Source organism: Kosakonia sp. (assembly GCF_032052965.1).
In the GTDB taxonomy this organism is placed as follows: Bacteria; Pseudomonadota; Gammaproteobacteria; order Enterobacterales; family Enterobacteriaceae; genus Kosakonia.
Map to the genome: position 1 here is coordinate 55,424 of NZ_DAMBVN010000003.1, position 56,942 is coordinate 112,365.

The window sequence follows — 56,942 nt, forward strand, 5'->3', positions numbered from 1 at the left end:
ATCATCTAAAGTGAAGCCCCCCTGGCAACATCATCCGTCGGCCGCAATAATATATATAAAATGCAAATTAGCTATAGAAATAATGTAAACTTATTTCAGACTATTAAAAAATAATTAATTATCACTCCGTTAATGCTGTAATGACATTTTTCCCGTTACGCTTTTACTCGCTAATTTCTTACTTAGGATATTCAAGTGGCTGTAAGAAAGGGAATATATCATCTGTGAAAAAAGATATATTATATTCTCTCACTTTAAGAGCGCGAACCTTAAGAATAATTAAGAAATACCTTCCCGGGTGGGTTAGCGCCTGGTTTAATTTTTTGGACCACTGGTTGGCATAAAAGCCCGAAAGAAATATCTTTCCGCGAAGCGGAGGTATGCCAGTGACGTGCATAACCCCATTCGTCAGTCGGCTGTAAATGGGGTATTATCCGCTGCCCCTTTCTCCGCAGGTAGCCTGATGTCGACGATTGACGATACGTTTATTGCCCCACCGTGCCATGAGCAGATAAAGACGCTCTGGCAGGATGAACACCTGGTGATTATCAATAAACCCAGCGGGTTACTTAGCCTCTCCGGGAAAAATCCACAAAATCTCGATTCTGTGCATTACAGACTGGTGCAGCGCTTCCCCGGCTGTACGCTGGTTCACCGCCTGGATTTTGGCACATCCGGGCTGATGGTGGTGGCCCGCAACAAAGCGATCAATGCCGCGCTCTGTCAGCAATTCAGCCAACGCAGCGTAAGCAAGACATACAGCGCACTGCTGTGTGGCCATCTGGATCATGATAACGGGGTCATCGACGCGGCAATCGCCAGAGATCCGGCATTATTCCCGCGTATGTCGATTTGCGCCCTCCACGGTAAACCCGCCCGCTCACGCTATCGTGTTATCGAACGTTTTTACCGTCAGTCAGAAACCGGTACCCGGTTGCCGGTATCGCGTGTTGAACTCACACCCGAAACCGGCCGCACCCACCAGTTGCGCATTCACTGCCAGCTACTCGGCCACCCGATTCTGGGTTGCGATTTGTATGGTGGCCGCCTGCTGCCTGGTAGCGAACAGACGCCACGGCTGATGTTACATGCCAGTACGTTGCAATTTGTCCATCCGGTGAGTAAAGCACCGCTCAGCATGCATTACGCCAGCCCGTTTTAACACCATGAAGAAGAGAGCCTGGCGAGAACGCCAGGCGAAGCAGGACATGCGAGAGCAGAAATAGGGGAAGATAAGTCGCAGGCAGTGCATCACCACATCAGATCATCAGGCACTTTAAAATCAGCATAAGGATCGTCTTCATCCTGCGCTTCCTGGCTGAGCGCACTGTTTAATACAATGCTGCTGGCATCGCGCTGGGCAATTTTATCTGCCACGCTCGCCGGGATAATCGCATATTCACTTTCGCCGTTGTTATCTCCCGACAGGCGGGCAATGGCAAGACGGCCATTGATCAGCTGCGCCTGAGTCTGCTTATCGACCTCGATTTTTTTAATGAGGTTATTGTCGGTAAAATTAAACCCAATATGGCCTTTCGCTACAGTGATCCGGTTCATTTCAATCAGCTGTTTCACCTGTGCTTTGTACTCTTTCGACAGCGTGGCCTGTTTTTGTTGCTCACTTAATTGCTTATCACGCTCAAGCTGCGCTTTTTTATTCTCTTCCACCGCCTCTCTGGCCTCACGTGCCTGAACACGGGATTTTTTAGCCGTTCTCTGAACTTTGGCCATTTTCTTGCTGGTCACTAAGCCTGCTTTCAGCATTTGCTCTTGCAAGGTAAGTTTTGTCATCGTTATCAAACCCGTTCAATAAAATGGAGTGTCAGACTTTCAACATTTTTACTGTGGCATCAATGTCTATTTCATCTTCGGTGAAGATCAGCGTCGTGCCCTGGAAGGTGGTGATCGCCAGCTTTTTCAGCGCGCGCATTTCCCCCGGCTGTGCGGTGGATTTAGGGCGAATATTCCCCATCAATAGCCCTACGGACAGCACCGCGTTCTCTTTATCAATGCGGGTATCAACAGGCACTTCTTCGCTGTACACCAGATAAGACTTGATTGAGGTAAGCTTCAGACGCTCGCCCGCTATATAGATGTATTTACTCTCAGGCACGACTTTCACCGCATAGGCGGACAACCCTTTATTATTGGTGGTGGGTTCGAAAGTCACGGCCGCATCTTTCTTGATCAAATCAGGGTTGGCGACCTTAATCACGTGAAAATAGCGGTTATCCCCATTCTCATCTTTGATAAATCCGAAACCTTTATCTTTAAACCACGTTGTGATCGTACCGTTCATCGCCATTACCGCCTGAATAATCGTTAATCTACTCAAATTTTGCAGCGCGCAGTGTAAAGCACAATGCCTGCGCAAACCATGTCTTTGGTGTAAGTGTGGACGAGAAATTTCAGTGATGCGAGGCAATGGCTTCCTGCTGTCGCTCAGGAAGCCTGCATCGCGCTAGGGTGTTGTAGTCTGTACTTTGGGGAAGATTTCAACGTATTGATACGAGCTGTAAACCGGCAATATCAGAAATGCCAGACCTGCGCCGCCTGAAGCATATTGCACCATCAGATCGCCGTGACGGGTAATAAACAGTTCATAATTGTGCCACTGACACCCAACGCCCATATCCGGGGTGCAATGTCGCTTTTGCCGCAGTAACCTGCCGTCTTTGGTCAGATAAAGGTAATTCGCTTCCGGGTCGGCGGGTTTCGATGCTGACTCATCAAGCAGGTGCCAGGTTCTCTCGCGCAGCAGGGTGTTTTGTGCGTCCCGTGAGACGGTATCCAGTGACTTTGCCGGGTAGTTAAAATGTAACTCCACCACGGCGGTGTTATCCGCATTCACATAAAAAAGCTCGGCTAAATTTCCGGCGCCCCAATATTTTTTACCACTGGACTTCAGGGGTTGTGCTTTAAAGCGGTACACATTTTGTGTGTGAATATCCTGTCTGTTTTCATATTCCGCATTGTATTGCGCTTTTTGCGGTGAACTGACTTCGCATCCGGCCAGTAAACCGGCAAGCAGCAGGATGAGGACACTTCGCATTTGTCTCTCCTCTGACTTTTATTTCCGATGAAAGAAATGATTATGCACCCTAACCGGGTAGAGCAAAAATCGGATCCACTACCAGAAATAAGGATACGCGAGGCAAAACAGACCATAAACAGGGCAGGAAAAGCCTGCAGGACACAGGCTTTATATTACGAATTTACTTCCACCATACTTCGGCCTGGACGCCGACAGTAAACTGATCGCTTTTTGCATCGGCAAACTCAAACTGGCTGATGCCATTTTCCTGCGCTTTGAGGTAAGTGCCGTAGAAGCGAATTTCCGGGCGCGAGGTTAGCATGCTGGTGTCCACTTTCAACGCGTGGTACAGCGTGGTTTTATACCCAGACTCGTGATACGTCTCGCCTGCGGTTTTATTTTTCTGATCAAACCACGCCAGCTCCACGCCGGTCTGGTTATTCGTATCCCAGATATAGGCCGGGCGAATAACTGCGCGGACGGAATTAAAGTCGGTGTGCGCGCCAGTATTGTAATCGTAAACATCGTTACCGTGTGCATAGACCAGCGCATGCGCCATGATCACATCCGGGCGTAAATAGTTTTCGCCCTGAGATACCACGCGGAAAGCTTTGCCGTAAGAATGTTCGCCATAGTATTGATCGTTATAGCCGAAGGTCGGGTTGGAGTCCGAAATAAGGGCAAAGCCGCTGGCGATGGAGTTATCCGCCCCCTGCACCGTTAATTCGTTAAATCCACCGCCGGTAAAAGTGTGGCGCAGAATCAGTCCGGCGTGCCAGGCATCTTTCACGCTGTAGTAGCTGCCATCATTCTCATTGCTGCGGTTATCATCGGTTTCATTTGGCATGGCGTAGCGACCAAACACTTCCAGCGTTGCTTTATCCCACAGCGGGATCGCTTTATAACGCACCTCGGCGCTATTGGTGTTCACCTGCTGAGTGTTGCCGGAAGTCGCATAGTCTACGGCATGCGCATTAACATCTTCGCGGGTGAGCGAGACATTCAGTTTACCCGGGCCAAGCTGCCAGTTCTCCAGCCCGATGCCAGAACCCGCATTGGTGCGGTGGCTTTTCCAGTCCAGCATCTGAATTTCATAGACCGGCATATTGTGCTTACCGACCCAGAAGTCTGCCTCAGGCGCAAACGGCAGGAACCCTTTGGTCGTCACGTAGATATCGGAGAATTGCAGCAAATTCTCCGAGGTGCTGTCGAACCAGCCCGCGCTGTACTGCTGGCCAACGTTACCGTCGAGCATCACTACCGCTTTCGCCACCTTGCCGCCGTTGTCGTAGACCTTCTGCGAGAGTTGCAAATCAAACCAGGCACTGTTTTCCTGGCCAAAACGCCCCAGCGATCCAATAGCATAGGACTTCGGTGCACCGCGTGTGCCGGTAGACCAGCCGGAGCGGAAGTAACCGGAATACTCAAAACCAATATCGTTTTTCACGTATTGACTAATGTCGGCCAGCGTCACGTCCTGTGCCGGTGTTGCGCCACTGACGTTCGTTGTGCTGGCCGCGGGCACAGTAGCCGGTGCAGCAGGTTTTTTCTCGCCAGTTTTCACATTACTGGCAACCACGGTTGCCTCACTGTTATTACTCTGCGGCTGCCGCTCGAAATAACGTTGATATTGCCGTAATGTTTGTTTTGTGGCCTGTAATTCCTGTTTGTTTTGCGCCAGCTCTTTTTCCAGCAATTCCAGACGCTGCTCTACAGTCAGCTTCGCTGCAATAGCACTATTAGATACAAGCGCTGAAGAGATTAATACTACTATCCATTTCAACTGATGCTTTTTATTTATAGTCTTCTTATTCATAACAATAACCCTGTAGAGTAGCGTGACTGAGAAGTATTATTTTGGTAATAGCTGGCCGCCTGATGCATTCATATTGCATCCGGTGTACCGGTAATTCCCTGTCCAGCGCGACGCCCGCACTGGCTATTTTTAGTAATATTGTCGGTTAGCTGATGTGCATAACACTCCGCCGTTGGGCTTATGATTTAGCCTGATAATGACAGGACCAGCGCCTGGCCTGTTTTGCGCGCAAAAAAAAACCCGAATCGTTTTCCGGCGCTATGCGCTCAGAAATTGATTCAGGTTTTGCCCGCATCGGGTAACAACGAATACGGTTACAATCCAGTTTCTTCTGCGACAGAATACTGTCTTTTATTACACAGACAAGTCCTGCATTGCACTGTCACGTTATTTTGTGAACTCGCTCAGAGTTTAGCGTTAATTCCGCCAGCCCATTGCAGGTGCAACATGCTTAAGAATTGCCTCAATCACATGCACATTATAATCCACACCCAACTGATTCGGTATAGTAAGTAACAGCGTATCCGCTTCGGCAATCGCTTCATCCTGCTTCAGTTGTTCGATTAATTTCTCGGGTTCTGCTGCATAACTGCGCCCGAAGATGGCGCGGGTTTTCTCATCAAGGAAACCGACTTTATCGCTGTCGTTACTGCTGGCACCAAAATAAGCCCGATCGCGGTTGTCCATCAGCGCAAAAATACTGCGGCTGACAGAAACGCGCGGCGTGCGGCTATGCCCGGCCTGTGCCCAGGCTTCGCGATAAGCACGGATCTGTTTCGCTTGCTGAATATGGAACGGCTCACCGGTTTCATCATCTTTTAGCGTCGAACTTTGCAGGTTCATCCCTCGTTGTGCTGCCCATACCGCGGTGGCATTGGACCCCGCGCCCCACCAAATGCGTTCGCGCAGCCCTTCTGAAAAGGGTTCTGGACGCAATAGCCCCGGCGGGTTTGGGAACATTGGTTGGGGATTGGGTTTGGCGAACCCTTCACCACGCAGCACATCCAGCAGCACCTCGGTGTGGCGGCGCGCCATATCCGATTCGTTTTCACTTTCTGCAGGCTGGTAACCAAAATAACGCCAGCCATCAATGACCTGCTCCGGCGAACCCCGGCTGATCCCCAGTTGCAAGCGACCGCCGGCGATCAAATCCGCTGCACCGGCATCCTCCGCCATATACAAGGGGTTTTCATAACGCATGTCGATAACGCCAGTGCCAATTTCAATAGACCGGGTTTTCGCGCCGATAGCCGCCAGTAACGGGAACGGTGAACTCAACTGGCGGGCAAAATGATGCACCCTGAAATAGGCGCCGTCGGCACCCAACTCTTCGGCGGCAACAGCCAGATCGATGGATTGCAGCAGCGCATCCGCTGCTGAACGGGTTCCGGACTGCGGCGACGGCGTCCAGTGACCAAATGACAAAAATCCGATCTTCTTCATGACGTAGTTGTCCTTTTTTCAGGGAAATCTTCAGCAGAACTGCGCCTGTTGCCGCAGCCCTGCTTTGCGTCTTCCCTACTCTACGCATTACCCGCCGCAAATAAATATCGTTTGATTAACATAATGCTTCAAATTAATTGACCAACCTGCCTATCGGGTCACCACTCCGCCACCCAGTTGTTCAATCAACAGGATGTTTTGATCCATGATGTCAGCGTTCATTTGTACCAGGTTGCGATCGGAAGCGAGCAACTGATCCTGTAGCGACAGCACATCCAGCCACGGGCGGATACCGGCTTTAAACTGTGCAGAAACATCATCCCAGGCACTGTGCGCCAGCTTATCGGCCTCTTCGCTTTGCACCCGTTGCTGCTCCAGCGACTTCATTCTCACAATCGTGGTGCTGATATCGCCAATGGCTGAAACCAGCAGGCTGTTATAATGCGCGACCGCGATATCCCAGTCGGCGTTACTGCTGGCCAGATCCGCCCGGCGTTTGCCGCCATCGAAAATGGGTAATGATAGCGTCGGGCCAACGTTGAAGAACTGGCTGGGCGCGCCAACGAAAGCATCGCCCAGCAGGTTACGTGTCCCGGCTTCTGCCACCAGGTTAATGTTCGGGTAGAACGCGGTTTTCGTCGCCGTGATTTGCTTTTCTGCCGCCTCTACGCGCCAGCGTGCTGCCACCACATCCGGTCTACGCCCGACTAATTCCGCCGGAATGACCGACGGCAACGTATCTTGCGCTGTAATATTTTGTTCGGCAGGTTTTAAATACCGCCAGTAATCCGGGCCTTTCCCCACCAGGGTCGATAATTTAATTCCGGCAGTAGTCACATTTTCTTGCGTCTGCAACCAGGTGGCCTGTGCATCATTATTATTTGCCAGCGCCTGTTTGTATTGATACTCCGGTGAAAGACCGCCCTGATAAAACTGGCGCTGTATTTCACTGATCTTCTTCAGCCGCCCGGCATTAGCTGCGGCTATTTTTTCTAATTTCCACGCAGTATTCAGATTATTCCACGCACGGGCAATATTTGCCGATAAGCTCAGACTGGCAGCTTGTTTATCCAGTTCGCTGGCTTTAGCATTACCTAATGCCGCTTCCCAGGCGGCTTTTTTCCCACCCCATAAATCGAGCATATAACTGGCACCTAGCGACGTGGTACGCAGCGTGCTGTAATTTTTACCTTCCAATAAGGGGTCATCAACTTTTGCCACCCGGGAGCGGGTAAGGCTGGCATCCATATTGATGTCCGGCATCTGCGCCGCCCGTGCGGCGGTGACAGAGGCATTGGCCTTGTCGGCACGTGCGTTGGCTTCCTGCAGTGTCGGGCTCGAGGCCAGTCCGTCGCGGATAAGTGCATTAAGTTGCGGATCGTTAAAGCTTTGCCACACGTTGCGCTGCGGCCATCTGGCCGGGCTGAATTGCACGCCAGATAACGTCTCATTTGCCTGCAACGTTTTTGCATTTAACATTTTATTGCGGGTGTTTAAACCTTCAGATGTGGCACAGCCGCTTAAAATTAACACCGTCAGAATCGACAGGCTGAATATCTTCCCCTGCGGATAAATGTTCATTATGGATTGCCCTGCGAATGTCATAGATTTTAGATTTAACTATTATTGACATCCTACCGTTTAAATACAGGCTGAGAGGTTATCCTTTAGTGCTTAAAAGTAGAATTTTCTATTTACCGAAAGACAGCACCCAAAATAAAACACAAAGAAAACGTATTTACTCCATTTTGTGAAGTTTATTTTTCAGGATATGTCTAAAAAATTAAACCTCCCTCCCGGGGAGACGATTTAGGGATGACAATAAAAACCGAATGAATATTTTTTCATTCGGGTAAATGTATTCCTGTATCACCAAATTATAAGTGACCGCTCTTGGTTACCTGCAGCGTGCTGATATTCACCGGCATGCCGGAACGACATTCGAGCGCTTCAGTTGCCCGGTTCGCATCCACCCCTTCACCCTGCATCGCGGCGCGTAGCACCGGCGACATGGGCAGCGGCACTTTATTGGTCGATTCAAACTCCGCGCGGTTGCGCGACAACGGTTCATGGACTTCAATCCAGCGGCTCCCATCCGGTTCGAGGGTGGTTTTTACCGGCTGATCGATAATCTGCACCCTGGTCCCCACAGGCACGTTATCAAACAAATATTGAATGTCTGCGTTTCGCAGGCGGATACAGCCCTGGCTGACGCGCAGCCCGATACCAAAATTCGAATTGGTGCCGTGAATGGCGTAGAGCTTACCAATATAGATGGCGTACAGCCCCATCGGGTTATCCGGCCCGGCGGGTACAAACGCCGGCAGGGTTTTCCCCTCTTTGGCATATTCACGCCGGGTATTCGGCGTTGGGCTCCAGGTCGGCCCTTCCTGCTTACGCTCGACCGCCGTCACCCAGTTGCGCGGCGTTTCTCGCCCGGCCTGGCCAATACCGATGGGTAAAATCTCCACCGTGTTGCTCTCTTTCGGGTAATAGTAGAGGCGCATTTCGGCCACATTCACCACGATGCCTTCTCGCACGGTAGCGGGCAGGATGATTTGCTGCGGTATGGTCAGTTGCGACCCCGATTTGGGCAGGAACGGATCGACGTCCGGGTTCGCTTCCAGCATATTGCTCAGCCCCTGACCGTATTGCGCCGCGAAAGCTTCCAGCGGCAGCGTATTACCCGGCGGAACCGTGATAATTTGCGGGTTGCCCACCAGTCGGCTACCTTCCGGCGGCAACGGGTAACTAACTGCCAGCACACGGGACGCGCAGAGCAGGGCCAACAGGCAAAACAAAAATTGAATTCGACGCATCAGTTCCTTTCCTCGGGCACCGCAAAGATGTGTATATCATAGCCCGCTTTATCCTTTTTCTCCCTTTTTACAGGGCGTTACCCGCCTGGTGCGTCAAAAAAACATGCACGACACAGGATGTTCGGTCAGGAAGAGAAAGCGATCACAATAAAAACCCCGCCGAAGCGGGGTTTGGGTTTTGTCGCTTATGCGTCAGGCTTTGGTGCGGCTCGCGATAATATCGTCTGCCACGTTGCGCGGCGCCTCCGCGTAGTGGTGGAACTCCATGCTGTAGGTTGCACGCCCCTGCGACATGGAACGCAGCGTGGTGGAGTAGCCAAACATTTCTGCCAGCGGCACATCTGCCCGAATAATCTGGCTACCAAAGCGCTCTTCCATGCCCTGCACCATTCCGCGCCGTGAGGAGAGATCGCCCATAATGTTACCGGCGTACTCTTCCGGCGTTTCCACTTCTACGTGCATCACCGGTTCAAGGATCGCCGGGTCCGCTTTACGCGCCCCCTCTTTAAAGCCAAAAATCGCCGCCATACGGAAGGCCATTTCCGAGGAGTCAACATCGTGATAGGAACCAAATGTCAGGATCGCTTTCACATCGACAACCGGATAGCCCGCCAGCACGCCGTTATTCATGGCTTCGCGCAGGCCTTTTTCCACCGAGGGAATATACTCGCGCGGCACCACGCCGCCCTTGGTGGCATCTTCAAATACAAAGCCCGTTCCCGGTGCCTGCGGCTCAAGTGTTAATACCACATGCCCATATTGCCCTTTACCACCGGACTGGCGGACAAATTTGCCTTCAATATCTTTTACCGTTTTGCGTAACGTTTCACGGTAAGTCACCTGCGGGCGACCAATGTTCGCCTCCACGCCGAATTCACGTTTCATCCGATCAACGATAATTTCCAGGTGCAACTCACCCATGCCGGAAATGATCGTCTGGCCAGACTCTTCGTCAGTATGCAGACGGAACGACGGATCTTCAGCGGCCAGTCGTTGCAGCGCAATGCCCATCTTTTCCTGGTCCGCTTTTGTTTTCGGTTCAATGGCCAGCGAAATCACTGGCTCCGGAAACTCCATCCGTTCCAGGGTGATCACCGTATCCGGGTCACTTAACGTGTCGCCCGTTGTGACGTCCTTCAGTCCGACACAGGCGGCTATATCGCCTGCGCGCAGTTCGTCCACTTCGTGGCGATCGTTGGCATGCATCTGCACAATACGCCCAATGCGCTCTTTCTTACCTTTGACCGGGTTGTAGACAGCATCCCCTTTTTTCAGCACGCCGGAATAGACGCGGATAAAGGTCAACTGGCCTACATACGGGTCGGTCATCAGTTTGAATGCCAGCGCCGAGAACGGCTCGTCATCGCTGGCATGACGTTCAGCCACCCGGCCTTTTTCATCCACGCCCTGAATGGCAGGAATATCCAGCGGCGAAGGCATTAGCTCGACGACCGCATCCAGCATGCGTTGAACGCCTTTGTTTTTAAACGCACTGCCACACAACATCGGCTGGATCTCACCCGCAATGGTGCGTTTACGCAGACCTTCGATAATCTCAGCCTCATCCAGCGAACCCGTTTCCAGATATTTATCCATCAATGTCTCGCTGGCTTCAGCGGCGGCAGCGATCATTTTTTCACGCCACACCTGTGCCGTTACCAGCAACTCGTCCGGCACCGGGCCGTAGCTGAATGTCATCCCCTGCGTGGCATCATCCCAGATGATTTCGCGCATTTTGATCAGATCCACCACGCCAGTGAAGTGCTCTTCTGCGCCAATCGGAATAACAATCGGCACCGGGTTGGCTTTCAGCCGGTCGACCATCATCTGCACCACGCGGAAGAAGTCCGCGCCGGGGCGATCCATTTTGTTGACAAAGGCGAGACGCGGCACATGATATTTATTGGCCTGACGCCATACGGTTTCCGACTGCGGCTGCACACCGCCAACGGAGTCATACACCATCACTGCGCCATCGAGTACCCGCATAGAACGTTCCACTTCAATCGTGAAATCCACGTGCCCTGGGGTATCAATAATATTGATGCGATGGGGCTCATAACCGCGGTCCATACCGGGCCAGAAGCAGCTTACCGCAGCCGAAGTAATGGTAATGCCGCGTTCCTGCTCCTGCGCCATCCAGTCGGTTGTTGCCGCGCCATCGTGTACTTCCCCCAGTTTGTGGCTTATCCCGGTGTAAAACAGGATGCGTTCCGTGGTGGTTGTTTTACCGGCATCGATATGCGCGGAGATACCGATGTTGCGATAACGTTCGAGAGGAATGGGTCGGGGCATGATGCGTCCTTAGTCATTTGACTGTTTGTTCACGGCCGGAATTGGCCGCATTTCATTCACGGCATCTATGATAGTACAAAAGTACGAGTATATTCGAACTATTTTTGCTATTATTACGATTGATGGCGTAACGATTGACGTCGTGGCTTTCGCCATACAGTTTGCGTATAGTACCGGCCCAGCCGCCGATGCGGTCCGCAATTGATGTCTGCCGCGTACCCGCCAATACAGGAAAATGATGATCGCTAACCACCCAGAACGTGAACAATTTCGCCTTGAAAATGTGCTATTGGCCCTTGGCAACCCCCTGCGGCTGGCGATCATAAAGCGGCTGGCCGACGGCAGTGAACTGAGCTGTAATGCGCTGCGCCCGGACGATGTGGCGAAATCGACCATGACCCATCACTGGCGCGTATTGCGCGATAGCGGTGTGGTGTGGCAGCGCCCGCAGGGGCGGGAAAATATGATTTCACTGCGCCGGGAAGACCTGGATATCTGTTTCCCCGGCTTGCTGGATACCCTGTTACAGGCGATGGCGCGCGGCAGTATGCCGGATGATCAGGCCTGATAAATACATAATTATCAGAAAGTGAAGGCTGGTTATTTACCCTCTGGCAACACAATATTACTGTCTGCAAGCGTGCCCATGTTGTGGTAAATGGCGCAGGCGGCATCCACCAGTTGCATCGCCAGCGCTGCGCCGCTGCCTTCCCCTAAACGCATCCCCATATTGAGATACGGCTCGAGGCCAAGATGTTCGAGCGCAACACGCGCGCCTTTCTCGGCGGAGAGGTGTGAGGGGATCAGATACGGTTTTACCTGTGGGGCAATCCTGCACGCGGCCAGCGCCGACGCGTAGGAGAGGAAACCGTCCAGCACCACGGGCAACCCGCAGGAGGCCGCTCCCAGCATTACCCCGGTCATGCCCAGCAGATCATAACCGCCGACTTTCGCCAGCACATCAAGCCCGTTCGCCGCATCGGGCTGGTTAACTGCTATTGCGTTACGCACTACCGCCGCTTTGTGCCCCAGCAAGGATTCCGGCAGATTCGCGCCAATACCCACCACGGATCCCGGCGCCTCCCCAGTCAACACGCTGACGATGGCTGCCGCTGGCGTGGTGTTCGCCATACCCAGTTCACCCACGCCAAACAGGGTCACCCCTTGCTGCGCCAGTTCACGGGTATAGTGAACCGTTTCCAGCAGCAGCGCTTCCGCTTGTTGCGCACTCATTGCCGGGCCAGTGGCGATATTGCCGCTGCCGCGCGCCACTTTCATATTGACCAGGCCGGGAATGGGATCGGCATCAATACCGACATCCAGCACATGCACTTTCGCCCCGGCCTGCGCGGCCAGAACGCAGACGCCAGTCGTCGCCTGGGTCATATTGGCCGCCTGAATGGCTGTCACCACGCGAGGAGAAACGGTCACCCCTTCATGCCAGACACCATGGTCGGCGCACATCACCACGATCGCTTTTTCGCGCATTCGCGGTAACCCGTTCAGCCCGGGCATCCCCGCCAGCTGGACGGCTAATGCCTCCAGCCTCCCCAGGCTGCCCACGGGCTTCAGTAAGCCATCAAGATGCTGCTGTGCCTGTGCCATTGCCACATCATCGGGCGCGGGGATCCCAGCCAGTAAAGTCATCAAAGTCTGCATGGTGTTTCTCATTATGTTGCGTGCTGTTTATAACAGCACCAGAAGAAAAATCAGTTCGCCCAGCTCAATCGCCGCCCCTAACGTGTCGCCGGTCTGACCACCGAGCGTGCGTTTGAGCAGCAGCCCAAGCAAAAACAGCGCCGCCAGCGTCACCAGCAGTGCCACAACGCCTTTACCGCCGAGTAGCCCGGCCACAATCAACGCGGTGAGGATCAAGGTGATCAGGGTGTCTTTGCCCGAAACCTTCCCAATAAACAGGTTTCCCAGCCCCTCTTCACGGGCATAACGATGGCCGAACATCAGTAACACCGAGCCGCCGCGCCCCACGGCACAGGCTGCGGCGAGCGAGGCGATCATGGCGCTATCACGCAATTGCAGTTCACTGAGCACAAGGATTTTCGCCACCAGCACAAAGACCAGCGCCAGACCGCCATGTGTGCCGAGACGACTGTCACGCATGATTTCCAGCATCTTTTCCCGCCGCCTGGCGGAAAAAACGCCATCGCAGGTATCGGCCAGACCATCCAGGTGGAAACCGCCCGTTAATAACGCCAGCGTCAGCACCGCAAACAAAGCTGCCAGCGGCGCGCCACACCAGGGTTGCAACACCACCAGTACCCCGCCACTTAACGCACCGAGTAGCACGCCCACCAGCGGAAAGGTCACAATGCCGCGCACATAATCCGCCACATCCAGCCCCTGAACACAACGGCCGGGTACCGGTAAACGGCTGATAAACGACAGCGTGGCGAAGAACAATTTGATCATTTGATTTTGACTCCAATACCCGACACCACCAGCCACACGTCATCTGCCGCCTGTGCCAGCCGTTGATTGACGCGCCCGGCAATGTCCCGGAAGTGCCGCGCCAGGCGGTTTTCCGGCACAATGCCCATTCCGACTTCATTGGTTACCAGCACCACGGGCGACGGGCAGGCCGCACAGGCGGCAAGCAATGCGTCGATCTCTTGCTGCACGCGGGCTTCCAGCGCAACGTAATCCCAGTTCCCGACCTCTTCACCTTCGCCAAAGGCAAACAGCAGATTGGTCACCAGAGTGGTGATGCACTCCAGCAGCACGGCTTCATCGGGGTTATTTCGCGGGGTAATAATCTCTGCCAGCTGTTGCCAGCGCTCCTCGGTGCGCCAGTGGGTCGGGCGGTCTTCCCGGTGATGCTGGATACGCGCCGCCATTTCCGCATCGAAAATTTGCGAAGTAGCGATGTACAACACGCTGGTGGCATGGGCAACCAGCGACTCCGCATGGCGACTTTTGCCGCTGCGCGCACCGCCGGTAACAAGGGTTAACATGCTGGCTCCTGATGCTGCTGCATAATCTGGTAAAGGCGTTCAATATCGACATGCTTGCGCATGGCGCTGGCGAGAATATCAAACTGCTGCGCTTTGTAGTGCGCATAATTCAGCGCTACGTCCAGCGGTGGCAGTCCTTTACGCTGGCGCAGGCCGTTCAGCAATGCGCGGGTAAACGCATCGTTGTCGAACAAACCGTGCACGTAAGTCCCCCACACCTGCCCGTCGGCACTCACCGCGCCATCCGCCACACGGTGGTCATTTTTGTGCAGCCACAATGCGGGCTGGCAGTCGCTGTGCAGGGTAGTTTCGCCCATGTGAATTTCGTAGCCGCGCAGCGCCAGTCCGTTGCAACAAGCCAGCCAGCCGGGCAACGACGCATGCATGCAAGCCTCTACGCGGGTCGTGGTTTTGTCACGGGCAAACCGGGTGACCGTCTCCAGTAATCCCAGCCCTGGTTGGGTACCCAGCGTGGACTCCACCTCATCGATGATGGTTTCGCCGAGCATTTGGTAACCACCACACACGCCGATCACCGGCACACCGGCGCGGTGGGCATCAAGCACCGCTTTTGCCAGCCCGCTTTCCCGTAACCAGTTGAGATCGCCCAGCGTATTTTTACTGCCTGGCAGAATAATCAGGTCGGCGGTGCACAGCGCCTCGGCGGTGCGGGCATAATGCACGCGAACATCCGGCTGGGCCGCGAGCGCATTAAAATCGGTAAAATTAGCGATATGCGGCAGTTGAACAACCGCGATATCCAGTGCCCGCTCGTGGCTAAGCAGGTATTTGCCGCGTTGTAATGCCACGCCGTCCTCATCTTCGAGGTCGACATCCAGCCACGGCATCACGCCAATGACCGGGACGCCCGTCAACGCTTCGATCTGCTGAATGCCGGGGGTTAACAGCGCCTCATCGCCGCGAAATTTATTGATGATGACCCCTTTCACGCGCCAGCGCTCATGCTCCTGCAACAACGCCAGCGTACCGTAAATCGCGGCAAAAACGCCGCCCCGGTCGATATCTGCCACCAGGATCACCGGGCACCCTGCCATTTCTGCCATGCCCATATTAACGATATCGCGATCGCGCAGGTTAATCTCCGCCGGGCTGCCAGCCCCTTCCAGTACCAGCACGTCATACTCGCTTGCAAGGCTTTGGTACACCCCAATAATTTGCTCGCGCAAGCGGGGTTTATAGGCGTGATAGCTTACGGCGTCCATATTGGTGGCGACTTTACCCATTAGCACCACCTGCGCTTTCCTGTCGCTGGTCGGTTTCAGTAACACCGGGTTCATGCGCACATCCGGTTCAATACCTGCCGCTTCAGCCTGGAAAATTTGTGCACGCCCCATCTCCTGGCCCTCCGGTGTTATGCCGGAATTCAGCGCCATGTTCTGCGATTTAAACGGCGCGGTCTTTCGCCCATCCTGATAAAAAATACGGCACAACCCCGCGACCAGCACGCTCTTGCCCACATCCGACGCGGTGCCTTGCAGCATAATTGCCTGCGTCATGACGCCTCCTTAACCGGCATTGCCCGCATCCGGGCAAAAAATTCATCTTCGCTTTTGCACAGCGGCATTCCCAGCTCGCTGTGCAGTTTCACCAGCCAGGGCTGTGTCAGACCGGCCGCTTCAATCAACGCCCGGCGGGCAAATACGTCGCCCGGCGTCCCCTGCGCCAGCGATTCTCCGCGACGCAGCACATACACTGCATCGCAGATTTCATAAATCAAATCAATGTCATGGCTGGAAATCACCACATGATTGCCCTGCGCCACAATACGCCGAATGATGTTTATCATCTGGGTTCGCCCGGCAGGATCCAGCCCGGCGGTCGGCTCATCCAGCAGCAAATAGTGCGCCTGTAATACCAGCGCACCAGCGATAGCGACACGTTTTTTCTGCCCATGGCTCAGGCACTGAATCGGCTGTTGGCGGAAAGAGTGCGCATCGACCAGCGTCAGCGCATCGTCAACGCGGTGGGCAATATCCTCTTCCGGTACGCCAATGTTACGCAGGCTAAAGGCTATGTCACTGTCGATATCGGTATAAAAAATTTGCTGATCGGGATCCTGAAATACCGTTGCCACTTGCTGGCGCAACGCCAGCAAGCCACGCTTGCTGTAGTCCAGCGGTTTACCCTGCCACAACACTGCCCCTTGTTGCGGGCGCAAAATGCCGCTCAGGTTCATAAACAGCGTCGATTTGCCGCAGCCATTGGCTCCCACCAGGCCGGTGACCGGCTGGCGGGAAAAGTCGAGGGTCAACCCTTTCAGCGTCGGTTCATCCTGGTAACTGAACCACAGGTTATCGGTGACCAGCATGCCATATCCTTACAGGTGAAAATCACCCTGATAAAGTTTGATATCCAGCGTGATCGCCATCGCTTTATAACGCAACAGCACGCGGGTAAATAACAGACCAACCAGCATCGCCAGCGAATGGTAACCCTGCGGCAGGGTTCGGTAGCCAAAACGCAGCGTCTGCGCCCGGTGGATCGCCGCCGCTTCGTCCAGCAGAATAAAGATAAAACGCCAGGTCAGCAGGATTTGCTCGGTCAACAGACGCGGCACACGCCCACGTTTCAGTAGCAGGATCAATTGCGGGAAAGGTAAATTCAGCACCAGCCAGAACGTGGCTGCCAGCGCAGCCAGACTGCGCCACAGCGTGCCGTTCGCCGCCGCCAGCCCTTCCGGCGTCACACCCAGCCACACACTGCCCATCTGCACGCCGAATATCACCTGTTGCGGTTCGGGGGTAATGCTGAACAGGATGGTCACCACACCCACCAGCAAAAAACCAATCGGGATCGCCATCCAGCGTAGCCAGCGCCGTAGGGAGATGCGCAGCAACCAGCAGGTGAAAGCCGCCAGTAGCGCCAGCAACATAGCCTGCCCAAACGGCGTCAGGGTCAATGCCAGCGCCATTATTACCAGCCAGAACATGAACTTACGCTCGGGTGCCACCGCATACCAGCGGCTCTGGTAACTAAGCCGATCAAGCGCGGTCGCGATCACGCTGCCTGCCTTTCATATAGCCAAGGATGTAGAAAATCACCGCTGCACCAATCGAACCCTGCAGGGTGAACAACAGGCTTTCGATCTCACCGCTGGCGGGTTCGTACAGGGGCTGGAACCACGGTTGATAATGCGGAGCAAGGGCCAGGATCTGGCTTTCTGCCTCACCGTCAGCGCCGCCATATTCACCGCCGTGATTAATAAAAAAGGGCAATACCATCAGCGCCACCACCATTGCCAGTAACATCACTGTTTTTTTCACCTTAATGCCCCCGCACGCTCAGCAGCTGACGTTTCGTAAGCTGCTCGTAAATCATCACCGTCAGTAATCCTTCAGCGAGAGCAATCGGGATTTGCGTCAGGCAGAAGATACCCATAAATTTGACGATCGATCCGCTGGCGCCCTGTTGCGGGTCCGGAAAGGCCACCCCAAGCTGTACTGACGTAACAAAGTAAGTCACCAGATCCGCCAGCATGGCGCAAAGGAACACCGCCACATCGCGGCGAACCCTCGCGCGGCAGGCCAGTTTCCACACCAGGTAACCCACCACCGGGCCAATTACCGCCATCGACATACCGTTTGCGCCAAGCGTTGTCAGGCCACCGTGCGCCAGCAACAGCGCCTGGAACAGCAGCACAATCGCGCCCAACACCGCCACGACGCCGGGGCCAAACATAATCACCGCCAGGCCAACGCCAGTAGGGTGCGAACAACTGCCCGTTACCGAGGGGATTTTTAACGCCGACAGGACAAAAATAAACGCACCACACAGCGCCAGCAGCACTTTCTGGTTGTTATCTTCCGCCACAATGCGGCGCAGACACACCAGCCCGTACCACAGGCACGGCAGAAACAGCATCCACCATGCCAGCGCCCACAAGGGCGGCAAAAACCCCTCCATGATGTGCATGGCAAACGCTTCTTGCGGCACCACCATCAGCAGCAACGCTGCCGCCAGGCCGCTGAATGACAGCCGTTTCAGACCTTGCGCGATCATCCCTTCACTCCTTTATTCACCAGGATAGTGGAAAAATAGGGTAGCGGCTGGTCGTCGCTGACCTCACCGAGCTGCCGCCAGCATTGTTCCCCCGGCAGTGTCGCTTCGGCCATCATCAGCGCGCAGTCGAGCAAACCGGCTTCCATCAGCAATGCTTTGATGCGTCCAAAGCGGCCATACACTTTCATCAACACCAGGCTGTCGTGATGGTGCAACGCCTGGCGAATGTCCGTCTCGGGAGCGGTACAGGAGATAACGCCCAGCGACTGTTGCTCCATCGCCAGCGGCATCTGTGTGCGGGCCGCAATGGCGGCAAACGACGTCACCCCCGGAACAATTTCCAGTAATTCAGGGTGCGGCAGACGTTGCAGCAAAAACACCCAGGTGCTGAACAACATGGCATCGCCAAGGGTGATAAAACCGACCTGCTTTCCGGCCTGCACGTCTGCGTTCATCGCAGTGGCAACGTCATTCCACACGGCTTCTTTTTCCGCGCTGTCGGCGCTCATGGGGAAGTGGCAACAGCGTACTTCCGTCTGTTCACCCAGGTATTCACGCACAATTGACAACGCCAGGCTGTCGCCGCCTTTGCGCCCGGCGGGGGCGTAGAGCACGTCGAGCTGCCCAAGAAGGCGTGCGCCGCGCACGGTGATCAGATCGGCTGCGCCTGGCCCGGTGCTCAAGGCGTAAAGCTTACCGCTCATGCTGCGGCCTCCATTTTCTGTGCCAGCGCTTGTTGCAGATGATCAACAAACATCGCCCGTACGTCGGCATTTTCCCCCAGTCCTTGCAGCCATGGCGTGGCGGCGATGCCAACCCGTTCAAATTGCGTTTTCCAAGAATCGTCATCCTCCGATGCCATGTCGTTAATCGCGTGATCGCCCGCAACCAGCATCAACGGCATTAAATGCACGGCCTTAACGTCCTGATGGCGCAGCTCGTCGATCAGTTGATCGATTTCCGGGTAGCTTTCCACCGCGCCAACCCGCGCGGGGAAGCGGTGCGCTGCCATCATATGGTCAAGGCAGGCGTAGGCAGAAAAGGCGTGATGGCTGGCGCCATGCCCCATAAATACCACGCGCTCATCGTGGCCAATCATCGGCATCTGGCGTGAAAGCGCCTGCATCAGATGCAGGTAATCGTCATGGCTGCTGAGCAGCGGTGCGCCAATCACCAGCCGCTGAAACAGCGGGCGCAGCGCCTGAACTTCACGGACGATTTTTTCATATTCATCACCGTTGATAATGTGCAGCGACTGGATCGCCACATCCTGATAACCGGCATCCGCCAGCTTTTGCAGCGCCTCCAGTGGCGTGTCGATATGCACATTGTCGCGCTGCTTCAGTTTGCGAATGATCATGCCGGAGGTAAACGCGCGAAAAAGCGTGCGATCCGGGCAACTGGCCGCCAGTTCACGTTCGCAGGCGACGATGTTTTTCTCACAGGTATCGTGATAACTGGTGCCGAAACTCACTACCAGAAGTGCTTTTTTCATGTTTTCTCCTTCACTGTGCCGCCAGCCAGCGCCGCAAACGCTGCGAAAATGCGTCCTGACTCTCGAGTAACTCCTCCCCCATCACCGCAGGCTGCGGGCGGGCAATTACAATGCACGGGATGCCAGCATCCAGCGCGGGCAAAACCTTTTCCAGATACCCCCCTTCTGCCCCCGAGGCTTTGGTGATCATCACGTCAACCCGGTACTGGCGGTAAAAGGCCGCGTTAAATTCCGCGCTGAACGGGCCGCAGAGCGCGAAGATTTCGCCGACGCCAAACCCCAACGCTGCGCACTGCGCCAGAACATCCGGCACTGGCAACACGCGCGCCAACAGCGTTTTGCCGGGCAGACCAGCCCGCCAGCGCGCCAGATCTTTACTGCCGGTGGTCAACAAAACGCGCTCCCCCAGCTCGCGGGCTTTGTCACACGCGGCTTCCAGGGTGGCGACGTTAAACAGCAGAGGGTGGGCAAAATCCGGCTGTTGTTCCGGTCGCTGATAACGGCTTAACAGCACCTTTGCCTGCGCGCAGGCCAGCGCAATATTGCGGCTCACGACGTCGGCATACGGGTGAGAGGCGTCGATCACCCAGCGTGTGCGGTTTTGTTGCAACCAGGCCACCATGTCGTGCATGTCCAGACGACCGCAACGCACCTGACCACGAATATTTCCGGCAAGTTGCTGCCCGGTCGGTGTCGCCACCGATAAGGTATACGACACCCCGGACGCATCCAGTTGCTGGCAGATATGGCGTGCGTCGCTGGTGCCGCCAATCACCAGTACTTCTCCGGCCATCACAAGGTGTACCCCCTGGGGGTGATCATCAGGCCGTTTTGCACATAGGTCGCGCGGTTGCCGACGATCACCAGGCTGGTCATATCCACCGGGGCAAAATCCATGTCGCCCAGTGTGGTCAGCCATTTCTCTTCTTTTTTACGACCAGCGGATTTCACTACCCCAACCGGGGTACTGGCGCTTTTGCTGGCCGCCAGCAATTCAAATGCCCGCGCAAGGTGGCCTTCGCGACCACGACTACGCGGGTTGTAGAAACAGATAACAAAATCTGCTTCACCGGCAGCAACAATGCGTTTTTCAATCACCGACCAGGGCGTCATCAGATCGCTGAGGCTGATGTGACAAAAGTCGTGCATTAACGGCGCACCCAGCAGCGCAGCGGCGGCAATACTGGCGGTCATGCCCGGCACCAGACGCACCTCCACATCCAGTTGCTGCTTACTGACCAGTTCCAGCACCAGCCCGGCCATGCCGTAAATGCCAGCGTCGCCGCTGCTGATCAACGCCACGTTGTGCCCGGCTTGCGCCAGTTCAATGGCTGCCTGGCAGCGCTCAATCTCTTTGCACATGCCGGTTTTGATCACCTGCTTATCGCCGGTAAACGCCTTCACCAGATGGGTATACGTTTTATAACCGACGACAATCTCCGCCGCCTGCAAGGCTTCCACGGCCTCCATGGTCATCATCGCCTGCGAGCCCGGGCCAATCCCGATTACGGTTAACATTAGTGTGATACTCCCAAAGTAATAGTCACGCCCTGCTCACGCAGGGTTTCGCCCACCCTGTGCCCCTGGCACATGAGCCATGCGGCCGGGCCGGACACGCTGCCGACCCCGGCGGCTTGCCGCACGAAGTCTGAAGCGGGAAAATGGTGCTCATGCTGACGCAGCGCCTCGGCAGTAAAAACCTCGAACGGTACGTGCAACCGCTGCGCCAGCGCGTTTAGCCCGTGCTCATCCTTTTTCAGGGTGATGCTGCCGATGGCACGCAGCGCCAGCGGATCGAAGTGGTGCGCCAGCAACTGCCGTTGCAGCAACGTCAGGAGCAGTTCAAACGGCGTATTACGACGGCAGCCAATGCCGGCAACCACCCGTTTTGGCACCAGTTTGTAAAGTGGCACGCCAGACGCAGGTAATGTCGCCTGGGTGGTAACGCAGACAAGGCCATCCAGTTCGGGTAGCACGCTGAGATCTGCCACAGGTATAAACCCGCGCGTATCGCACCTGTCGAGCTCTTCTTGCAGCGCCTTTTCGCACCACAAGCCAACGCGTTTACCGCTCACCAGCATGTGGTTGACTTCTTTCACCGCCGGGCGTAAATCCGCCATACGCGCATCCAACTGAATGGCCAGCATGTCCAGTGCCGCCATTTCATTGACATCGGTCGCGGTGGTGATCACCGGATCGGCCCCCAGTACCCCGGCCAGGTAACGCGCCAGTGCATTTGCGCCGCCGTAGTGACCGGAGAGCAGGCTAATCACATGCTGGCCCCGCTCATCAATAACGATCACCGCCGGATCGCTAAATTTGTCGTTCACCAGCGGCGCGAGAACGCGCACGGCAATGCCGGTCGCGCCAATGAAAATGATTGCCGAAGCGTGGCGAAATGCCTCGCGCAGGGCGTGAGCAAAGCCGCCTTCAAAAGCAACAAATCCTGGCGTGTGCAGCGCTTCGCTGGTAAAGCAGGTCACAGGCAGCGCCGGTTTCAGGCGTTCAGCCAGCGCCTTGCCGCCTGGCGTCAGGCAGAACAGCGCAACAGAGTCAGGCTTTACGGTATTCATGGCTAAAGTCCGCTGCGTAGAGTCGGGAGTAGTGGTACTCCTCACCGAGAAATGCGCCGACGAGGATCAACGCGGTTTTGCGGATCCCGGCCTCGCGAACCTTGTCACCAATATCCGCCAGCGTGCCGCGCACGGTCTGGCTCTCCGGCCAGGTGGCTTTATAGATCACCGCCACCGGTGTGTTCGGCGGGTAACCGCCTTCGATTAAGCGCTCCGCCACGCGATGAATGCGCAGCACGGAGAGGTAGATAGCCATTGAGGTCTGATGGCGGGCAAAGGCTTCCAGTTGTTCGCACGGCGGGACCGGGGTGCGCCCTTCCAGCCGGGTGATAATCAGGCTTTGTGACACCTCCGGGACGGTGTACTCGACCCCCAGTTCTGCTGCTGCGCCCAAAAATGCGCTAACCCCCGGCACCACCTGCCAGTCAATGCCACGGCGGGTTAATACTTCACCCTGTTCGCGAACGGATCCATACAGCGACACATCGCCGGTTTGCAGGCGCACCACCACTTTGCCTTGTTTCACCCCGGCTTCCATCAGGTCAATAATTTGTTCAAGGTGCAGTTCCGCGCTGTCATGGCACTCCGCTCCCGGCGGGCAATAGGTCAGCAGTTCGGTATTGATCAGCGATCCGGCGTAAATCACCACCTGCGCCTGTTGTAGCAGTCGATACCCTTTGAGGGTGATCAACTCCTTGTCGCCCGGCCCGGCACCAACAAACCACACAGTGCTTGCCGACATGTTGTCAGCCATGGCGCTTCTCCTTTTCGCAGGAAATCAAAAAAACGGGATTATGGGGTTTAAAGTAGTGACCGCTGCCAAGCCCGGTCAGCAGCGAAACCTGAATTTGCTGGCAATCCAGCGCGATTACCGGGCAAGAGGCCAGGTGCGCCAGCGCGGTGTTGAGGTTCTCCTGCAAAATAAAAGTCATCACTAACCGACCACCGGGGTGCAACTGTGCCAAAGACCAGTCAATCAGTTGCGTCAGATTGCCGCCGCTGCCGCCCATGAATACGGCGTCTGCGGTCTGATCGACAAACAGTGGCGCAACCCCGGCCACAATGGCGATATTGCGGCAGGCAAAACGCAGACAGTTCTCTTCCAGTAAACCGAGCGCCGCGGGGTTACGTTCAATGGCCGTGACCCGCAGTTGTGGGTGCGTTAGCGCCGCCTCAATCGAGACGCTGCCCGTCCCCGCCCCGATATCAATCAAGTGGTGCGCATGCTGCAGTGCCAGTTTCGACAGCGCCAGCGCACGTACCGCTTCTTTGGTCATCGGCACTTTTTCGCCACGAATAAACAGCTCATCTTTCATTGAGGATCACCACCACATTCATCGCGTATTGCTCCAGGACATCCGCCGGGCGTACCCGGTGGATACGCTCATTGTCCATGCCCAGGTTTTCACCGATCACCAGCCAGCGATCTGCCGCGCCACGCGCAATCAGGGCATCGGCAATGGCTTTCGGGCCACAGTGCGCGTCGGTGACCATCGCCACTTTTCGCTCACGCACAAGCCGCGCAAAATCCACGTCGCGCCCGTGGCTGCTGGTCAGCCAGATGTCGTTCATATCAATCCCCGTGCGTGAGCAGAGATACTGAGCGGCGCTAATGCCAGGAATGATGCGCAGCCGTTGAATGCCAAAATGCGCCACCAGACGGGTGCCAATGCCATACAGCAGCGGGTCGCCAGACGCCAGCACCACCACACGGCGGGCGGCTTGCTGCTCCAGCCAGGTCAGTAAACCGGGGATATCCGCATCCAGCGCACGTTTCTCACCACCGAAAGCGGGAAACTGCGCCAGATGGCGCTTTCCGCCGACCAGCACGTCCGCCTGGGCTACGGCGTCTAAAGCTGCGGGCGTCATTAAGGCAAGGTTGCCTGGCCCCATTCCTGCGACGGTTAACATTGCAGCTCCCTTGCGATAGTTTCCAGCGGGCGGTTGCTGCCCAGCACCGTGTTATCAAAGGAGAACATCACGGCATCGCATTGTGGCGGCTGGCGGGTGAAACGCAGCATCTGCTCTATACGCTGACAAATGCGCGTTGCCAGGCGATCGTAAAGGTGACTGAACCCGGCCGCGTCGATATGCTCCATCGCCGCTTCAGTGGTGTCGCATTCGCTCACGGCCAGCAGTAACGCGTGAGGAGCGCCGAGAAGAGCCAGATGCGCCACCAGGGTTTCCATACGTGCGTCGGCAATATGGCTGTGGGTATGGAAGATCCCGGCGGCAATTTTCACCAGTTTGCCGGGGTGGCCAATCAGGACGACCTGCCTGAACCCGAGCCGTACCGCCTCTTCAATCATGTAGCCAACGAAGTTACTCATTGTCACCACAAGCTCGCCCGACACGCCAAGCTGCTCACGGGCAAAGCGTTCGCCGTGGTTGCCGGGAACCAGAATCACCCGCTCCATGCCGGCTGCGCGTTTCAGTTCCAGCTCCAGCGACAGTGACCGTTTCCAGCTCTCTTCCGACATGGGCGTGACAATGCCGGTCGTGCCGATAATCGAAATGCCACCCAGAATACCAAGCCGCCCGTTGTAGGTTTTCTTTGCCCGCGCTTCCCCTTCCGGGGCGAAAATTTCCACCTCAGCGCCACGTGTCGGGCCAATCACCTCGCGGACAGCGGCTTCAATGGTCTGCCGCGGCGTGCGATTGATCGCCGCTTCGCCTATCGCAAGGCCGATGCCTTTGCGGGTAACTCGCCCTACGCCTTCGCCGCCACGCAGCGTTATGTCCCCGCTGTCGTTTAACGCCACACGGGCAAAAATCAGCATGCCGTGTGTCGCATCGACATCGTCACCGCCATCTTTGCGTATCGCGGCCAGGGCTTGTTGCCCTTCGATATGAGGCGACTCCACGTTGAGATGCAAGGTGACGCCAGAGGGCGTGACAATGGAAACCTGATGGATGATGTGCTGACGCAGCACCATCAGCGCGGCGACTTTCGCGGCCGCCGTGGCGCAGGACCCGGTGGTATAACCTTTGCGAAGTGCTTTTCCGTTATGCCACACCGGAGCATCAAACGCCGGTTCGCTCATTGTACCTCCCGCAGCTGGTAGAGCAGCGCATTGATGATGGCCGCCGCAACGTTGCTGCCCCCTTTGCGGCCACGGGCGGCAATGGCGGGTAAACCGCTTTCAACCAGCGCCTCTTTCGACTCTTCCGCGCCAACAAAACCGACCGGTACGCCCACCACGCCGCTAACTTGCGCCTGGTGTTCGAGCAGACGAAACAGCGCTGTCGGCGCATTACCGAAGACAAAAACTTTTTCGCCCTCTTCACCCAACGCTAAATCGACTGCCGCCATTGAACGTGTGATGCCGTCCGCTTTGGCACGACGTACCACGCGCGGATCGGAGATATAGCAGCGTACTTCGCCGCCAAAGTGCGCCAGCAGCGTTCTGTTAATGCCGGAGAGCGCCATGGTGGTATCGGTATAGAGCGTGCAGCCGCGGGTAATGGCGCTGCACAGGCCTTCCAGCGCGTCGGCGGAAAACCACAGGATGTCCAGCCAGTCAAAATCGGCAGTGGTGTGGATCACCCGTTTGATCACGGCTTCGTGCAGTGGGCTGGCAAAGCGGTATTCCGGGCGGGTTTGGGTAATGATGTCGCCAATGATGACAAAACTCCTGGCTTCAATAGCCTGCGGTTGCTGCAAGTAATCCATCTGTTTTATCCTCAGGCTCCCGCCAACGCATAACGCACCAGCACAAACAGCGCCAATGCCAGCGTGGAGGCGACCCACATCAATCGAATTGTTCGCGGAATGTCGTCTGCGTCAATGGCGCGGCGTTCATCTCCGATCCAGGGTTTTTCGACGCGCTCGCCGAAGTAGTTATTCGGCCCGCCAAGGCGCACACCCAGCGCACCGGCAACGGTGCCTTCCGGCCAGGCGCAGTTCGGGCTGCTGTGGTTGCGTCGGTCGCGAAAGCCAATGCGTAATGCCTCACGGGCATGATTGCCGCAGAGCAGGGCCGCAATGCTCAGCAGTAACCAGCTCAAACGGGCAGGAAGGATGTTCGCGACATCGTCCAGCCGCGCGCTGACCATCCCGATGGCGCGGTATTTTTCATGCTTGTAACCGACCATCGAATCCAGTGTATTCACGGCTTTGTAGGCCATCGCCAGCGGTGCGCCGCCCACCAGCAAAAAGAACAGGGGCGCAATCACCCCATCGACGGTGTTTTCTGCCACCGTCTCGACAACCGCCCGGGTGATTTGCGGCGGTTGCAGTTGCGAGGTATCGCGCCCGACAATCCACGACAGCTGTTTACGGCTGTCGCTGAGTGAACCATAACGCAGTGCGCGTTCGACGTTGCGCGCCATATCTGCCAGGCAACGTGCCGCCAGCGTGGTGTAGATCATCCATACTTCCACGCACCAGCCGAACCACGGTTGAACAGCGGCCGCCAGCGATAAAATGCCCCACGCAACGCCCCAGCTCGCCCCGACAACCACCAGCCACATCACCCCGCCCCCGACGCGTAACGCCGTATCGCTGTGGCAGCAACGGCGCACCGCCCGCTGACTCAGGGTGATCAACGCGCCTATCCAGCGCACCGGGTGCGGCCAGTGCTGCGGGTCGCCAAGCAGACGATCCAGTAAAAAAGCTGCACACCATGCCAGCAGCGTCATTGGCTGTGCCTCGCGGCGGCGAACCAGTGGTTGAGCATTTGCGGGCGTTGCGCAAAATGAAGATGCAAATAACTGGCAAAGGTATTACCCACCTGCCAGCCGCCCTGCCAGCGTGACAGCACTTCGCCATCACGGGTTTTGTGGCAATCCAGCACACATTCACGCTGCGCGGTGAAATCAGAGTAGTGAAACTCATGGCCGCGCAGCGTTTCTCCTGCGGCGGCAAGCAGTGTCTGGCGGGTGGCGCGTGCTTCACAGTAGCCAAACCGGGTCAGGCGCCTGCCCATCTCACTGTGGCCTGGAATGACGTTTGCCATCGGCCAGCACACGCCGTCTGCATCGCGGAGCGAAGAACCGAGGTACATCAGCCCGCCACATTCGGCATAAATGGCCACGCCACGCCGGTGCGCGTCCCGAATGGCCTCCAGCATGGCTCTGTTTTCCGAAAGGGTGTGGGCATGCAGTTCCGGATAGCCGCCACCCAGCCATAGCATCTGGCACTCCGGCAACGCGTTGTCATGCAGGGGGCTAAAACGCACAATGCGCACGCCCGCACGCGCCAGCAGTTGCAGATTATCGGGGTAGTAAAAATTGAACGCTTCATCGTCAGCGAGCGCCAACGTCAGCCCGGCCCCCGCCAGTGATGGCAGCGCGGGCGATGTGCCCTGCGGTAAGGTGTCAATCTTACTCAGGGCGAGCAGTTGATGGATATCAACCGTCTGTTGCAGGCGCAGAGCAAAGTCGCGCCATGCCGGGGTATCAATCACCGATTCCCGTGCGGTCACCAGCCCGAGCTGGCGCTCCGGTAGCGCCACGCCCGCCACCGTCGGCACATAACCCAGCACCGGCAACCCGCAATAACGTTCAATGGCGTGTTTCAGTAATTGATAATGGCTGTCGCTGTTCACACGGTTGATGATCACCCCGGCAATGGGTAACTGCGGATCGAAATGCTGAAAGCCCATGACCGTGGCAGCAATGGAGGTGGAGACAGCTTTGCCGTCCAGCAGCAAGATCACCGGTACGCCAAGTTGTTTCGCCAGAGCCGCGCTGCTGCAGTAGTGGGGATCGGTGCCATACCCGTCATACAGCCCCATCACGCCTTCGATCACCGCTACGTCGGCAGCGAGCAGATGTTCAGTAAAAAGGGCATTGAGGGTGGGTGCAGGCAGCATAAAACTGTCGAGATTACGCGAGAAAACTCCCGTAACGGCGGTATGCCAGGCGGTGTCGAGGTAGTCCGGGCCGACTTTGAAAGGTTGTACGCGCAGGCCAGACTGCTGTAACGCCTTCAGCAGCCCAAGGGTGACGGTGGTTTTACCACAGCCGCTACCGGTTCCGGCAAGAATAAAAGCGCTGCGCCTGTCTGACATTCCTGAAACCCCGTTACCGGCGGAAAGATGAAGTCAGGACGCGCGTCAGTCCAGTCTTTCGACTGTACGCCTCTGAGCAACACGCTTCCCACCGAAGTTGTTGATAAATATCTGATCAGGTCGGTCTTCTGGCTTAGCGTCATCCTCACCCGCCCTTCCCGATCGTGCGATCAGTGGCCATACGGGGTTGTCAGCATCACAGCAGCGGGGGCTGCGGGGGAATTTCACCCCCTTCCCTGTCGCATTATATTGCGGCGTAACCTGATAGAATAATAATCACGGCAAAGAACTATCACCCTGATTTTTCCCTGATGCACTTTATCGCATCAGGGAAATAAAAACGGATTCAGTTTAACGGCATGGGATCACTATTTTGTTGCGCTATAACAATTTATTGCTTACCACGCTGAACGAAGCCTGATATAGCCAGCATCTGGCGAAACCCTTGCGGGTGTTGGGAATTTTATCGCTGCTATCATTTGCATGATTCTGCACACGAAATGTTTGCGTTGTTAACGGATAGGTATAGCGCAATGAGTGAAAAATAACCGGTGTGAGAAAATCCTTAACTGCCACCCTGCCGGTTGCACATCCACCGCAGTGAGACAGTTTTTATGCGTGCTGATCCCGGTGGTTGATTCCCGTTCCCAGAGAGGGGGGAAATAATTTACTTCACTCATTAAGGGTCCGGTAAAAATGCACTGCTACGCTTTCCCGGTAAATCCCACTGACAATGATATAGCGCAGCGCTGGCTCTGTGGTATGTTTGCCCCTCTTCGCACCTGCCCACAGCAGCAACAAAAGGGAGACGGCGGCGACACGTTGGGAAACGCTGGCGTTCGACGGAGCAAAGTGACACTATCCGGGCTTTTATTTTTAAGGAGCAGCGCTGTGGCACAGGCTCAGTGTCCCGCATCCTGCGGTGAACTTATCCAGGGCTGGATCCTTGGCAGTGAAAAGCTGGTTTCCTGTCCGGTGGATTGGTATAGCTGTGTCGAGGTTACCAGCGGTAAGCCACGTAATGATGAGCGCCCACTCACCCGTGCGATGGTCCGTCAGTTGCTTGCTCACTGGCAACTGCCGCCAGGATTGGGACAAACTCTGCGCATTGCGTGTCACTCCACCATTCCGGTGGCGAAAGGGATGGCGAGCAGCACTGCGGATATTGCTGCGACCGCTGTCGCAACCGCCCGCCATTTGCAACTCCCCCTTGATGTACGCACGCTGGCACAATTGTGCGTGGCACTGGAACCGACCGACAGCACCCTCTTCCCGCAGTTGACGTTGTTTGATCACAATACGGCCGGTACGCAAATCCACTGTGGAGGCCTGCCGCAGGTGGAGGTACTGGTGCTGGAAAGCCCGCTTACGCTGACTACCGCGGATTACCATCGCCTGCCGCGCCGGCAGATCCTGCAGGAGAATGCCACCGCGCTGGAAAGCGCCTGGGGTAAGTTGCAGCAAGCCTGCGCAGAGAACAACGCGACGCTGCTCGGCGAAGCGGCAACCATTAGCGCCATCGCCAGCCAGGCGTTACTGCCCAAGCCGGCATTTAATACGCTGTTGCGTCTGGTGGAACGAGGGGATCTGTACGGTCTGAATGTTGCTCACAGCGGCAGCGTGGTCGGGCTGTTGCTCGACAGTGATCGTCATGATGTGGAGGCGGTACGCGGCTGGCTTAAAGAGATGAAACTGCTGGCGCACTGGCCGCAGAACTTCCTGCTGAAAATGGTGGCGGGAGGGGTAACATAACGGTGAGAGGCAAACCTCTCACCGCTCAAGCGGGTTACTCTGCTTTCGCATCACCTGCTTTCAGTTCACCCATGGTTTTGAGCTTTTTGGAAATGTCGCGGCGTTCTTTCGACAGCTCGGCGTTTTTGATGATGTAGTCATCAACGCGGTCTTCGTAGTCGGTTTTCATGCTGGCGATAATGCCCTGAATAGCTTCAACACTCATGCCTGGCTTGATGTAGTCGCTCAGGTTGTCCAGCAGCAGTACGCGCTTCTGGTTATCACGGATCTTCTTCTCGACGTCCTGGATTTCGCGCTGCAATTTATTTTTACGGCGGAACAGACGCACAAATTCCAGTACGTCCTGGAATGAAGGCTTATTCGTTTCCATTTTTACACCCCTGATTATGTGAGATTCGGATTCGTTAAAGCAACGGCATGGAGGCAAACCTAACTCAAAGCCGCTGCAGATGACAATGATTTTTCCTTTTCGCTATCATAACCTCAAACCATGCTGAATCGAAACAACCTGACTGAAGCAAATGGTTATCTGTCGCTTATTTGCGCAGGGCGCGACAGATCAAATGCGACAACAGTTCCAGCTGGCGCGCCAGTTCCATACTCAACCAGACATAACCGTGGATCGCTGTTTCGGCCAGCGCATCGCCTTTATGCGCCTCGCTTAGCTGGCGAAGCTCAGCGACAATCTCATTCAGTTTTTCCGTATTGGCGAGAATGGGCTGCGGGTTGCCTTCATACAACGCATGCGCAATGGTCAACAGCGTCTGTTGTGTCATCTGCTGCGTTTCCTGCAACGTCCGGGCATTAATCATCACGAAATGGCTGGCGCGTGAGCTCCAGTGTGCGTTGATTTGCAGTTCCAGCATACATACCATATTGCGGCTGACCGTCTGGATAGCCTCAAAAATCGCTTTCTGAATATGCGTCTCTTTACAGGCCGGTGTAATCAGCCCACGCATTTTCACCACATCGTTGAGGATCTTTTGCAGATGTTTTTCCAGCCGGGGACGATCAACCAGATTACGGGAGAAGCCCGCCTGATAGACCCGGTTAAACGCGGTCACAAAACTTGCCATCTGGATACGCCAGTGCAGAAAGGCGCGCTGCGGCCAGATACCGGTAAATAACATCGCCAGCAGTGAACCGATAATCACATCGCCGCTGCGCCACAACGCGGTATGCATATCACCGGGCGGCGCGCCAACCACCACCGACAGCGTGATGCCAATCAACAGGGCCTGGTAGGGTTTTTTCCCCAGCGCCAGCCAGCCGCAGAGGAACATGGCTGCGGCACACCATAACAGCATAACCGGCAGTGAGATCAGCTCTAATTTTAAAGCGATCAGGCCAAGCACTGCGCCAAAAATCGTACCGCCAATACGCTCAAACGCCCGCGGTACCACATTCCCCCAGAATGAGATTGGCCCCATCAACACAACCAGCGTGATCAGCGGCCAGGTGCCCTCTGGTACGCTCAACAGACGGATCAACAAAAACGTCAGGATAAAGGCCAGCATCACGCGTAAACCGTGCACGATGCGGTAGTGGCGGTAAAGACGAATTTCGAAAGGGCTGAGTGATTTATCGCGACGCACTGCCGCTCTCCAGTCTGCAAAAGCGAAATTGTAGCGATTTTTCCGTGGCGTGAATCACTGTTTAAAACAAAAAAGAGGCAGACAAATGCCGACTGTCGCCTCTTTTATCTTGCCCGACGCGTTAAAGTACTTTTGGCTCCACCGGGATATGCATGTCGATTTCCCAGTAGCCATCGCTTTGCCCGTCGTTCTGGTAGACCTCAAAGCAGGGCCCGGCGGCAATCTGCAACGACTGATCGCTCAGTAACTCATCGAAAAAGCGATCCCAGCACTGCTCAAACTCTTCGTTGTAGACCCGGGCATGCGCAACGGCATACTGCCCGCCGGGAATTTCGGTAGTGATGACCCCTTCGCTGTTCGCCGGCACCTGAAACGCGCTGTCGACGGTAATCGCTACGTCGCAGCGCAGTTTTTCTGGCGGCACTTCGTCCGGGTTATCGTAATAAGCGCAGATCCACTCCAGCGGCTGGATGTGGTGATGATCGACCCACATCAACAACTGCTGGAAACCCTGTTTGACTTTTTCATCCCACGGCCCCACCAGATGGAAACCGGCGATACGGCGTTTTTCAAGCTGATTCACGTTGTAGCCCATGCTGCCTCCCTTACCGTTACTGTTTGGACATACAGTATAGCCGTTTAGCAAAGGGCTACCACGCTCCCATCGCAATTATGGGAGCAGACTCGCACCCAGACCTCTCGGCCCGCCGCAACGTCAGGATTTATGATGCAGATAATCGCTCAGACGTGAGAAGAAACCGCCTTTGCCAATACGCTGTAGCGTGACCAGCGGCCAGTGTGCAACGACCTGATCGCGATCGTAGAGCTGGATCTCTCCAATGCGCTGATGTGCCGCCAGCGGCGCGTTCAGCTCTTTGGCATCCAGCACATATTTGGCTTTGATATTAGGCAACTCGGCTTTGGGCAGTACCATCCAGTAATCCTGGTCGGTACCCACGTCCACCTGCTCTTTATCGCCGTACCAGACGCGCTCACTGCCCACATTTTTACCGTTACGTAAGATCTGTACCGTATCGAAATTCTGCTGGCCCCAGTGCAGCAATTTGCGCGCCTGATCTTCGCGGCCTTTTGGGCTGTCTGCGCCCATGATGACCGCGATCAAACGGCGTTGGCCATCAGTGCTGGAAGCAATCAGATTAAATCCTGCGCCTGACGTGTGCCCGGTTTTCAGCCCGTCGACATTCAATGTCTTATCCCACAGTAAGCCATTGCGGTTTTGCTGCGTAATGCCGTTCCATGTCAGGCTTTTTTCACTGTACATATGGTAGAAATCCGGTTCGCCGTGAATGATAGCCCTGGAGAGCACTGCCAGATCGTAAGCCGAACTGTGCTGTCCGGGGGCGTCCAGTCCGTGCACAGTTTCGAAATGCGTATCGCGCAGGTTCAGTTTCTGCACGTAATCATTCATCATAGCGACGAACTGCGGTTGCCCGCCCGCCACATGGTCCGCCAGCGCGACGCAGGCATCATTGCCGGAATCGACAATCAGACCACGACTCAAGTCACGTACCGTCAGGCGATCGCCCGGTTTAAGGAACATCAGCGATGATCCGTCAAACACCGGGTTGCCTTTCGCCCATGCATCGGGGCCCACGGTCACGACGTCGTCGGCACGGATGCGGTGGCTGTCGATAGCGCGATCCACCACATAGCCGGTCATCAGTTTGGTCAAACTCGCCGGGTTGCGCTGCTGATGTTCATTCCCTGCAGTTAAAATTTGCCCGGTCGTATAGTCCATCAGTACCCAGGATCCAGCCTGAATCGCCGGTGGCTGCGGGGCGAAAGGTAAATCGTCGGCCAGGGCGCTGTTTACACAGAGCGCCAGCAAGGAAGCAGCAAACAAACGGCGTTTCAATGAAATATCCTCATAAGCATCTAAAATCGCCGTTCTTTTTACGGAAGTTCGTGTGTCGTTACCTGTTTAAATTGCAATAAAATGTGACACAAGTCTGATTTAGCAGCCTGATTTTGCGAAGTTTACCGTACGCCGCGCGGGTTTTTCTTCGGCACTCCACGCCGGATGGTTTACCATAGAGGGCATATTTACTGACAGGATGAGTTTCTGGTGTCTGATTCCGCCGTAACGCCCACTTTTCTCTTTCATGATTACGAAACTTTCGGCACCAGCCCGTCGCTGGATCGCCCGGCGCAGTTCGCTGCCATTCGCACCGATGCAGATTTCAACATCATCGGCGAGCCGGAGGTGTTCTATTGCAAGCCCGCAGACGACTATCTTCCGCAACCAGAAGCGGTACTGATAACCGGCATTACGCCGCAAATCGCTCGCGCCAAAGGCGATAACGAAGCGGCCTTCGCCCGGCGCATTCACGACCTGTTTACGGTGCCGAAAACCTGCGTACTTGGTTATAACAACGTGCGTTTTGACGATGAAGTCACGCGCAATATTTTCTATCGCAACTTTTACGATCCCTACGCATGGAGCTGGCAGAATCACAACTCCCGTTGGGATCTGCTGGATGTGATGCGTGCCTGCTATGCGCTGCGCCCGGAGGGCATTAACTGGCCGGAAAATGACGATGGCCTGCCAAGTTTCCGCCTTGAGCATCTGACCAAAGCCAACGGGATTGAGCATAGTAATGCCCACGATGCGATGGCTGATGTGTACGCCACCATTGCCATGGCGCAGTTGGTAAAAGCGAAGCAGCCAAAACTGTTTGATTATCTGTTCAGCCATCGTCATAAACAAAAGCTGGCGACGCTGATTGATGTGCCGCAAATGAAGCCGCTGGTCCATGTCTCCGGGATGTTCGGTGCCTGGCGTGGTAACACCAGCTGGGTGGCGCCCCTGGCCTGGCACCCGGAAAACCGCAACGCGGTGATTATGGTGGATCTGGCGGGCGATATGTCGCCATTGCTGGAACTGGATGCCGACGCCCTGCGCGAACGGCTGTACACAGCGAAAACGGACCTGGGCGATAACGCCGCCGTGCCGGTAAAACTGGTACATCTGAATAAATGCCCCATCCTTGCGCAAGGCAACACGTTGCGCCCGCAGGATGCCGAACGTCTGGGCATTAATCGTCAACAGTGTCTCGATAATCTGCAGATCCTGCGTGATAACCCGCAGGTACGTGAAAAGGTGCTGGCGATTTTTGCTGACGCCGAACCTTTCGTACCCTCGGAAAATGTTGATGCACAGCTGTATAACGGCTTCTTCAGCGACGCCGACCGTGCAGCAATGAAAATCGTACTGGAAACCGAGCCGCGCAACCTGCCGGCACTGGATATTACGTTTGCCGATAGCCGCATTGAAAAACTGTTGTTCAACTACCGCGCGCGTAATTTCCCCGGAACGCTGGATGAAAACGAGCAGCAACGCTGGCTACAGCATCGCCGCAATGTTTTTACGCCAGAGGCATTGCAACAGTATGCCGATCAACTGCAAATGTTGTTTCAGCAGCATGAAGGCGACAGTGAAAAGCAGGCGTTATTAAAGGCGCTGTGGCAGTACGCAGAAGAGATTGTCTGAGTGCGCCCTCCCGTGATGGGAGGGCATGTGGCTTACGCTTTCTGAACGGTGATGCTCCAGGCGGCATCGCCAACCTGCTGATAATCCGTTACGGTGTGGCCTTCTTCTGCGGCCCATTGCGGGATGGCTTCGGTCGCCTGGGTGCAATCAAATTCAATGATCAGTTGATCGCCGCTGGCCATCTCCGCCAGCGCCGCTTTTGCTTCAATCAGTGGGAACGGGCAAACCTGCGTTACCACGTCCAGTTTTTTTACGGCCATAACAGCTCCTGTTAATAATTATGCCGCAGCCGCTGCAAGTTTTGCTTTGCGCTGTGGACGAACATATAAAAACCATGACGCAGTCCATACGCCAAAGATCATAAATACCAGCCCGATCCAGCCCTGCCAGGTCATCATGGCGGTCATCACCAGACCATTACCAATTGAGCAGCCACCGGCCATGCTCGCCCCGACCCCCATCAGCAGCCCGCCGGCTCCGCTACGCAACGTGGTTTGTACATCTGCCGCACGGACGCGAAACTCCCGGCTGGCCTTCGCGGCAATAAACGACCCCAGAAAGATCCCCAGGACCAGGAAGACGCCCCAGTTCAGGAACTTGCTCTGCCCTGCCACCAGAAACTGCAGAATGTTAGCGGTCGGGGAGGTAATGCCCAGGCCAAACATCCGCCCGGTGGCTTCGCTGAGCGGCCAGGCCAGCAACGCAATCAGGCCGATCAACACCGCGGTGACAAACGGATGCCAGCGCTTTTCGAACAACAGATGCGCCAGCCCACGGCGACGCGGCGGCAACGAGGCAATTTTCAGCTTCGGTTTACGCAGTTCTTTGACGACAAACCACAGGGTAACGACCAGCAATACGGCGATTAAGGGCCACACGGAGAGGCCGAAGGTTTCGGCAATAGAATTATGCGGCGTGCTGTACGTTTTTAGCACCCCGTTAAGCGTGTCGGCGTGCGGAGAACGCATCACCGCACTCATCACCATATAGGTAAACAGGGCAATCCAGCTGCCAATTAACCCTTCGCCCGCACGGTACCAGGTACCCGTGGCGCAACCGCCCGCATAGACAATCCCAAGGCCAAAGATATAGCCGCCAGCGACCGTCCCCAGCCACGGGAACGCACCGGCGTTGTACTGCAGCAGCCCGGCCTGAATCAGGGCGAAAACCCCGACGCTCTGTATCGCAATGGCAATCAGCAAGGCATAAAACATGCGGTTGTTTTTGGCGATATACATATCGCGGAAACCGCCCGTCAGGCAGAAGCGCCCACGCTGCATGACGAAGCCCAGCAACGCCCCGCAGATTAATCCACTCAAAATCATAGATAACATAATTACTACGCCGGAAAATAATTAGACCGGGGATTATTCCCGGGCAGGCGGTGCGCAATCAATAACGAAAAAATCTAATTTAGTGCCTTTGGTTATTTACCGATAAATCGCAGGCATAAAAAAACCGGAGTCAATGCTCCGGTTTTTATGCGGCTAGCGCGAAGATTATTGGGCAATATCTTCGTATTGTGGAACCGGATTACGGAAGCTGCGGGTAACGCACGCCAGGTAAACCAGACCGATACCACCCCAAATCAGGCCGAGGATCATTGAGCTCTGCTCAAGGTTGACCCACAGCGCACCGACAGTCAGGGCGCCGCACACCGGTAACACCAGGTAGTTAACGTGGTCTTTCAGCGTCTTGTTGCGCTTCTCGCGGATCCAGAACTGTGAAATCACCGACAGGTTAACGAAGGTGAAAGCCACCAATGCACCAAAGTTGATCAGCGCGGTGGCTGTCACCAGGTCGAAGCGGATTGCCAGCAGTGCGATCGCGCCCACCAGCAACACGTTCCAGGCCGGGGTGCGCCATTTCGGATGAACGTATCCGAAGAAACGGCTCGGGAAGACACCGTCGCGCCCCATAACGTACATCAGACGTGAAACACCTGCATGCGCCGCCATACCGGAGGCCAATACCGTTACGCTGGAGAAAATCAGCACGCCCCACTGGAAGGTTTTACCGGCTACATAGAGCATGATTTCCGGCTGGGACGCATCCGGATCTTTAAAGCGCGAGATGTCCGGGAAGTAGAGTTGCAGGAAGTAGGATGCTGCGATAAACACCACACCGCCAATCAACGCCGTCAGGAAAATCGCACGCGGGATCACGCGTTCGGCATCTTTAGTCTCTTCAGACAGAGATGAAATACCGTCAAAACCAAGGAACGAGAAGCAGAGGATCGTCGCCCCGGTGATCATCGGCACCACATGCGCACCTTCCGACCAGAACGGACGCGAACTCACCAGTGTTCCCGCGCCTTCACCATGGGACACCCCATAGACGATGAGGCCAACAATCACCGCAACAATCCCCATCTGCAGGATCACAATCAGGGTGTTGAAGTTCGCAACGGTCTTGATGCTGCGCAGGTTAGAGATGGTCATAAAGGCCACCAGCGCCACCACGAACAGCCACGACGGCACCGAAGGCACCAGCGCTTCGAAGTAAATTTTAGCCAGCAGGATGTTGATCATCGGCATGAACAAATAGTCCAGCAGCGACGACCAGCCCACCATGAAACCCACGGCCGGAGAAATTGATTTTTGCGCGTAGGTATAGGCAGAGCCCGCAGACGGGAAGCGGCGTACCAGCTTACCGTAGCTCAGCGCAGTAAAGAGGATAGCGACGAGCGCGAAGGCATACGCGGTCGCCACATGGCCATCGGTCAGGCCAGAGACGATACCAAACGTATCGAACAGCGTCATCGGCTGCATATAGGCAAGGCCCATCATTACAACCGGAATCAGCGTAAGAGTCTTACGTAATTCCACGCGAGAGGTTTTTGGAGTAACGTTATGCGACATGGCTTTCCTCCTGTACGGCGAGAGCCGGCGCAAAATCAAAAAATTGCCCCATTTTGTTCTTTCCTCAGCGACAACGACTGTCGGTTTTTAAATGTGTATCTATCCGGTACGAAGCCCGGCCTCTTTTATTGAATGACGTTTTGCCTGCAAAAAAATAACCGACGGCAGATGGCGTCGGTTAATCTCTTCATTTTTTGCAGCGGCATATTTTGCACCAAACTAAAGCGTGATGACAATACAATGCGACGCAGTTTACGCAAATCATGTATCTAAGCGCATGATTAATAGGCTATCGCGCGATTATCAATCTTATCAATAGCACTATTTGCTAAAAATTATTACTCCAAAGGCATCTGCATCGGATCGGGATAAAGGTAGTCGAAGCCTAACTCTTTGCAAATGCGACTGCCGTCGATGATTTTCCCTCGCTGCCGACTGTGTGACGCGGAAAACTGCGGCGGTGCCAGCCCAAGCTGGCGCGCCATTGCCGGGTAGAAAGTGGCGCGAGCCGGATGCTCCGGCGCACAGAGGTTGTAAATATGCCCGCCTTTCGGCGCCTGTAACAACAGCGTAATGGCGGCGATCACATCCTCCAGATGGACAAAATTGACACCCTGCTCACCATCCGGTGCCGTTTTACCGGCAAAAAAACGCCCCGGATGCCGCGCAGGCCCCGCCAGTCCGGCGAGACGCAAAATATCCACCGAGGTGCCAGGCAAATTATGCAACCAATCTTCCAGCTCTTTCAGTACGCGCCCGCTGGCGGTCACCGGGTTGCGCGCGGTGGTTTCTTTCACAAGTCCTGCGGCATCGCCATAAACAGAAGTGGAACTGGTAAAAATGATCCGCGGAATATGGTATGCCAGCGCTGAGTCGACAATTTCCTGCATCGCCTGCAGGTAAAATGTTTCGCCTGGGCCACTGCGGCGGGCGGGAAGAGTAATCACCAACGCATCAACGTTCATTAATGCATCGAGATCTGCCGCCTCGCAAACTAATTCCGGCTCGAGATTCAGTTTGTAGCTCTCAATGCCGCACATGCGCGCTGCTTCCACGCCATCCTGGCTGGTTTTGCTACCGGTGACCTGCCAGCCCCTGGCCGTCAGTGACAGCGCCAGCGGCATGCCCAACCACCCCAGGCCAATAATCGCGACCTTTTTCATGCGTCCCCCTGCTCTCTTGCTTCCGACCTTCCAAGGCTACGCCAGTCCGCGATAACTGACAATTTATAGAACCTATATGAAATGATTTAAAGATGAAAAAAAGCCCTTGCCTTCCGCAACCAAAGTGGTTTAGGTTGAACGACAACATATGAATAAGCATTCATCGAGAATTTTATGACCCGCGTTCAATTTAAACACCATCATCACCATCATCCTGACTAGTCTTTCAGGCGATGTGTGCTGGAAGACGTTTAGATCTTCCAGTGGTGCATGAACGCAGAGAAAGCCCCCGGAAGATTTTCTTCCGGGGGCTTTTTTTTGAACAAAATTCAGCAGGATAAAGAGGACAACAGAATGTTAGATAACTCGCGTTTACGCATAGCTATTCAGAAATCCGGTCGCCTGAGTGAAGACTCACGCGAATTGCTGGCCCGCTGCGGCATTAAGATCAACCTGCACACCCAGCGTCTGATCGCACTGGCGGAAAACATGCCAATCGATATTCTGCGCGTACGTGACGATGACATTCCAGGCCTGGTAATGGACGGCGTTGTCGACCTCGGCATTATTGGTGAGAACGTGCTGGAAGAAGAGCTCCTGACCCGCCGTGCGCAGGGCGAAGACCCGCGCTACTTTACACTGCGCCGTCTTGATTTCGGCGGCTGCCGTCTGTCGCTGGCCACCCCGGTTGACGAAGTATGGAACGGCCCGGAAGCCCTGGATGGCAAACGTATCGCCACCTCTTACCCGCACTTGCTTAAACGGTATCTTGACCAGAAAGGCGTGGCTTTCCGCTCCTGCCTGCTGAACGGTTCTGTAGAAGTAGCACCGCGTGCCGGTCTGGCCGATGCCATTTGCGATCTGGTCTCTACCGGCGCAACGCTGGAGGCAAACGGCTTGCGTGAAGTCGAAGTGATTTACCGCTCTAAAGCGTGCCTGATCCAGCGCGATGGCGACATCACTGAAGCGAAGCAGCAACTGATCGACAAACTGCTGACCCGTATCCAGGGTGTTATCCAGGCGCGTGAATCCAAATACATCATGATGCATGCACCCAGTGAACGTCTGGAGGAAGTTATCGCCCTGCTGCCAGGCGCAGAACGCCCGACAATTCTGCCGCTGGCAGGCGACCAGCAGCGCGTTGCCATGCACATGGTGAGCAGCGAGACGCTGTTCTGGGAAACCATGGAGAAACTGAAAGCGCTGGGTGCAAGCTCAATCCTGGTGCTGCCGATTGAGAAGATGATGGAGTAAGGCCATGAGCTTCAATACCGTAATCGACTGGAACAGCAGCAGCGCAGAAGAACAACGTGCGTTGTTAATGCGCCCGGCAATCTCCGCTTCTGACAGCACCACCCGTACCGTGGTTGAGATTCTGGATAACGTCAAAGCCCGCGGCGACAGTGCCCTGCGTGAATACAGCGCAAAGTTCGATAAAACCCAGGTCGACGCATTGAAAGTCACCGCGGAAGAGATCGCTGCCGCAAGCGCACGGCTGGGCGAGGAGATCAAACAGGCAATGGCCGTGGCAGTGAAAAATATCGATACCTTCCATAATGCGCAAAAACTGCACACCGTGGATATCGAAACCCTGCCCGGCGTGCGTTGCCAGCAAGTTACCCGCCCTATCGCGTCGGTCGGTCTCTATATTCCTGGCGGTTCCGCCCCGCTGTTCTCTACGGTATTGATGCTGGCGACGCCGGCACGTATTGCCGGTTGCCAGAAAGTAGTGCTCTGCTCGCCGCCACCGATTGCCGACGAGATCCTCTACGCCGCACAGCTCTGTGGCGTGCAGGAGATCTTTAAAGTGGGCGGCGCGCAGGCGATTGCCGCGCTGGCGTTCGGCACGGAGTCGGTGCCAGGTGTCGATAAAATCTTCGGGCCAGGCAACGCGTTTGTCACGGAAGCAAAACGCCAGGTTAGCCAGCGTCTTGACGGCGCGGCAATCGATATGCCTGCCGGTCCGTCGGAAGTGCTGGTCATTGCCGATAGCGGTGCAACACCGGATTTTGTCGCCTCTGATTTGCTGTCGCAGGCGGAACACGGCCCGGACTCGCAGGTGATCCTGTTGACGCCGGACAGCGATATGGCGACCCGCGTTGCACAAGCTGTTGAGCGTCAACTGGCAGACTTGCCGCGCGCTGAAACCGCTCGCCAGGCGTTGTCTGCCAGCCGTCTCATTGTGGCGCGCGACCTCGAACAGTGTGTGGAGATTTCGAATCAGTATGGCCCGGAGCACCTGATTATTCAGACCCGCGACGCCCGCGCGCTGGTTGACAGCATCACCAGCGCCGGTTCCGTGTTCCTTGGCGACTGGTCCCCGGAATCGGCGGGCGATTATGCATCCGGGACGAATCACGTATTGCCGACCTACGGTTATACCGCCACCTGTTCCAGCCTTGGGCTGGCTGATTTCCAGAAGCGAATGACGGTTCAGGAGCTGTCCCGTGATGGCTTTGCCGCACTTGCCAGCACCATTGAAACGCTGGCGGCGGCCGAACGCCTGACCGCCCACAAAAACGCCGTCACTTTGCGCGTCAAGGCGCTGAAGGAGCAAGCATGAGTATTGAAGAACTGGCGCGCAAGAATGTGCGTGAACTGACACCGTATCAGTCCGCCCGCCGCCTTGGCGGTAAAGGCGATGTCTGGCTGAATGCGAACGAATTCCCGACAGCCGTAGAATTCCAGCTGGGTCAGCAAACATTAAACCGTTACCCGGAATGCCAGCCGAAAGCGGTCATCGACAATTATGCGCAGTACGCGGGCGTAAAACCGGAGCAAGTGCTGGTCAGCCGGGGTGCTGATGAAGGCATCGAACTGCTGATCCGTGCGTTCTGCGAACCAGGTAAGGATGCGGTGCTGTTTTGCCCGCCGACGTATGGCATGTACAGCGTTAGCGCCGAAACCTTTGGCGTGGAATACCGAACTGTACAGGCGCTGGACAACTGGCAACTGGATCTGCAGGGTATCGCCGATAAACTCGACAACGTGAAAGTGGTTTACGTCTGTAGCCCGAACAACCCAACCGGACAGATTATTCATCCGCAGGATCTGCGTGTACTGCTGGAGATGACCCGCGGTAAAGCGATTGTCGTCGCTGATGAAGCCTATATTGAGTTCTGCCCGCAAGCAACGCTGGCAGGCTGGCTGAGCGAATACCCGCACCTTGTGGTATTGCGCACGTTGTCAAAGGCCTTCGCACTCGCTGGTCTGCGCTGCGGCTTTACGCTGGCTAACGAAGACGTTATCAACCTGCTGCTGAAGGTGATCGCACCGTATCCGCTGTCAACGCCGGTAGCGGACATCGCGGCGCAAGCCCTTAGCCCGCTAGGAATTGTGGCGATGCGCGAACGCGTGGCGCAAATTCTCGCCGAGCGTCAATACCTCGTCACCGCGTTAAAAGACATCCCGTGCGTGGAACAGGTGTTTGACTCCGAGACAAACTACATTCTGGTGCGTTTCACGGCTTCCAGTGCAGTGTTTAAATCTTTGTGGGATCAGGGCATTATCCTTAGAGACCAGAACAAGCAACCTTCTTTAAGCGGCTGCCTGCGCATTACTATCGGCACCCGTGCAGAGAGCCAGCGCGTCATTGACGCTTTACGTGCGGAGCAAGTATGAGCCAGAAGTACCTGTTTATTGACCGTGATGGAACACTGATTTCCGAACCGCCCACTGACTATCAGGTCGACAACTTCAACAAGCTGGCATTTGAGCCAGAGGTAATCCCGGTACTGCTGAAGCTACAGCAAGCAGGTTTTAAACTGGTGATGATCACTAACCAGGATGGGCTTGGCACCGACAGCTTCCCGCAGGCGGATTTTGATGGCCCGCATAATCTGATGATGCAAGTGTTCAACTCGCAGGGTGTGGCGTTTGAAGAGGTGCTGATTTGCCCGCACTTCCCGGACGACGCCTGCGACTGCCGTAAACCCAAATTAAAACTGGTGCAGCGTTGGCTGGCGGACGGCGTGCTCGACGTGGCTAATAGCTATGTTATTGGCGACCGTGCCACGGATATCGAGCTGGCGAACAATATGGCCATTACCGGCCTTCGTTATAACCGCGAGACGCTGAACTGGCCGATGATTGGCGAACAGCTTACCCGGCGCGAACGCTACGCTCATGTAGAACGCCACACTAAAGAGACGCAGATTGATGTCAAAGTATGGCTGGATCGCGAGGGTGGTAGCAAGATCCACACCGGTGTCGGTTTCTTTGATCATATGCTGGATCAGATTGCCACACATGGCGGTTTTCGGATGGAAATCACCGTCAAGGGTGATCTGTATATCGACGATCACCACACCGTTGAAGATACCGGTCTGGCGCTGGGCGAAGCACTGAAACTGGCGCTCGGCGATAAGCGCGGCATTAACCGTTTCGGCTTCGTGCTGCCGATGGATGAATGCCTGGCCCGCTGTGCACTGGACATTTCCGGCCGCCCGCACCTTGAATATAAAGCTGAGTTTACCTATCAGCGCGTGGGCGATCTGAGTACCGAGATGGTCGAGCACTTTTTCCGCTCACTCTCCTATACCATGGCCGTAACGCTGCACCTGAAAACCAAAGGTAAGAACGACCATCACCGTGTGGAAAGCCTGTTTAAAGCATTCGGCCGTACCCTGCGACAGGCTATCCGCGTAGAAGGCGACACCCTCCCCTCCTCAAAAGGAGTGCTGTAATGAATGTGGTGATCCTCGATACCGGCTGCGCCAACCTGAACTCAGTCAGGTCAGCCATTTCCCGCCACGGCTACGATCCGCGGGTAAGCCGCGATCCGGACGTGGTATTGCGCGCAGATAAACTCTTTCTGCCCGGCGTGGGCACCGCACAGGCAGCGATGGATCAGCTACGCGAGCGCGAGCTGGTCGACCTGGTTAAAGCCTGTACGCAGCCGGTGCTCGGCATCTGCCTCGGCATGCAACTACTCGGGCGTTTTAGTGAAGAGAATAACGGCGTTTCGCTGCTGGGTATCATCGATCAGGATGTGCCCAAAATGCGCGATGTCGGTCTGCCGCTGCCTCACATGGGCTGGAACCAGGTCTACCCGAAAGCGGGCACTCGCCTGTTCCAGGGGATCGACGACGGTGCCTATTTCTACTTCGTGCACAGCTATGCCATGCCGGTGAATGAAAACACCCTTGCCCGTTGCGATTATGGTGAACCATTTACTGCCGCCGTACAGAAAGACAATTTCTACGGCGTGCAATTCCACCCGGAGCGTTCGGGGCGCGCTGGCGCGCAGTTGCTGAAAAACTTCCTGGAGATGTGATGATTATTCCCGCGTTAGATTTGATTGACGGTACCGTGGTGCGTCTCCATCAGGGGGATTACGCGCAACAACGGGACTACGGTAGCGATCCGCTGCCGCGTTTGCAGGATTATGCCGCACAGGGAGCCGAAGTGCTGCACCTGGTCGATTTAACCGGTGCGAAAGACCCCGCACGTCGCCAGATCCCACTATTAAAAACACTGGTCGCTGGGGTCAATGTACCTGTGCAAGTGGGGGGCGGCGTGCGTACGGAAGACGACGTGGCTACCCTGCTGGAAGCCGGTGTCGCCCGGGTGGTCATCGGCTCGACGGCAGTAAAATCGCCGGACGTGGTTAAAGGCTGGTTTACGCGGTTCGGTGCCGACAAACTGGTACTGGCGCTGGATGTGCGGATTGACCACCAGGGAACCAAACAGGTCGCCGTCAGCGGCTGGCAGGAGAACTCCGGCGTGACGCTGGAAGAACTGGTGGAGACCTATCTCGCTGTCGGACTGAAGCACGTGCTGTGCACCGATATTTCCCGCGACGGAACGTTAGCGGGCTCCAATGTCTCGCTCTATGAGGAAATTTGTGCACGTTGGCCGCAGGTGGCATTCCAGTCTTCAGGGGGAATTGGCGACCTTAATGATATCGCTGCACTGCGCGGCACTGGCGTACGTGGCGTGATTGTTGGGCGTGCGCTGCTGGAAGGTAAATTCACGGTGAAGGAGGCCATTCAATGCTGGCAAAACGGATAATCCCTTGTCTTGACGTGCGTGATGGTCAGGTCGTGAAAGGCGTGCAATTCCGCAATCACGAAATCATTGGCGACATAGTGCCACTGGCAAAACGTTATGCGGAAGAAGGCGCAGATGAACTGGTGTTTTACGATATCACCGCTTCCAGCGATGGGCGCGTGGTCGATAAAAGCTGGGTAGCGCGCGTGGCGGAGGTCATTGATATCCCTTTCTGCGTGGCTGGCGGTATTAAGTCGGCTGACGATGCAGCAAAGATCCTCTCTTTCGGTGCCGATAAAATCTCCATTAACTCCCCTGCGCTGGCGGATCCTGAACTGATCACCCGGCTGGCGGATCGCTTTGGCGTGCAGTGCATTGTGGTCGGCATTGATACATGGTTTGACGCCGCGACAGGTAAATACCATGTCAATCAATACACCGGCGATGAAAGCCGCACCCGGGTAACGCAATGGGAAACGCTGGATTGGGTGCAGGAAGTTCAAAAGCGCGGCGCCGGGGAAATCGTGTTAAACATGATGAACCAGGATGGCGTGCGTAACGGTTACGACCTTGAGCAATTAAAGAAAGTGCGCGACGTATGCCATGTTCCGCTTATTGCATCCGGCGGCGCTGGCACCATGGAGCATTTCCTTGAGGCCTTCCGCGATGTGGATGTTGACGGCGCGCTGGCCGCCTCCGTGTTCCACAAACAGATCATTAATATTGGTGAGTTAAAAACGTACCTGGCAAGCCAGGGCGTGGAGATCAGGATATGTTAACAGAGCAACAACTGGCCCAACTGGACTGGGAAAAAACCGACGGACTGCTGCCCGCCGTGGTGCAGCATGCGGTTTCCGGTGAAGTCCTGATGCTGGGCTATATGAACAAGGACGCGCTGGCAAAAACGCTGGACAGCGGTAAAGTGACCTTTTTCTCGCGCACCAAAGGGCGTTTGTGGACAAAAGGCGAAACCTCCGGCCACTTTCTCAACGTCGTGAATATTGCCCCGGATTGTGACAACGACACCCTGCTGGTTCTGGTAAACCCGATTGGCCCCACCTGCCACACCGGGACATCAAGCTGTTTTGGCGACAACAGCCATCAGTGGCTGTTCCTGTACCAGCTTGAAGAACTCCTGGCGTCGCGCAAAACAGCGGATCCGGCAAGTTCTTATACCGCCAAACTTTATGCCAGCGGCACCAAACGTATCGCGCAGAAAGTGGGTGAAGAAGGTGTGGAAACCGCGCTGGCGGCCACGGTGAACGATCGCGAAGAACTGACGAACGAAGCGTCTGATTTGATGTACCACCTGCTCGTTTTACTGCAGGATCAGCAACTGGATTTGACAACAGTGATCGAAAACCTGCGCAAGCGGCATAAATAAGAGCGATAAAAAAACCGGGCCAGGCCCGGTTTTTTTTACGCTCTGCGCGTGTAACTGCGAATGGCGTGCCGGGCAAGTACGAAAGCCGCCCCTAGCATTGCGCCTAGCAAAGCGGCAATAGCGAGAACAGTGCGGAGCTTCGGGCCGTCCCGATGTAAAGGTAGATCTGGCTCCATCACATAGCGGTAAGTGTGCATCTCGTCTGGATTAAAAGAGATGTTCTGGATATCCATCAGCGTCTGTCGAGTTTTGAAATACTTATCAGACAGAGCCAGTGGCTGAGATGCCTCGTTTTTGATCATTGACGCCAAAGCCGAACTTCCCAACAAAAACAGCGTATCCTGGGATAAATCCTGCGCCTGCGTGAGCTGGGGTGCAACTACATTAGCGTCCCGCGCGATCAGCAGTGCCTGAGAAATTTGCTGTAACCGCAGCGCCTTCTGCTCCTGCGCGACTTTTTCTTGTGTGGCTAATGAAGTCTGCAATTCCTGGGAGCGAATCTTGATGGAGGGCTCCAGTTCTTTGTTCAGGTCTTGTCTGACGCTCTCATCGACTTGCTGAATGTATTGTTTTAATTTCTGCTGTGCTTCGCTGGCGCTTGTCGCCTGAAAAGTCACACGAAGAGGAAGAGCCTGCCCCGGAACAGAGCTGGCTACCGCCAGAACGCCACTATCCCCCTGACCGGGCAACGCCTCAGCAAATATTGACAAAGAGGCACCGAAACGTTCAATAACTTGTTGCTGGATATCTAGCGTTCTTAACTCAGAATCATCACTCAATATTCTCAATGCAGCGGAGTAATCAGCAATCTGGTTGGCTGTAGGCATAGTGATAATCGCCGTCGATGACCATTTCTGTTTGGCCGTGCTTAAATAAGCGCCAGCGACGGCAAGTGCAATGATGACAAAAATGATGACGATCCATTTGGCATGCCAAATCTGCGCCACTGCATCAATTAAATCAATACCTTCACTATCATCATCGCGTCTTACAGCCGTGTTATTCTTTTCGTGTGTCATAGCAACCTTAATGCGGAAAGTAAAATATACCGATGAACGGCAAGTTTAACGACATTGCCTCATTTCACTATAGAATTTTTCTGACATTTTATTACTTGAGTATTACTCAAACAATGTGAGTAATTTCTGTATTTATAACTGATAGCGATCGCGCGGCCATCATCATACAATAAGGGATTGCTGTTTTTTGATATCAGAAAGGATGAGAGATGAAATATCTGGTTACCGGCGCCGCCGGTTTTATCGGTTTTCACGTTAGCCAGCGCCTTCTACAGGCGGGCCACCAGGTCACAGGCATTGATAACCTGAATGATTACTACGATGTCAGCCTCAAACAGGCCCGCCTGGATCTGCTCAACGATCCTGCCTTCACGTTTCATAAGATAGACCTCGCCGATCGTGAGAAAATGGCTCAACTGTTCGCCGGGGAAAAATTTGATCGGGTCATCCACCTTGCCGCGCAGGCGGGTGTTCGTTACTCCCTGGAAAATCCTCATGTTTATGCAGAAGCCAACCTGATTGGGCACCTTAACGTGCTTGAAGGCTGCCGCCATAATCACGTACAACACCTGTTGTATGCGTCCTCAAGTTCGGTTTATGGCCTGAACCGCAAAATGCCATTCTCAACGGATGACACCGTGGATCACCCGGTTTCACTCTATGCGGCGACTAAAAAAGCCAATGAACTGATGTCGCACACCTACTCCCATCTTTATGGTTTGCCGACCACAGGCCTGCGCTTCTTCACCGTATACGGCCCGTGGGGACGCCCGGATATGGCGCTGTTCAAGTTCACCAAAGCAATGCTGGAAGGGAAAAGCATTGACGTGTACAACTACGGCAAAATGAAGCGCGACTTTACCTACGTCGACGATATTGTTGAAGCGATTATTCGTTTGCAGGATGTGATCCCCCAGGCGAACCCGGAATGGACCGTGGAAACTGGCACCCCCGCAACCAGTTCTGCGCCTTACCATGTCTATAACATTGGCAACAGCTCACCGGTAGAACTGATGGATTACATCACGGCACTGGAAGAGGCGTTGGGAATGGAAGCACAGAAAAATATGATGCCGATCCAACCAGGGGATGTACTGGAAACCAGCGCCGATACGCAACCGTTGTATGAAACTATTGGTTTTAAACCGCAGACGTCGGTAAAAGAAGGCGTGAAGAGATTTGTGGAGTGGTACAAAACGTACTACAAGATGTAAGAAAAACGGCCCTGAGGGCCGTTTCTTTTTTAGTCGTTGCCGAATAAATCGCGGGTGTAGACCTTATCTGCCACATCCGCCAGCTCTTTTGCCATCCGGTTAGAGATAATGACATCGGATTCCTGCTTGAAGGCTTCCAGGTCGCGTACCACGCGGGAATGGAAGAATTCATCTTCTTTCATCACCGGTTCATAAATGATGACCTGAACCCCTTTGGCTTTAATGCGCTTCATAATGCCCTGAATAGAAGAGGCACGGAAGTTATCAGAACCGCTTTTCATGATCAGACGATAAACACCCACCACTTTCGGTTTACGTGAAAGAATGGAGTCAGCAATAAAGTCTTTACGCGTGCGATTAGCATCCACAATGGCCGAGATAATATTGTTCGGCACCGACTGGTAATTCGCCAGCAGTTGCTTGGTATCTTTTGGCAGACAGTAACCACCATAGCCAAACGACGGGTTGTTATAGTGATTGCCAATACGCGGGTCAAGGCAAACACCTTCGATAATCTGGCGGCTATTCAGCCCCAGGCTCTCAGCATAGCTGTCCAGCTCGTTAAAGTAAGCGACGCGCATTGCCAGGTAGGTGTTAGCAAACAGTTTTATCGCTTCCGCTTCGGTAGAGTCGGTAAACAACACCTGAATATTTTCTTTGATAGCCCCTTCCTGCAGCAGAGCGGCGAAACGTTCTGCACGCGCGGAGCGCTCACCGATGACGATACGTGACGGGTAGAGATTGTCGTAGAGCGCTTTTCCCTCGCGCAGAAATTCAGGCGAGAAGATCACATTATCGATACCAAAACGCTCTTTAATGGATTCGGTAAAGCCCACTGGGATCGTCGATTTGATGATCATCACCGCTTGCGGGTTGATCTCATGTACGTCACGGATCACGGCTTCTACTGAGCTGGTATTAAAATAGTTGGTTTTCGGATCGTAATCCGTCGGCGTCGCGATAATGACGTAGTCTGCGCCGCGATAAGCATCGTGCTTGTCTGTGGTGGCACGGAAGTTCAGCGGCTTATTCTGCAAATACTCCTGGATTTCTTTATCAACGATAGGAGAAATCTTCTGATTAAGCATATCGACTTTTTCTTTCACGATATCCAGCGCCACGACCTCATGGTGCTGCGCGATCAGGATCCCGTTCGATAGACCAACATAACCTGTTCCGGAGATTGTTATTTTCATTCGATAAGCAACTTTAGTGAGTGTATGAAACCGGAGATGGCGACCCTGCCGCCACCGCTTATTATCAATAACTGTTGGGGTTTTTACCTCTTAAGTTGAGGGACTGTCAAGGCGGCAAACGGCGCGTAACGGCGGCGTTTATGCACCGTTTAGCAGGCAACGTTCAGGAAAATGAAGACGACGTCGCGTAACGGCGGCGATTCAGCGGAAAAAAAAGCCCGGTTACAATAACCGGGCTTGCTTTATCAACGGGCTGATTATCAGATTAATCCAGCCATTCAGTGTGGAACACACCGTCTTTATCAGTACGTTTGTATGTATGTGCCCCGAAGTAGTCGCGCTGCGCCTGGATCAGGTTCGCCGGCAGCACCGCTGAACGGTAGCTGTCGTAATAAGCGACGGCGGCAGAGAAAGTCGGAACCGGGATACCATTCTGGACCGCATAGGCTACAACGTCGCGCAGCGCCTGCTGATAGTCATCGGCAATTTTCTTGAAGTACGGAGCCAGCAGCAGGTTAGCAATAGCCGGGGTTTCTGCATACGCATCGGTGATTTTCTGCAGGAACTGTGCACGAATAATGCAGCCAGCACGGAAAATCTTCGCGATTTCACCGTAGTTCAAATCCCAGTTGTGCTCGTCAGATGCGGCGCGCAATTGTGAGAAGCCCTGTGCATAGGACACAATTTTGCCCAGGTAGAGTGCGCGGCGGACTTTCTCGATGAATTCGGCTTTGTCGCCAGCAGGTTTAGCCTGCGGGCCGGAGAGGACTTTAGATGCGGCAACGCGTTGATCTTTCAGGGATGAAATGTAACGTGCGAAGACAGACTCTGTGATCAGTGACAGCGGTTCACCGAGATCCAGCGAGCTCTGGCTGGTCCATTTACCAGTGCCTTTGTTCGCCGCTTCATCCAGAATCACATCAACCAGGTATTTACCCTCTTCATCTTTTTTGGTGAAGATATCTTTGGTGATGTCGATCAGGTAGCTGCTTAACTCGCCAGCATTCCACTCGCTAAAGGTCTTCGCCAGCTCTTCATTGGAGAGGTTCAGGCCGCCTTTCAGCAGTGCGTACGCTTCGGCGATCAGCTGCATGTCGCCATATTCGATACCGTTGTGCACCATTTTGACATAGTGACCCGCGCCATCCGGACCAATGTAAGTCACGCACGGTTCGCCATCTTCTGCAACGGCCGCAATTTTAGTCAGGATCGGTGCCACCAGCTCGTAAGCTTCTTTCTGGCCGCCAGGCATGATGGACGGGCCTTTCAGCGCGCCCTCTTCACCGCCGGAAACGCCGGTACCGATGAAGTTGAAGCCTTCTGCAGAGAGCTCGCGGTTACGACGAATAGTGTCCTGGAAGAAAGTATTACCGCCATCAATGATGATGTCGCCTTTGTCCAGGTACGGTTTCAGCGATTCGATGGCTTTGTCGGTGCCCTCGCCCGCTTTCACCATCAGCAGGATGCGGCGCGGGGTTTCCAGGGATTCAACAAATTCTTTCACGGTGTAGTAAGGAACCAGCTTTTTACCCGGATTCTCTGCAATCACTTCTTCAGTTTTTTCGCGGGAGCGGTTGAAAACGGAAACGGTGTAGCCACGGCTTTCAATATTGAGCGCCAGGTTGCGCCCCATCACTGCCATACCCACAACGCCGATTTGTTGCTTGGACATTACATACTCCTGTCAGGTTTTGTCACCGCGGCCAGAGCGCGGCTTGAAATGTGGCCTAGATGTTAACTCAAGATTGTCGGGCCTGGATAGCGGAAGATGCCATTCCCAGCTCGTCATGATATTTCATCGGTGAGGATCAATAAGCGCCATCGCGGCGTAAAACAACGTTCACAGTTTTGAATAATATGGCGATGTCATTCCACAATGACCAATTTTTGACATACCAGGAGTCAAAATAGACACGTGTTTCATAGTCAACATCATTACGACCACTCACTTGCCACAACCCTGTCATGCCTGGTTTTGCCATCAAGTAATAATCGACATCTTCCAGGTAACGCGTCAGCTCATCGGAAACGACGGGGCGAGGCCCGACAAGGCTCATTTCACCTTTCAGCACATTAAACAGTTGCGGTAACTCATCAAGGCTTGTTCTACGAATAAAGCGCCCAACACGGGTAATTCGGGGATCGTTTTTAAGTTTAAAATCTTTCTCCCACTCTTCGCGTGCAATGGGATCGCTGGCAAGCAAGGCATCCAGTACTTCTTGCGAGTTCATGACCATTGAACGGAATTTGTAGCAGGGGAAAAGCTTACCATGGCGCCCCACACGCTGATGCCCATATATTGCCGGGCCACCATCGCGAGTCACTTTATACCAAAGGTAGGCAAATAGTGGCGAAGCTACGACTAAGATCATCAGTGAGCAGACGATATCAAAGCTTCTTTTCAAGAAACGAGAAGAACGCTTCGCTAGGTTAGTATGGATACGTAACAGCATGACCTCATGACTAAAAATGAAGGACATTTCTGTATTATATAATGGCAACCCACGCAATGAAGGCACCACTGTAACGGAACGGCAGTGATGTTTTGACAGTTCACGTATCCATGCCAGTGATTTATCGAGGTTTTCATTATCAAATGCGACAATAAAATGCACTTCCTGTAGATCAGCCGCGCTCCAAATTTCATCGGCACTATTAATAGTTGGTAAACCTAAGACTGTGCTTCCTGTAGCAATATTCTCATCATCATAAAAAGCAGCAACGTCAAAACCCAACATCTCCTCGCTCTGAATAGCAAAGTAGGCATCTCGCGCATTCTTACCACTGCCTAAAATGATAGTTTTCTTTTTCCATACCCCAGCGTTATCGAGTAGACGCTTCACCAAAAAACGTAGGGTGGGAACGAGAATGAGGGCAAATGTCCAACAGAAGATCCACAGATAGCGTGAAAATTGCCATTTTGTAAAAGCGACCAGTGCAAGGTCGAACACAGCAAAAATTGCAATTGTACGAAGAATCTCTTTCAGCTCGTACCAAAAAGGTTTGCGGTAAGTGTAATGACGGAGACGAATAAGGAACCAGCCAACACAGGTTATTGATAAGACAACGTGCGAAATAACCCGATACTCGAACTGTTCATTTGGGATAAACCGCTGCAAATCATTGAAGATAAAATAAACAACCCACAATGATAACCACAATGCAGCATTAAAGGCCACAAAGTCCGAAACCGCAAGGGCGAGTTTGCATATCCGGGGTTTATATTTATTGGTTATCTCATAATTTTTCATTGTCCCCTCACACCACCCACTGATTAAATAAACAGCAATACGACATTACAGTTTCTCGTGAATATTTTTTAAACACAGTGCAACAAGTTGCGCTGCTTTTAGCGCAGAATCGGATTCCGAGTAGCACCTTAATTCTGGAGCATTACCGGAAGGTCTTAAGTGGACGATATCACCCGTATTCAAAACCATCCTTATACCGTCAAGCATGTTTACGCAAACGATCCTGCTAGCACCTAATCCAAGGAAGGTCAGCGAGTCTTCTGGCTGGCTAGTTATCATATCAAGCAACATCGTGCTTTTTTCTTTGGCAAAATTCTGTAACCGGTCTGAGGCTGTAAAGCGGGCAGGAAGTGCCTGAACCTGATCGGAAATCTTGCGTTTGATACTCGATATCAATAATACCAGAGCCGGGAGAACTGCATCACGAGTCGGTAAGGCTTTAAGAGTTGCTCCGGAGTAAATAATGTCGCTACCAAGAAGATAACCGCCATTGGCTTCAAACCCAGCAACTCGATTGTAGGTTTTGGTGAGTTGCTCAAAAGACTCAATGATATATGGAGAGCCAATTTTTGTAAGTTCCACATGTTTGAAAAGCTTACTTTCAGCGATAGCGCTATTACAGCTCACTGGTATTGCAACGACGTCGATATCCAGATGCAGGGAGCAGAGAAAGCAAAGAATATCCCCTCTAAGCCATATGCCGTTTTCATCACTAAGCAATGGTCGATCGCCATCACCATCCGTAGAGAACAATGCATCAAGTTGATATTGGGCAACCCATTCCAATGCGCGCGCTTTATCCTCTTCACTTACTGCTTCAGTATCGATCGGTACAAATTCGTCACTTCTACCGATACGTATAACGTCAGCTCCCAGCCCACTAAAAATAGCTGGGTAAATATCACGTCCGGCGCTTGAGTGCTCGTAAATACCAATACGCATTCCCTTGAGCGCACCGTTATCAAAAATAGAAAGGTAACGATGAATATACTGCTCATTAGCCTCAGTAGTAGCATGCAAGACTGGGAGCCTGGCTGGCATTTCTACTTTTACATCTATTCGCAAAATAGCGAGTTCATCGTCCTTCGAAATTTCACCGTCTGGGCGATAAAATTTTAATCCGTTGCGATCAAACGGAATGTGGCTGCCCGTGATCATAATCGCGGGGATCTGCTGTTGCATAGCATAAAAAGCGAGGGCAGGTGTAGGTGTTACACCGAAATACATTACCTGATATCCCAATGATTGTGCGGCAACAGCACAAGCCTGAGCCATTGCATAGCTTGAAGGACGATTATCAATGGCTATAGCGACACGGGATGCAGTAAAACGAGATGAAATGACTTGCAGGAAATTAACGGTGAAAGCCGCACAGACTTCAGGCGTAAAATCCCTGACTAATCCTCTCGCACCGCTAGTACCAAAAGCAATGTTGCTGTTTTTAATAATATTTGAGCTAAGCAAACTTTCCATGATTACTTTCCTGATTTGGCTTCATCTGGACGAACAATGTCATCCTCAGTCAATAAAGCGCCTGACTGAATTTCAACAACTTCAAGAGGGATAAGCCCCGGGTTTGATAAAGAATGTTCGGTACCCGCGGCGATGAAGGTAGATTCATTCTCTTGAACGAGAAATTCCTTATTCCCCTGTCTCACTTGCGCCGTTCCAGAAACAACTATCCAATGTTCAGCACGATGCTGATGTATCTGTACCGCAAGCTGCTTACCCGGCTGTATGGTTAAGCGATTAACAATATATTCTCTTCCACGTGCTAACGTATCAACACTGCCCCAAGGTCGGTACGCGACTTTATGCGTCCTGTACTCTTTACGATCAGCAGATTTGAGAGACTCTACGATACGTTTAACATCCTGTACCCTATCTTTATTGGCTACAAGCAAGGCATCTGGCGTTTGCACAATGATGGTATTTTCTAAACCAATACCGGCTACGAGGATATTATCAGAATACATATAGGTATTATCGCAATCACACTGAATTACATCCCCACTGACTGCATTCCCGCGAGCATCTTTATCGGAGATATCCCATAAAGAGGACCATGAACCAACATCAGACCATCCAGCATCCATCGGTACGACCACTGCATGTGAAGTGTGTTCCATCACTGCATAGTCAATAGACTCTGAAGGACAATTCATAAAGTGGTGTGTATCGATCCTGATAAAATCCAAATCTTCGCTCAGATTGGTCGTCGCGTGCTTGCATTCCGTGTAAATATCAGGCCGAAAAGTCTTCAACTCTTCAAGATAGCGGCTAGCGCGGAACAAAAACATGCCGCTGTTCCAGTAATAATTTCCACTTTCGAGATAGCGTCTTGCATGTTCTGCATCAGGTTTTTCAGCAAATTGTGCAACCTTGTAAGCAGTATCAGCAACCTCTGGTCCCCGAAGAATATAGCCATAACCTGTTTCAGCATGAGAAGGGACAATGCCAAATGTGACAAGATGTCCCTCAGTTGCCAGAGGCACAGCCTTGTTCACAGCGCTAACGAAAGACGCCTCGGCCTGAATAATATGATCCGCAGCCAGAACCAATAAAAGAGGGTCTTCACCTGGGTTATTTTTGAGTGCAGTAAAAGCTGCGGCTGCAATAGCTGGTGCGGTGTTACGTGCCGCGGGTTCAAGAATGATGTTATTAGCGAGTTTATTCACTTCTCTTAGCTGCTCTGCAACCAGAAATCGATGCTCATCATTACAAATAATAACCGGAGCCAGGGTTTCAAGTTTTTCAAGACGGCCAACGGTTCCCTGCAACATCGTTGCATTACCATATAACTTTAAAAATTGTTTTGGATGATGTTCGCGTGATAGTGGCCACAGCCTGCTTCCAGTACCGCCAGCCATGATAATAGGTAGGATTCTATCATTGGAAAGTTCACTCATTTTTTTGTCCTATACTATTCCAATAGCTTTTGTACATGCTCAACTTACGGCAAATAGAAAGAGACAGCGACCGCCATTTTAAACCCAGCCGATAACCAAGATATTTTGCGAGTGTGGCCGCTAACGCTTTAGGGATCCATAGGGGATATTTCCGTAAAAGAAAGAGCATTTCTGACTTAATAAACTTAAGGCCCTCTCCTTTTGCACCACCAAATTTTTCCTGTATCCAAGGATTACATTCATGGAACACACCCGTGTCGAAATACCTTTGAAATTCCTCACGAATAGAGTAATTATGAGAATGACGAACAGCAGCCTCTGCACAATAGGCAACATTGTATCCAGCAAGTATCATTTTAGCGGTCAAATACATATCTTCTGCTAAAATTGTATGCTCAGGGAATTTCCCCAACTCCTCAAAAACACTTCTACGATACGCAGCAAATGAATTCGACATAAAAACAGTCTTGATTCCAAATCTCGGAATGTCCTCCGATGTTTTGACACAGCTTTTTTCTGAATAATTATAATAACGAGCGTGCATAGCAAGTGGTGAAGCATCATGATGGGGCAACTGTCGTCCACATACAGCGGACATAGATTTATTATCAAAGCATT

General features: G+C 54.0%; 57 protein-coding genes, 1 riboswitch and 1 other annotated feature (1 of these 59 cut by a window edge). Of the genes, 14 read left to right on the forward strand and 43 right to left on the reverse strand.

Annotated elements, in window-relative coordinates:
- The first annotated feature begins 463 nt into the window (after nt 1-463).
- Nucleotides 464-1,162: an RluA family pseudouridine synthase gene (locus RTX30_RS05400; protein ID WP_312687592.1), complete on the forward strand. Its 699-nt coding sequence runs from the start codon at nt 464-466 to the stop codon at nt 1,160-1,162.
- A gap of 89 nt (nt 1,163-1,251) precedes the next feature.
- Here RTX30_RS05400 and RTX30_RS05405 read toward each other — a convergent pair whose 3' ends face one another.
- The 8 genes from RTX30_RS05405 to fusA all read right to left on the reverse strand — a co-directional run bounded on the left by RTX30_RS05405 (nt 1,252) and on the right by fusA (nt 11,407).
- Nucleotides 1,252-1,791: a DUF2058 domain-containing protein gene (locus RTX30_RS05405; RefSeq protein ID WP_312687594.1), complete on the reverse strand. Its 540-nt coding sequence runs from the start codon at nt 1,789-1,791 to the stop codon at nt 1,252-1,254.
- A 31-nt stretch (nt 1,792-1,822) separates the two neighbouring features.
- Nucleotides 1,823-2,305: a cold shock domain-containing protein gene (locus RTX30_RS05410; protein ID WP_312688201.1), complete on the reverse strand. Its 483-nt coding sequence runs from the start codon at nt 2,303-2,305 to the stop codon at nt 1,823-1,825.
- Between the two features lie 156 nt (nt 2,306-2,461).
- Nucleotides 2,462-3,052 carry a hypothetical protein gene (locus RTX30_RS05415; protein ID WP_312687596.1) on the reverse strand — a complete coding sequence of 197 codons (591 nt, stop codon included), beginning with the start codon at nt 3,050-3,052 and terminating at the stop codon, nt 2,462-2,464.
- Between the two features lie 163 nt (nt 3,053-3,215).
- Nucleotides 3,216-4,850, reverse strand: coding sequence for a carbohydrate porin (locus RTX30_RS05420; protein WP_312687599.1), 1,635 nt, complete (start codon nt 4,848-4,850; stop codon nt 3,216-3,218).
- A gap of 417 nt (nt 4,851-5,267) precedes the next feature.
- A complete protein-coding gene (locus tag RTX30_RS05425; protein WP_312687601.1) occupies nt 5,268-6,293 on the reverse strand; it encodes an LLM class flavin-dependent oxidoreductase in 1,026 nt (341 codons plus the stop codon).
- Nucleotides 6,294-6,443: 150 nt separating this feature from the next.
- Nucleotides 6,444-7,874 (reverse strand): efflux transporter outer membrane subunit, encoded by a 1,431-nt coding sequence (locus RTX30_RS05430; RefSeq protein ID WP_312687603.1) that lies wholly within the window; start codon nt 7,872-7,874, stop codon nt 6,444-6,446.
- Nucleotides 7,875-8,170: 296 nt separating this feature from the next.
- A complete protein-coding gene (gene ldtA, locus RTX30_RS05435) occupies nt 8,171-9,112 on the reverse strand; it encodes a L,D-transpeptidase (RefSeq protein WP_312687604.1) in 942 nt (313 codons plus the stop codon).
- 192 nt (nt 9,113-9,304) lie between these two features.
- Complete coding sequence (gene fusA, locus RTX30_RS05440; RefSeq protein ID WP_312687606.1) at nt 9,305-11,407, reverse strand: elongation factor G; 2,103 nt, start codon at nt 11,405-11,407, stop codon at nt 9,305-9,307.
- 238 nt (nt 11,408-11,645) lie between these two features.
- On the opposite strand from fusA, the gene RTX30_RS05445 reads away from it, so the two are divergent.
- Complete coding sequence (locus RTX30_RS05445) at nt 11,646-11,975, forward strand: helix-turn-helix domain-containing protein (RefSeq protein ID WP_312687608.1); 330 nt, start codon at nt 11,646-11,648, stop codon at nt 11,973-11,975.
- A 32-nt stretch (nt 11,976-12,007) separates the two neighbouring features.
- Here the strand turns inward: RTX30_RS05445 and cobT are convergent, their stop codons facing one another.
- Genes cobT through RTX30_RS05545 form a run of 20 tightly spaced genes read right to left on the reverse strand, consistent with a single transcriptional unit; the run spans nt 12,008 to nt 28,478 of the window.
- A complete protein-coding gene (gene cobT, locus RTX30_RS05450) occupies nt 12,008-13,066 on the reverse strand; it encodes a nicotinate-nucleotide--dimethylbenzimidazole phosphoribosyltransferase (protein WP_312687609.1) in 1,059 nt (352 codons plus the stop codon).
- A gap of 27 nt (nt 13,067-13,093) precedes the next feature.
- Nucleotides 13,094-13,834, reverse strand: a complete 741-nt coding sequence (gene cobS, locus RTX30_RS05455) for an adenosylcobinamide-GDP ribazoletransferase (protein ID WP_312687610.1) — start codon at nt 13,832-13,834, stop codon at nt 13,094-13,096.
- Nucleotides 13,831-14,376, reverse strand: coding sequence for a bifunctional adenosylcobinamide kinase/adenosylcobinamide-phosphate guanylyltransferase (gene cobU / locus RTX30_RS05460; RefSeq protein ID WP_312687612.1), 546 nt, complete (start codon nt 14,374-14,376; stop codon nt 13,831-13,833). The genes cobS and cobU overlap by 4 nt, the downstream gene beginning before the upstream one ends.
- Entirely contained in the window at nt 14,370-15,893 is a 1,524-nt protein-coding gene (locus RTX30_RS05465) for a cobyric acid synthase (RefSeq protein WP_312687614.1), read from the reverse strand. Before RTX30_RS05465 ends, cobU begins: the two co-directional genes overlap by 7 nt.
- Nucleotides 15,890-16,705, reverse strand: a complete 816-nt coding sequence (locus tag RTX30_RS05470; RefSeq protein WP_312687616.1) for an energy-coupling factor ABC transporter ATP-binding protein — start codon at nt 16,703-16,705, stop codon at nt 15,890-15,892. Before RTX30_RS05470 ends, RTX30_RS05465 begins: the two co-directional genes overlap by 4 nt.
- 9 nt (nt 16,706-16,714) lie before the next feature.
- Nucleotides 16,715-17,395, reverse strand: coding sequence for an energy-coupling factor ABC transporter transmembrane protein (locus RTX30_RS05475; protein WP_312688204.1), 681 nt, complete (start codon nt 17,393-17,395; stop codon nt 16,715-16,717).
- A complete protein-coding gene (locus RTX30_RS05480; protein ID WP_312687619.1) occupies nt 17,379-17,660 on the reverse strand; it encodes an energy-coupling factor ABC transporter substrate-binding protein in 282 nt (93 codons plus the stop codon). Before RTX30_RS05480 ends, RTX30_RS05475 begins: the two co-directional genes overlap by 17 nt.
- Nucleotide 17,661: 1 nt before the next feature.
- Nucleotides 17,662-18,396 (reverse strand): cobalt ECF transporter S component CbiM, encoded by a 735-nt coding sequence (gene cbiM, locus RTX30_RS05485; RefSeq protein ID WP_312687621.1) that lies wholly within the window; start codon nt 18,394-18,396, stop codon nt 17,662-17,664.
- The gene (locus tag RTX30_RS05490; protein WP_312687624.1) at nt 18,393-19,100 is read right to left on the reverse strand and encodes a cobalt-factor II C(20)-methyltransferase; all 708 of its coding nucleotides are present in this window, start codon (nt 19,098-19,100) and stop codon (nt 18,393-18,395) included. The genes cbiM and RTX30_RS05490 overlap by 4 nt, the downstream gene beginning before the upstream one ends.
- The gene (gene cbiK / locus RTX30_RS05495) at nt 19,097-19,891 is read right to left on the reverse strand and encodes a sirohydrochlorin cobaltochelatase (RefSeq protein WP_312687626.1); all 795 of its coding nucleotides are present in this window, start codon (nt 19,889-19,891) and stop codon (nt 19,097-19,099) included. Before cbiK ends, RTX30_RS05490 begins: the two co-directional genes overlap by 4 nt.
- A 10-nt stretch (nt 19,892-19,901) precedes the next feature.
- On the reverse strand, nt 19,902-20,684 hold the full coding sequence (locus RTX30_RS05500) for a cobalt-precorrin-6A reductase (protein WP_409429802.1): 783 nt from the start codon (nt 20,682-20,684) through the stop codon (nt 19,902-19,904).
- Nucleotides 20,684-21,409 carry a precorrin-3B C(17)-methyltransferase gene (locus RTX30_RS05505; RefSeq protein ID WP_312687630.1) on the reverse strand — a complete coding sequence of 242 codons (726 nt, stop codon included), beginning with the start codon at nt 21,407-21,409 and terminating at the stop codon, nt 20,684-20,686. The genes RTX30_RS05500 and RTX30_RS05505 overlap by 1 nt, the downstream gene beginning before the upstream one ends.
- Nucleotides 21,409-22,464, reverse strand: coding sequence for a cobalt-precorrin 5A hydrolase (gene cbiG / locus RTX30_RS05510; protein WP_312687631.1), 1,056 nt, complete (start codon nt 22,462-22,464; stop codon nt 21,409-21,411). Before cbiG ends, RTX30_RS05505 begins: the two co-directional genes overlap by 1 nt.
- Nucleotides 22,445-23,218 (reverse strand): cobalt-precorrin-4 methyltransferase, encoded by a 774-nt coding sequence (locus RTX30_RS05515; protein ID WP_312687633.1) that lies wholly within the window; start codon nt 23,216-23,218, stop codon nt 22,445-22,447. Before RTX30_RS05515 ends, cbiG begins: the two co-directional genes overlap by 20 nt.
- Nucleotides 23,211-23,780 (reverse strand): decarboxylating cobalt-precorrin-6B (C(15))-methyltransferase, encoded by a 570-nt coding sequence (locus tag RTX30_RS05520; RefSeq protein WP_312687635.1) that lies wholly within the window; start codon nt 23,778-23,780, stop codon nt 23,211-23,213. Before RTX30_RS05520 ends, RTX30_RS05515 begins: the two co-directional genes overlap by 8 nt.
- Nucleotides 23,770-24,375, reverse strand: coding sequence for a precorrin-6y C5,15-methyltransferase (decarboxylating) subunit CbiE (cbiE, locus tag RTX30_RS05525; protein WP_312687637.1), 606 nt, complete (start codon nt 24,373-24,375; stop codon nt 23,770-23,772). Before cbiE ends, RTX30_RS05520 begins: the two co-directional genes overlap by 11 nt.
- On the reverse strand, nt 24,369-25,508 hold the full coding sequence (gene cbiD / locus RTX30_RS05530) for a cobalt-precorrin-5B (C(1))-methyltransferase CbiD (protein WP_312687638.1): 1,140 nt from the start codon (nt 25,506-25,508) through the stop codon (nt 24,369-24,371). Before cbiD ends, cbiE begins: the two co-directional genes overlap by 7 nt.
- A complete protein-coding gene (locus tag RTX30_RS05535; protein ID WP_312687639.1) occupies nt 25,505-26,137 on the reverse strand; it encodes a cobalt-precorrin-8 methylmutase in 633 nt (210 codons plus the stop codon). The genes cbiD and RTX30_RS05535 overlap by 4 nt, the downstream gene beginning before the upstream one ends.
- 11 nt (nt 26,138-26,148) lie before the next feature.
- The gene (gene cbiB / locus RTX30_RS05540; RefSeq protein ID WP_312687641.1) at nt 26,149-27,105 is read right to left on the reverse strand and encodes an adenosylcobinamide-phosphate synthase CbiB; all 957 of its coding nucleotides are present in this window, start codon (nt 27,103-27,105) and stop codon (nt 26,149-26,151) included.
- Entirely contained in the window at nt 27,102-28,478 is a 1,377-nt protein-coding gene (locus RTX30_RS05545) for a cobyrinate a,c-diamide synthase (protein WP_312687643.1), read from the reverse strand. The genes cbiB and RTX30_RS05545 overlap by 4 nt, the downstream gene beginning before the upstream one ends.
- 100 nt (nt 28,479-28,578) lie before the next feature.
- Nucleotides 28,579-28,758, reverse strand: a riboswitch (cobalamin riboswitch).
- A gap of 611 nt (nt 28,759-29,369) precedes the next feature.
- Between RTX30_RS05545 and RTX30_RS05550 the strand changes: the two genes are divergently transcribed.
- Nucleotides 29,370-30,230, forward strand: a complete 861-nt coding sequence (locus RTX30_RS05550; RefSeq protein WP_312687645.1) for an L-threonine kinase — start codon at nt 29,370-29,372, stop codon at nt 30,228-30,230.
- A gap of 34 nt (nt 30,231-30,264) precedes the next feature.
- Here RTX30_RS05550 and RTX30_RS05555 read toward each other — a convergent pair whose 3' ends face one another.
- The 4 genes from RTX30_RS05555 to dacD form a co-directional block, all read right to left on the reverse strand.
- Nucleotides 30,265-30,600, reverse strand: coding sequence for a DUF496 family protein (locus RTX30_RS05555; RefSeq protein ID WP_312687647.1), 336 nt, complete (start codon nt 30,598-30,600; stop codon nt 30,265-30,267).
- A gap of 166 nt (nt 30,601-30,766) precedes the next feature.
- Complete coding sequence (locus tag RTX30_RS05560; protein WP_312687649.1) at nt 30,767-31,825, reverse strand: FUSC family protein; 1,059 nt, start codon at nt 31,823-31,825, stop codon at nt 30,767-30,769.
- Between the two features lie 121 nt (nt 31,826-31,946).
- Nucleotides 31,947-32,420 carry a DNA gyrase inhibitor SbmC gene (sbmC, locus tag RTX30_RS05565; protein ID WP_312687651.1) on the reverse strand — a complete coding sequence of 158 codons (474 nt, stop codon included), beginning with the start codon at nt 32,418-32,420 and terminating at the stop codon, nt 31,947-31,949.
- A 120-nt stretch (nt 32,421-32,540) separates the two neighbouring features.
- Nucleotides 32,541-33,701, reverse strand: a complete 1,161-nt coding sequence (dacD, locus tag RTX30_RS05570) for a serine-type D-Ala-D-Ala carboxypeptidase DacD (protein ID WP_312687653.1) — start codon at nt 33,699-33,701, stop codon at nt 32,541-32,543.
- A 210-nt stretch (nt 33,702-33,911) separates the two neighbouring features.
- Here dacD and sbcB point away from each other — a divergent pair, with 210 nt between their 5' ends.
- Nucleotides 33,912-35,336, forward strand: coding sequence for an exodeoxyribonuclease I (gene sbcB / locus RTX30_RS05575; RefSeq protein ID WP_312687655.1), 1,425 nt, complete (start codon nt 33,912-33,914; stop codon nt 35,334-35,336).
- Between the two features lie 32 nt (nt 35,337-35,368).
- Here the strand turns inward: sbcB and tsuB are convergent, their stop codons facing one another.
- From tsuB to RTX30_RS05595, 4 genes are all read right to left on the reverse strand, one after another.
- Nucleotides 35,369-35,596, reverse strand: coding sequence for a thiosulfate utilization sulfurtransferase TsuB/YeeD (tsuB, locus tag RTX30_RS05580; RefSeq protein ID WP_312687657.1), 228 nt, complete (start codon nt 35,594-35,596; stop codon nt 35,369-35,371).
- A gap of 18 nt (nt 35,597-35,614) precedes the next feature.
- The gene (gene tsuA / locus RTX30_RS05585; RefSeq protein WP_312687658.1) at nt 35,615-36,670 is read right to left on the reverse strand and encodes a thiosulfate utilization transporter TsuA/YeeE; all 1,056 of its coding nucleotides are present in this window, start codon (nt 36,668-36,670) and stop codon (nt 35,615-35,617) included.
- A 165-nt stretch (nt 36,671-36,835) separates the two neighbouring features.
- The gene (locus RTX30_RS05590) at nt 36,836-38,197 is read right to left on the reverse strand and encodes an APC family permease (RefSeq protein ID WP_312687659.1); all 1,362 of its coding nucleotides are present in this window, start codon (nt 38,195-38,197) and stop codon (nt 36,836-36,838) included.
- Nucleotides 38,198-38,535: 338 nt separating this feature from the next.
- The gene (locus RTX30_RS05595; protein ID WP_312687661.1) at nt 38,536-39,360 is read right to left on the reverse strand and encodes an SDR family oxidoreductase; all 825 of its coding nucleotides are present in this window, start codon (nt 39,358-39,360) and stop codon (nt 38,536-38,538) included.
- Nucleotides 39,361-39,534: 174 nt separating this feature from the next.
- Here RTX30_RS05595 and hisL point away from each other — a divergent pair, with 174 nt between their 5' ends.
- The 9 genes from hisL to hisIE all read left to right on the forward strand — a co-directional run bounded on the left by hisL (nt 39,535) and on the right by hisIE (nt 46,735).
- Nucleotides 39,535-39,582 (forward strand): his operon leader peptide, encoded by a 48-nt coding sequence (gene hisL / locus RTX30_RS05600; RefSeq protein WP_001375657.1) that lies wholly within the window; start codon nt 39,535-39,537, stop codon nt 39,580-39,582.
- Nucleotides 39,558-39,680, forward strand: a sequence feature (His leader region). It overlaps the preceding gene by 25 nt.
- 34 nt (nt 39,681-39,714) lie before the next feature.
- A complete protein-coding gene (gene hisG, locus RTX30_RS05605; protein WP_312687663.1) occupies nt 39,715-40,614 on the forward strand; it encodes an ATP phosphoribosyltransferase in 900 nt (299 codons plus the stop codon).
- A 4-nt stretch (nt 40,615-40,618) separates the two neighbouring features.
- Entirely contained in the window at nt 40,619-41,923 is a 1,305-nt protein-coding gene (hisD, locus tag RTX30_RS05610; protein ID WP_312687665.1) for a histidinol dehydrogenase, read from the forward strand.
- Nucleotides 41,920-42,981, forward strand: a complete 1,062-nt coding sequence (gene hisC / locus RTX30_RS05615) for a histidinol-phosphate transaminase (RefSeq protein WP_312687668.1) — start codon at nt 41,920-41,922, stop codon at nt 42,979-42,981. The genes hisD and hisC overlap by 4 nt, the downstream gene beginning before the upstream one ends.
- Nucleotides 42,978-44,045: a bifunctional histidinol-phosphatase/imidazoleglycerol-phosphate dehydratase HisB gene (gene hisB / locus RTX30_RS05620; protein ID WP_312687670.1), complete on the forward strand. Its 1,068-nt coding sequence runs from the start codon at nt 42,978-42,980 to the stop codon at nt 44,043-44,045. The genes hisC and hisB overlap by 4 nt, the downstream gene beginning before the upstream one ends.
- Entirely contained in the window at nt 44,045-44,635 is a 591-nt protein-coding gene (hisH, locus tag RTX30_RS05625; protein ID WP_312687672.1) for an imidazole glycerol phosphate synthase subunit HisH, read from the forward strand. The genes hisB and hisH overlap by 1 nt, the downstream gene beginning before the upstream one ends.
- A complete protein-coding gene (gene hisA / locus RTX30_RS05630; RefSeq protein WP_312687674.1) occupies nt 44,635-45,372 on the forward strand; it encodes a 1-(5-phosphoribosyl)-5-[(5-phosphoribosylamino)methylideneamino]imidazole-4-carboxamide isomerase in 738 nt (245 codons plus the stop codon). The genes hisH and hisA overlap by 1 nt, the downstream gene beginning before the upstream one ends.
- Nucleotides 45,354-46,130 carry an imidazole glycerol phosphate synthase subunit HisF gene (hisF, locus tag RTX30_RS05635; RefSeq protein ID WP_312687676.1) on the forward strand — a complete coding sequence of 259 codons (777 nt, stop codon included), beginning with the start codon at nt 45,354-45,356 and terminating at the stop codon, nt 46,128-46,130. The genes hisA and hisF overlap by 19 nt, the downstream gene beginning before the upstream one ends.
- Nucleotides 46,124-46,735, forward strand: a complete 612-nt coding sequence (hisIE, locus tag RTX30_RS05640; RefSeq protein ID WP_312687678.1) for a bifunctional phosphoribosyl-AMP cyclohydrolase/phosphoribosyl-ATP diphosphatase HisIE — start codon at nt 46,124-46,126, stop codon at nt 46,733-46,735. Before hisF ends, hisIE begins: the two co-directional genes overlap by 7 nt.
- A 35-nt stretch (nt 46,736-46,770) precedes the next feature.
- Here the strand turns inward: hisIE and wzzB are convergent, their stop codons facing one another.
- Nucleotides 46,771-47,754: an LPS O-antigen chain length determinant protein WzzB gene (gene wzzB / locus RTX30_RS05645; protein ID WP_312687680.1), complete on the reverse strand. Its 984-nt coding sequence runs from the start codon at nt 47,752-47,754 to the stop codon at nt 46,771-46,773.
- Between the two features lie 209 nt (nt 47,755-47,963).
- Here wzzB and RTX30_RS05650 point away from each other — a divergent pair, with 209 nt between their 5' ends.
- Nucleotides 47,964-48,968, forward strand: a complete 1,005-nt coding sequence (locus RTX30_RS05650) for an NAD-dependent epimerase (protein WP_312687681.1) — start codon at nt 47,964-47,966, stop codon at nt 48,966-48,968.
- A 29-nt stretch (nt 48,969-48,997) separates the two neighbouring features.
- Here RTX30_RS05650 and ugd read toward each other — a convergent pair whose 3' ends face one another.
- The 6 genes from ugd to RTX30_RS05680 all read right to left on the reverse strand — a co-directional run.
- On the reverse strand, nt 48,998-50,164 hold the full coding sequence (gene ugd / locus RTX30_RS05655; protein WP_312687682.1) for a UDP-glucose 6-dehydrogenase: 1,167 nt from the start codon (nt 50,162-50,164) through the stop codon (nt 48,998-49,000).
- 265 nt (nt 50,165-50,429) lie between these two features.
- Entirely contained in the window at nt 50,430-51,836 is a 1,407-nt protein-coding gene (gene gndA, locus RTX30_RS05660) for an NADP-dependent phosphogluconate dehydrogenase (protein WP_312687684.1), read from the reverse strand.
- Between the two features lie 136 nt (nt 51,837-51,972).
- The gene (locus tag RTX30_RS05665) at nt 51,973-53,415 is read right to left on the reverse strand and encodes an undecaprenyl-phosphate galactose phosphotransferase (protein WP_312687685.1); all 1,443 of its coding nucleotides are present in this window, start codon (nt 53,413-53,415) and stop codon (nt 51,973-51,975) included.
- Nucleotides 53,416-53,460: 45 nt separating this feature from the next.
- A complete protein-coding gene (locus RTX30_RS05670; protein ID WP_312687687.1) occupies nt 53,461-54,888 on the reverse strand; it encodes a phosphomannomutase in 1,428 nt (475 codons plus the stop codon).
- A gap of 2 nt (nt 54,889-54,890) precedes the next feature.
- Complete coding sequence (locus RTX30_RS05675; protein WP_312687689.1) at nt 54,891-56,324, reverse strand: mannose-1-phosphate guanylyltransferase/mannose-6-phosphate isomerase; 1,434 nt, start codon at nt 56,322-56,324, stop codon at nt 54,891-54,893.
- A protein-coding gene (locus tag RTX30_RS05680; RefSeq protein WP_312687691.1) for a glycosyltransferase crosses the window boundary here: on the reverse strand, nt 56,317-56,942 show its 3' portion. It continues 307 nt past the right edge of the window; only the last 626 of its 933 coding nucleotides appear in the window; the start codon falls outside the window, past its right edge; it ends in the stop codon at nt 56,317-56,319. Before RTX30_RS05680 ends, RTX30_RS05675 begins: the two co-directional genes overlap by 8 nt.

What these genes read in the sequence shown, in the direction of transcription:
- RTX30_RS05400 (WP_312687592.1), top strand. Translation starts at nt 464, where the DNA reads ATGTCGACGATTGACGATACGTTTATTGCCCCACCGTGCCATGAGCAG.
- RTX30_RS05405 (WP_312687594.1), bottom strand. Translation starts at nt 1,791, where the DNA reads ATGACAAAACTTACCTTGCAAGAGCAAATGCTGAAAGCAGGCTTAGTG.
- RTX30_RS05410 (WP_312688201.1), bottom strand. Translation starts at nt 2,305, where the DNA reads ATGGCGATGAACGGTACGATCACAACGTGGTTTAAAGATAAAGGTTTC.
- RTX30_RS05415 (WP_312687596.1), bottom strand. Translation starts at nt 3,052, where the DNA reads ATGCGAAGTGTCCTCATCCTGCTGCTTGCCGGTTTACTGGCCGGATGC.
- RTX30_RS05420 (WP_312687599.1), bottom strand. Translation starts at nt 4,850, where the DNA reads ATGAATAAGAAGACTATAAATAAAAAGCATCAGTTGAAATGGATAGTA.
- RTX30_RS05425 (WP_312687601.1), bottom strand. Translation starts at nt 6,293, where the DNA reads ATGAAGAAGATCGGATTTTTGTCATTTGGTCACTGGACGCCGTCGCCG.
- RTX30_RS05430 (WP_312687603.1), bottom strand. Translation starts at nt 7,874, where the DNA reads ATGAACATTTATCCGCAGGGGAAGATATTCAGCCTGTCGATTCTGACG.
- ldtA (WP_312687604.1), bottom strand. Translation starts at nt 9,112, where the DNA reads ATGCGTCGAATTCAATTTTTGTTTTGCCTGTTGGCCCTGCTCTGCGCG.
- fusA (WP_312687606.1), bottom strand. Translation starts at nt 11,407, where the DNA reads ATGCCCCGACCCATTCCTCTCGAACGTTATCGCAACATCGGTATCTCC.
- RTX30_RS05445 (WP_312687608.1), top strand. Translation starts at nt 11,646, where the DNA reads ATGATCGCTAACCACCCAGAACGTGAACAATTTCGCCTTGAAAATGTG.
- cobT (WP_312687609.1), bottom strand. Translation starts at nt 13,066, where the DNA reads ATGCAGACTTTGATGACTTTACTGGCTGGGATCCCCGCGCCCGATGAT.
- cobS (WP_312687610.1), bottom strand. Translation starts at nt 13,834, where the DNA reads ATGATCAAATTGTTCTTCGCCACGCTGTCGTTTATCAGCCGTTTACCG.
- cobU (WP_312687612.1), bottom strand. Translation starts at nt 14,376, where the DNA reads ATGTTAACCCTTGTTACCGGCGGTGCGCGCAGCGGCAAAAGTCGCCAT.
- RTX30_RS05465 (WP_312687614.1), bottom strand. Translation starts at nt 15,893, where the DNA reads ATGACGCAGGCAATTATGCTGCAAGGCACCGCGTCGGATGTGGGCAAG.
- RTX30_RS05470 (WP_312687616.1), bottom strand. Translation starts at nt 16,705, where the DNA reads ATGCTGGTCACCGATAACCTGTGGTTCAGTTACCAGGATGAACCGACG.
- cbiM (WP_312687621.1), bottom strand. Translation starts at nt 18,396, where the DNA reads ATGATCGCGCAAGGTCTGAAACGGCTGTCATTCAGCGGCCTGGCGGCA.
- RTX30_RS05490 (WP_312687624.1), bottom strand. Translation starts at nt 19,100, where the DNA reads ATGAGCGGTAAGCTTTACGCCTTGAGCACCGGGCCAGGCGCAGCCGAT.
- cbiK (WP_312687626.1), bottom strand. Translation starts at nt 19,891, where the DNA reads ATGAAAAAAGCACTTCTGGTAGTGAGTTTCGGCACCAGTTATCACGAT.
- RTX30_RS05500 (WP_409429802.1), bottom strand. Translation starts at nt 20,684, where the DNA reads ATGGCCGGAGAAGTACTGGTGATTGGCGGCACCAGCGACGCACGCCAT.
- RTX30_RS05505 (WP_312687630.1), bottom strand. Translation starts at nt 21,409, where the DNA reads ATGTTAACCGTAATCGGGATTGGCCCGGGCTCGCAGGCGATGATGACC.
- cbiG (WP_312687631.1), bottom strand. Translation starts at nt 22,464, where the DNA reads ATGAATACCGTAAAGCCTGACTCTGTTGCGCTGTTCTGCCTGACGCCA.
- RTX30_RS05515 (WP_312687633.1), bottom strand. Translation starts at nt 23,218, where the DNA reads ATGGCTGACAACATGTCGGCAAGCACTGTGTGGTTTGTTGGTGCCGGG.
- RTX30_RS05520 (WP_312687635.1), bottom strand. Translation starts at nt 23,780, where the DNA reads ATGAAAGATGAGCTGTTTATTCGTGGCGAAAAAGTGCCGATGACCAAA.
- cbiE (WP_312687637.1), bottom strand. Translation starts at nt 24,375, where the DNA reads ATGTTAACCGTCGCAGGAATGGGGCCAGGCAACCTTGCCTTAATGACG.
- cbiD (WP_312687638.1), bottom strand. Translation starts at nt 25,508, where the DNA reads ATGAGCGAACCGGCGTTTGATGCTCCGGTGTGGCATAACGGAAAAGCA.
- RTX30_RS05535 (WP_312687639.1), bottom strand. Translation starts at nt 26,137, where the DNA reads ATGGATTACTTGCAGCAACCGCAGGCTATTGAAGCCAGGAGTTTTGTC.
- cbiB (WP_312687641.1), bottom strand. Translation starts at nt 27,105, where the DNA reads ATGACGCTGCTGGCATGGTGTGCAGCTTTTTTACTGGATCGTCTGCTT.
- RTX30_RS05545 (WP_312687643.1), bottom strand. Translation starts at nt 28,478, where the DNA reads ATGTCAGACAGGCGCAGCGCTTTTATTCTTGCCGGAACCGGTAGCGGC.
- RTX30_RS05555 (WP_312687647.1), bottom strand. Translation starts at nt 30,600, where the DNA reads ATGGAAACGAATAAGCCTTCATTCCAGGACGTACTGGAATTTGTGCGT.
- sbmC (WP_312687651.1), bottom strand. Translation starts at nt 32,420, where the DNA reads ATGGGCTACAACGTGAATCAGCTTGAAAAACGCCGTATCGCCGGTTTC.
- tsuB (WP_312687657.1), bottom strand. Translation starts at nt 35,596, where the DNA reads ATGGCCGTAAAAAAACTGGACGTGGTAACGCAGGTTTGCCCGTTCCCA.
- tsuA (WP_312687658.1), bottom strand. Translation starts at nt 36,670, where the DNA reads ATGTTATCTATGATTTTGAGTGGATTAATCTGCGGGGCGTTGCTGGGC.
- RTX30_RS05590 (WP_312687659.1), bottom strand. Translation starts at nt 38,197, where the DNA reads ATGTCGCATAACGTTACTCCAAAAACCTCTCGCGTGGAATTACGTAAG.
- RTX30_RS05595 (WP_312687661.1), bottom strand. Translation starts at nt 39,360, where the DNA reads ATGAAAAAGGTCGCGATTATTGGCCTGGGGTGGTTGGGCATGCCGCTG.
- hisG (WP_312687663.1), top strand. Translation starts at nt 39,715, where the DNA reads ATGTTAGATAACTCGCGTTTACGCATAGCTATTCAGAAATCCGGTCGC.
- hisD (WP_312687665.1), top strand. Translation starts at nt 40,619, where the DNA reads ATGAGCTTCAATACCGTAATCGACTGGAACAGCAGCAGCGCAGAAGAA.
- hisC (WP_312687668.1), top strand. Translation starts at nt 41,920, where the DNA reads ATGAGTATTGAAGAACTGGCGCGCAAGAATGTGCGTGAACTGACACCG.
- hisB (WP_312687670.1), top strand. Translation starts at nt 42,978, where the DNA reads ATGAGCCAGAAGTACCTGTTTATTGACCGTGATGGAACACTGATTTCC.
- hisH (WP_312687672.1), top strand. Translation starts at nt 44,045, where the DNA reads ATGAATGTGGTGATCCTCGATACCGGCTGCGCCAACCTGAACTCAGTC.
- hisA (WP_312687674.1), top strand. Translation starts at nt 44,635, where the DNA reads ATGATTATTCCCGCGTTAGATTTGATTGACGGTACCGTGGTGCGTCTC.
- hisF (WP_312687676.1), top strand. Translation starts at nt 45,354, where the DNA reads ATGCTGGCAAAACGGATAATCCCTTGTCTTGACGTGCGTGATGGTCAG.
- hisIE (WP_312687678.1), top strand. Translation starts at nt 46,124, where the DNA reads ATGTTAACAGAGCAACAACTGGCCCAACTGGACTGGGAAAAAACCGAC.
- wzzB (WP_312687680.1), bottom strand. Translation starts at nt 47,754, where the DNA reads ATGACACACGAAAAGAATAACACGGCTGTAAGACGCGATGATGATAGT.
- RTX30_RS05650 (WP_312687681.1), top strand. Translation starts at nt 47,964, where the DNA reads ATGAAATATCTGGTTACCGGCGCCGCCGGTTTTATCGGTTTTCACGTT.
- ugd (WP_312687682.1), bottom strand. Translation starts at nt 50,164, where the DNA reads ATGAAAATAACAATCTCCGGAACAGGTTATGTTGGTCTATCGAACGGG.
- gndA (WP_312687684.1), bottom strand. Translation starts at nt 51,836, where the DNA reads ATGTCCAAGCAACAAATCGGCGTTGTGGGTATGGCAGTGATGGGGCGC.
- RTX30_RS05665 (WP_312687685.1), bottom strand. Translation starts at nt 53,415, where the DNA reads ATGAAAAATTATGAGATAACCAATAAATATAAACCCCGGATATGCAAA.
- RTX30_RS05670 (WP_312687687.1), bottom strand. Translation starts at nt 54,888, where the DNA reads ATGGAAAGTTTGCTTAGCTCAAATATTATTAAAAACAGCAACATTGCT.
- RTX30_RS05675 (WP_312687689.1), bottom strand. Translation starts at nt 56,324, where the DNA reads ATGAGTGAACTTTCCAATGATAGAATCCTACCTATTATCATGGCTGGC.